General features: G+C 53.0%; 50 protein-coding genes and 1 pseudogene (2 of these 51 cut by a window edge). 28 read left to right on the forward strand and 23 right to left on the reverse strand.

The window, feature by feature from the left end; genetic code table 11:
- Together WKJ03_RS13370 and WKJ03_RS13375 are read left to right on the forward strand one after the other, a co-directional pair.
- Positions 1 to 1946, forward strand: the 3' portion of a protein-coding gene (locus tag WKJ03_RS13370) for a TonB-dependent receptor (RefSeq protein ID WP_337842720.1). Its footprint begins 757 nt before the window's first position; only the last 1946 of its 2703 coding nucleotides appear in the window; the start codon falls outside the window, past its left edge; its stop codon occupies positions 1944 to 1946.
- Between the two features lie 177 nt (positions 1947 to 2123).
- On the forward strand, positions 2124 to 3596 hold the full coding sequence (locus tag WKJ03_RS13375; RefSeq protein ID WP_337842811.1) for a phosphoesterase: 1473 nt from the start codon (positions 2124 to 2126) through the stop codon (positions 3594 to 3596).
- Between the two features lie 66 nt (positions 3597 to 3662).
- Here the strand turns inward: WKJ03_RS13375 and WKJ03_RS13380 are convergent, their stop codons facing one another.
- The gene (locus tag WKJ03_RS13380) at positions 3663 to 4019 is read right to left on the reverse strand and encodes a hypothetical protein (protein ID WP_337842721.1); all 357 of its coding nucleotides are present in this window, start codon (positions 4017 to 4019) and stop codon (positions 3663 to 3665) included.
- Between the two features lie 43 nt (positions 4020 to 4062).
- Positions 4063 to 4194: pseudogene (locus WKJ03_RS13385) on the reverse strand (DUF1328 family protein); the annotation flags it as partial.
- A 272-nt stretch (positions 4195 to 4466) separates the two neighbouring features.
- Here WKJ03_RS13385 and WKJ03_RS13390 point away from each other — a divergent pair.
- Positions 4467 to 4775 (forward strand): hypothetical protein, encoded by a 309-nt coding sequence (locus tag WKJ03_RS13390; RefSeq protein WP_337842722.1) that lies wholly within the window; start codon positions 4467 to 4469, stop codon positions 4773 to 4775.
- A gap of 40 nt (positions 4776 to 4815) precedes the next feature.
- Here WKJ03_RS13390 and WKJ03_RS13395 read toward each other — a convergent pair whose 3' ends face one another.
- On the reverse strand, positions 4816 to 6684 hold the full coding sequence (locus WKJ03_RS13395; protein ID WP_337842723.1) for a choice-of-anchor I family protein: 1869 nt from the start codon (positions 6682 to 6684) through the stop codon (positions 4816 to 4818).
- Positions 6685 to 6864: 180 nt separating this feature from the next.
- Between WKJ03_RS13395 and WKJ03_RS13400 the strand changes: the two genes are divergently transcribed.
- From WKJ03_RS13400 to WKJ03_RS13430, 7 genes are all read left to right on the forward strand, one after another.
- Positions 6865 to 10053, forward strand: coding sequence for a DEAD/DEAH box helicase (locus WKJ03_RS13400; RefSeq protein ID WP_337842724.1), 3189 nt, complete (start codon positions 6865 to 6867; stop codon positions 10051 to 10053).
- A 107-nt stretch (positions 10054 to 10160) separates the two neighbouring features.
- Positions 10161 to 10364 carry a hypothetical protein gene (locus WKJ03_RS13405; protein WP_337842725.1) on the forward strand — a complete coding sequence of 68 codons (204 nt, stop codon included), beginning with the start codon at positions 10161 to 10163 and terminating at the stop codon, positions 10362 to 10364.
- A 323-nt stretch (positions 10365 to 10687) separates the two neighbouring features.
- A complete protein-coding gene (locus tag WKJ03_RS13410; RefSeq protein ID WP_337842726.1) occupies positions 10688 to 12094 on the forward strand; it encodes a GGDEF domain-containing protein in 1407 nt (468 codons plus the stop codon).
- Positions 12084 to 12884 carry an SAM-dependent methyltransferase gene (locus tag WKJ03_RS13415; RefSeq protein ID WP_337842727.1) on the forward strand — a complete coding sequence of 267 codons (801 nt, stop codon included), beginning with the start codon at positions 12084 to 12086 and terminating at the stop codon, positions 12882 to 12884. The genes WKJ03_RS13410 and WKJ03_RS13415 overlap by 11 nt, the downstream gene beginning before the upstream one ends.
- A gap of 64 nt (positions 12885 to 12948) precedes the next feature.
- A complete protein-coding gene (locus WKJ03_RS13420; RefSeq protein ID WP_337842728.1) occupies positions 12949 to 14178 on the forward strand; it encodes a serine hydrolase domain-containing protein in 1230 nt (409 codons plus the stop codon).
- Between the two features lie 49 nt (positions 14179 to 14227).
- Entirely contained in the window at positions 14228 to 14626 is a 399-nt protein-coding gene (locus WKJ03_RS13425; RefSeq protein WP_337842729.1) for a rhodanese-like domain-containing protein, read from the forward strand.
- 255 nt (positions 14627 to 14881) lie between these two features.
- Positions 14882 to 16417 carry a methyl-accepting chemotaxis protein gene (locus WKJ03_RS13430; RefSeq protein WP_337842730.1) on the forward strand — a complete coding sequence of 512 codons (1536 nt, stop codon included), beginning with the start codon at positions 14882 to 14884 and terminating at the stop codon, positions 16415 to 16417.
- 11 nt (positions 16418 to 16428) lie between these two features.
- On the opposite strand, the gene WKJ03_RS13435 is transcribed toward WKJ03_RS13430, so the two are convergent.
- Entirely contained in the window at positions 16429 to 17397 is a 969-nt protein-coding gene (locus WKJ03_RS13435) for a porin (RefSeq protein ID WP_337842731.1), read from the reverse strand.
- Positions 17398 to 17709: 312 nt separating this feature from the next.
- Between WKJ03_RS13435 and WKJ03_RS13440 the strand changes: the two genes are divergently transcribed.
- The 3 genes from WKJ03_RS13440 to WKJ03_RS13450 all read left to right on the forward strand — a co-directional run bounded on the left by WKJ03_RS13440 (position 17710) and on the right by WKJ03_RS13450 (position 22883).
- Positions 17710 to 19221 carry an FAD-binding oxidoreductase gene (locus tag WKJ03_RS13440; RefSeq protein WP_337842732.1) on the forward strand — a complete coding sequence of 504 codons (1512 nt, stop codon included), beginning with the start codon at positions 17710 to 17712 and terminating at the stop codon, positions 19219 to 19221.
- On the forward strand, positions 19222 to 20079 hold the full coding sequence (locus WKJ03_RS13445; protein WP_337842733.1) for an SMP-30/gluconolactonase/LRE family protein: 858 nt from the start codon (positions 19222 to 19224) through the stop codon (positions 20077 to 20079).
- 104 nt (positions 20080 to 20183) lie between these two features.
- Entirely contained in the window at positions 20184 to 22883 is a 2700-nt protein-coding gene (locus WKJ03_RS13450; protein WP_337842734.1) for a DUF2339 domain-containing protein, read from the forward strand.
- Here the strand turns inward: WKJ03_RS13450 and WKJ03_RS13455 are convergent.
- On the reverse strand, positions 22858 to 23571 hold the full coding sequence (locus WKJ03_RS13455; protein ID WP_337842735.1) for an AraC family transcriptional regulator: 714 nt from the start codon (positions 23569 to 23571) through the stop codon (positions 22858 to 22860). The genes WKJ03_RS13450 and WKJ03_RS13455 overlap by 26 nt on opposite strands.
- Positions 23565 to 23990, reverse strand: a complete 426-nt coding sequence (locus WKJ03_RS13460) for a chlorhexidine efflux transporter (RefSeq protein ID WP_337842736.1) — start codon at positions 23988 to 23990, stop codon at positions 23565 to 23567. The genes WKJ03_RS13455 and WKJ03_RS13460 overlap by 7 nt, the downstream gene beginning before the upstream one ends.
- 161 nt (positions 23991 to 24151) lie before the next feature.
- On the opposite strand from WKJ03_RS13460, the gene WKJ03_RS13465 reads away from it, so the two are divergent.
- Both WKJ03_RS13465 and WKJ03_RS13470 read left to right on the forward strand, forming a co-directional pair.
- Positions 24152 to 24535, forward strand: coding sequence for a hypothetical protein (locus WKJ03_RS13465; RefSeq protein ID WP_337842737.1), 384 nt, complete (start codon positions 24152 to 24154; stop codon positions 24533 to 24535).
- A gap of 6 nt (positions 24536 to 24541) precedes the next feature.
- Positions 24542 to 25024 carry a family 16 glycoside hydrolase gene (locus WKJ03_RS13470; protein WP_337842738.1) on the forward strand — a complete coding sequence of 161 codons (483 nt, stop codon included), beginning with the start codon at positions 24542 to 24544 and terminating at the stop codon, positions 25022 to 25024.
- Positions 25025 to 25026: 2 nt separating this feature from the next.
- On the opposite strand, the gene WKJ03_RS13475 is transcribed toward WKJ03_RS13470, so the two are convergent.
- The 5 genes from WKJ03_RS13475 to WKJ03_RS13495 form a co-directional block, all read right to left on the reverse strand.
- Positions 25027 to 25299, reverse strand: coding sequence for a hypothetical protein (locus tag WKJ03_RS13475; protein ID WP_337842739.1), 273 nt, complete (start codon positions 25297 to 25299; stop codon positions 25027 to 25029).
- A 198-nt stretch (positions 25300 to 25497) separates the two neighbouring features.
- Positions 25498 to 26058, reverse strand: a complete 561-nt coding sequence (locus tag WKJ03_RS13480; RefSeq protein WP_337842740.1) for a histidine kinase — start codon at positions 26056 to 26058, stop codon at positions 25498 to 25500.
- 74 nt (positions 26059 to 26132) lie between these two features.
- Entirely contained in the window at positions 26133 to 26456 is a 324-nt protein-coding gene (locus WKJ03_RS13485) for a hypothetical protein (RefSeq protein WP_337842741.1), read from the reverse strand.
- Between the two features lie 306 nt (positions 26457 to 26762).
- A complete protein-coding gene (gene cydB / locus WKJ03_RS13490; protein WP_337842742.1) occupies positions 26763 to 27806 on the reverse strand; it encodes a cytochrome d ubiquinol oxidase subunit II in 1044 nt (347 codons plus the stop codon).
- Positions 27806 to 29215, reverse strand: a complete 1410-nt coding sequence (locus WKJ03_RS13495) for a cytochrome ubiquinol oxidase subunit I (protein WP_337842743.1) — start codon at positions 29213 to 29215, stop codon at positions 27806 to 27808. Before WKJ03_RS13495 ends, cydB begins: the two co-directional genes overlap by 1 nt.
- Positions 29216 to 29499: 284 nt before the next feature.
- On the opposite strand from WKJ03_RS13495, the gene WKJ03_RS13500 reads away from it, so the two are divergent.
- The 8 genes from WKJ03_RS13500 (at position 29500) to WKJ03_RS13535 (ending at position 39747) form a co-directional block, all read left to right on the forward strand.
- Positions 29500 to 31371: an ATP-binding protein gene (locus tag WKJ03_RS13500; RefSeq protein WP_337842744.1), complete on the forward strand. Its 1872-nt coding sequence runs from the start codon at positions 29500 to 29502 to the stop codon at positions 31369 to 31371.
- Positions 31361 to 32767: a sigma-54 dependent transcriptional regulator gene (locus WKJ03_RS13505; RefSeq protein WP_337842745.1), complete on the forward strand. Its 1407-nt coding sequence runs from the start codon at positions 31361 to 31363 to the stop codon at positions 32765 to 32767. Before WKJ03_RS13500 ends, WKJ03_RS13505 begins: the two co-directional genes overlap by 11 nt.
- Positions 32768 to 32792: 25 nt before the next feature.
- Positions 32793 to 33200 carry a hypothetical protein gene (locus WKJ03_RS13510; RefSeq protein ID WP_337842746.1) on the forward strand — a complete coding sequence of 136 codons (408 nt, stop codon included), beginning with the start codon at positions 32793 to 32795 and terminating at the stop codon, positions 33198 to 33200.
- Between the two features lie 342 nt (positions 33201 to 33542).
- The gene (locus WKJ03_RS13515; RefSeq protein ID WP_337842747.1) at positions 33543 to 34790 is read left to right on the forward strand and encodes an HlyD family efflux transporter periplasmic adaptor subunit; all 1248 of its coding nucleotides are present in this window, start codon (positions 33543 to 33545) and stop codon (positions 34788 to 34790) included.
- 249 nt (positions 34791 to 35039) lie between these two features.
- Positions 35040 to 35786, forward strand: coding sequence for a nucleotidyltransferase domain-containing protein (locus WKJ03_RS13520; RefSeq protein WP_337842748.1), 747 nt, complete (start codon positions 35040 to 35042; stop codon positions 35784 to 35786).
- A 65-nt stretch (positions 35787 to 35851) separates the two neighbouring features.
- On the forward strand, positions 35852 to 36169 hold the full coding sequence (locus WKJ03_RS13525; protein ID WP_337842749.1) for a hypothetical protein: 318 nt from the start codon (positions 35852 to 35854) through the stop codon (positions 36167 to 36169).
- A gap of 496 nt (positions 36170 to 36665) precedes the next feature.
- A complete protein-coding gene (locus WKJ03_RS13530) occupies positions 36666 to 38753 on the forward strand; it encodes a peptidase domain-containing ABC transporter (protein ID WP_337842750.1) in 2088 nt (695 codons plus the stop codon).
- A 184-nt stretch (positions 38754 to 38937) separates the two neighbouring features.
- On the forward strand, positions 38938 to 39747 hold the full coding sequence (locus tag WKJ03_RS13535; RefSeq protein ID WP_337842751.1) for a hypothetical protein: 810 nt from the start codon (positions 38938 to 38940) through the stop codon (positions 39745 to 39747).
- 26 nt (positions 39748 to 39773) lie between these two features.
- Here WKJ03_RS13535 and WKJ03_RS13540 read toward each other — a convergent pair whose 3' ends face one another.
- From WKJ03_RS13540 to WKJ03_RS13555, 4 genes are all read right to left on the reverse strand, one after another.
- Entirely contained in the window at positions 39774 to 40412 is a 639-nt protein-coding gene (locus WKJ03_RS13540) for a YkgJ family cysteine cluster protein (protein ID WP_337842752.1), read from the reverse strand.
- A 178-nt stretch (positions 40413 to 40590) separates the two neighbouring features.
- The gene (locus WKJ03_RS13545; protein WP_337842753.1) at positions 40591 to 43476 is read right to left on the reverse strand and encodes an EAL domain-containing protein; all 2886 of its coding nucleotides are present in this window, start codon (positions 43474 to 43476) and stop codon (positions 40591 to 40593) included.
- Positions 43477 to 43791: a DUF3630 family protein gene (locus WKJ03_RS13550; protein WP_337842754.1), complete on the reverse strand. Its 315-nt coding sequence runs from the start codon at positions 43789 to 43791 to the stop codon at positions 43477 to 43479.
- A gap of 4 nt (positions 43792 to 43795) precedes the next feature.
- Positions 43796 to 45244, reverse strand: a complete 1449-nt coding sequence (locus WKJ03_RS13555) for a YdiU family protein (RefSeq protein WP_337842755.1) — start codon at positions 45242 to 45244, stop codon at positions 43796 to 43798.
- 166 nt (positions 45245 to 45410) lie between these two features.
- Between WKJ03_RS13555 and WKJ03_RS13560 the strand changes: the two genes are divergently transcribed.
- On the forward strand, positions 45411 to 45734 hold the full coding sequence (locus WKJ03_RS13560) for a cytochrome c (protein ID WP_337842756.1): 324 nt from the start codon (positions 45411 to 45413) through the stop codon (positions 45732 to 45734).
- On the opposite strand, the gene recQ is transcribed toward WKJ03_RS13560, so the two are convergent.
- Positions 45716 to 47509: a DNA helicase RecQ gene (gene recQ, locus WKJ03_RS13565; protein ID WP_337842757.1), complete on the reverse strand. Its 1794-nt coding sequence runs from the start codon at positions 47507 to 47509 to the stop codon at positions 45716 to 45718. The genes WKJ03_RS13560 and recQ overlap by 19 nt on opposite strands.
- A gap of 131 nt (positions 47510 to 47640) precedes the next feature.
- On the opposite strand from recQ, the gene WKJ03_RS13570 reads away from it, so the two are divergent.
- From WKJ03_RS13570 to rarD, 4 genes are all read left to right on the forward strand, one after another.
- Complete coding sequence (locus WKJ03_RS13570) at positions 47641 to 48093, forward strand: thioesterase family protein (protein WP_337842758.1); 453 nt, start codon at positions 47641 to 47643, stop codon at positions 48091 to 48093.
- Between the two features lie 312 nt (positions 48094 to 48405).
- Entirely contained in the window at positions 48406 to 49065 is a 660-nt protein-coding gene (locus tag WKJ03_RS13575; protein ID WP_337842759.1) for a lysozyme inhibitor LprI family protein, read from the forward strand.
- A complete protein-coding gene (locus WKJ03_RS13580) occupies positions 49062 to 49562 on the forward strand; it encodes an arsinothricin resistance N-acetyltransferase ArsN1 family B (RefSeq protein WP_337842760.1) in 501 nt (166 codons plus the stop codon). Before WKJ03_RS13575 ends, WKJ03_RS13580 begins: the two co-directional genes overlap by 4 nt.
- Positions 49563 to 49686: 124 nt before the next feature.
- Positions 49687 to 50586, forward strand: coding sequence for an EamA family transporter RarD (gene rarD, locus WKJ03_RS13585; RefSeq protein ID WP_337842761.1), 900 nt, complete (start codon positions 49687 to 49689; stop codon positions 50584 to 50586).
- On the opposite strand, the gene WKJ03_RS13590 is transcribed toward rarD, so the two are convergent.
- The 7 genes from WKJ03_RS13590 to spoT form a co-directional block, all read right to left on the reverse strand.
- Positions 50583 to 50990: a VOC family protein gene (locus tag WKJ03_RS13590; RefSeq protein WP_337842762.1), complete on the reverse strand. Its 408-nt coding sequence runs from the start codon at positions 50988 to 50990 to the stop codon at positions 50583 to 50585. The genes rarD and WKJ03_RS13590 overlap by 4 nt on opposite strands.
- The gene (locus WKJ03_RS13595) at positions 50991 to 51680 is read right to left on the reverse strand and encodes a hypothetical protein (RefSeq protein ID WP_337842763.1); all 690 of its coding nucleotides are present in this window, start codon (positions 51678 to 51680) and stop codon (positions 50991 to 50993) included.
- A gap of 99 nt (positions 51681 to 51779) precedes the next feature.
- Positions 51780 to 53861, reverse strand: a complete 2082-nt coding sequence (gene recG / locus WKJ03_RS13600; protein ID WP_337842764.1) for an ATP-dependent DNA helicase RecG — start codon at positions 53859 to 53861, stop codon at positions 51780 to 51782.
- Positions 53862 to 53941: 80 nt separating this feature from the next.
- Positions 53942 to 54628 (reverse strand): transporter substrate-binding domain-containing protein, encoded by a 687-nt coding sequence (locus tag WKJ03_RS13605; protein ID WP_337842765.1) that lies wholly within the window; start codon positions 54626 to 54628, stop codon positions 53942 to 53944.
- Complete coding sequence (locus WKJ03_RS13610; protein ID WP_337842766.1) at positions 54628 to 55413, reverse strand: transporter substrate-binding domain-containing protein; 786 nt, start codon at positions 55411 to 55413, stop codon at positions 54628 to 54630. Before WKJ03_RS13610 ends, WKJ03_RS13605 begins: the two co-directional genes overlap by 1 nt.
- Positions 55414 to 55421: 8 nt before the next feature.
- A complete protein-coding gene (locus tag WKJ03_RS13615; protein WP_337842767.1) occupies positions 55422 to 55814 on the reverse strand; it encodes a RidA family protein in 393 nt (130 codons plus the stop codon).
- Between the two features lie 6 nt (positions 55815 to 55820).
- Positions 55821 to 57671, reverse strand: partial view of a bifunctional GTP diphosphokinase/guanosine-3',5'-bis pyrophosphate 3'-pyrophosphohydrolase gene (gene spoT / locus WKJ03_RS13620; RefSeq protein ID WP_337842768.1) — the 3' portion only. It continues 270 nt past the right edge of the window; the window shows 1851 of its 2121 coding nt (coding positions 271–2121); its start codon lies off the right edge, out of view — the gene reads right to left on this strand; its stop codon occupies positions 55821 to 55823.

Raw genomic sequence — 57671 nt, forward strand, 5'->3', positions numbered from 1 at the left:
CCAGCAATACTGAATTGCAGGCGCTGCTGAATTCGGGCGAGTTATGGTTTCCGCGTGGTCACCGTTATTCGGTGTGGGAAAATGAGCAAAACCGTTTAGGGGTGACGGCGGCGTTGCAGTACAAACCCAGCACAGACTTCAGCCTGGTGCTGGATTTGATGCACGGCAAACTGGAAAACCAGCTGTCTGAGCATCATATGGCAGTCAAAGATAACTCCACTGTGAACAGTCTGGTCTGGCGCGACAACAACGGCAGCAAAGAAGTGGTGTATGCCGACTATAAAAATGCCACCTGGCGCAATGAGCACCGGCAGGATTACAACGAGTCGGTGTTTAATCAAATCAGCTTAACGGCCGACTGGACCCTGAGCGACAATTTGAAAATGAGTGCTATGGTCGGTCACAGTTCCTCCGACTACGAGCAGCCGCGTGTGAATAAACTGAATATTGAAGCCAGTAAAAAAGTGAATATTATTACTGATTTCACCCAAGATTCGTTCTATGGTCACAGCTACTCGCCCAGTTTTGATGTGGCCGCTCTGGAGGGTTACACAGTCAAAGATTTGTACTTTCAGTCGAACTTTATTTACTCCGACTTTGACAACGCCAAACTGGATTTTGACTACGGTTTAACCGACAGCTCCAGCCTGAAATTTGGTGCCAACTATAAAAAGTTCACCAACTCAGGTTTTGAGCGGGTGGCGCAGGATTTCCCCACCAATAAAGCCACGCCACTCAATCAGGGTGTAAAAACCTTAACCGCAGAGCAGGTGCAGCTGTTTAACGGCCATCCTGATGTCAGCTGGCTGGAAGGTGATATGGCCGCCTTGCAGGCCTTTTATGGCCTGACCGATTTTGCCTTAACTGAGGCCTACACAGTGGAAAGTTCGGCTTATGATTTAGCCGAAGAAACTCAGGCGGCTTATCTGGTGTACGACACTGAATACGATGTGGCCGGTATGCCGCTGCGTGCCAATATAGGCGTGCGTTACTTCACCACAGAGTTAACGTCCAAGGGCTTGTCCAAAGGCATTCCAACCGAAATGGTGCGCGATTATTCAGACTATTTGCCAAGCCTGAATATTGCCTACGAATTCGCTGAAGATATGATTTGGCGTACTGGCCTGAGTAAAAACATGACCCGTCCTTCCTTAGGCGCTATGGCCTTTTCAGCCAATGTCAGCCAAACCTCCTTGGGTGAAAATGACATAGGCCAGATTTCTGTGGGGAACCCGCATCTGCAACCTTTTGAATCGGACAACCTGGATACAGCGCTGGAATGGTATTTTGAAGACGTAGGCCTGTTGTCGGCGGCCTTGTTTTACAAAGACATTGATAACTTTATCGTGACTGAAACCCAGCAGATTGTGTACAGCGAACTGGGCTTGCCAGCGCAGTTGTTGCCTGCAGGCAAAACAGTGGATGACATTTTTAATGTGTCCTCACCACAAAACTCCGATTCGTCCACTATCAAAGGCTTTGAACTGGCGATGCAGCGGGATCTGGATTTCCTGCCAGCGCCTTTTAACAACTTAGGGGTGATTGCCAACTACACCTGGGCAGACGGTAAGACTTTGTATCGGAACGTGGAAAACTCAGGCGAAGATCAAATCAAAGCTTTCCCTGGTTTATCCAAACAGAGCTACAACTTCACGCTGTATTACGAAACTGAACAATGGGGCGCCCGTGTGGCGGCAGCTTACCGCAGTGATTACATCACCGCAGTGGAAAGTGGCTCGATTGACGACGATGAGCGGGGTTACCATGCCAGTACAAACCTGGATTTCTCTGCCTTTTATCGCTTCAGCGACAACATCAAACTGAACCTGGAAGCGATAAACCTGACCAATGTGCGGGATGAGTTGTACAGTGACTCCAGCGACAGAGCCTATAACACCACTTTTAGTGGGAGGACGTATATGGCAGGTGTAACAGTGCAGTTCTAACGGTCGCCTTCGTACTTGAAGCTGCGGTTTTGGCTTACATTCGAGACGGGCGGGGCAAGCCCCGCCCCTACGGCTGGCCTTGCTGCACCATCAATGATTTTGGCTTCAATTTGAGACGGGTGGGGCGAGCCCTAACCCTAAGGTGTTTCTCTGAGAAAGGTGTCGTACGTGAGAGCTATGGTCGTGAACAAAAAGTCGTTAGGTGTGGCCGGTATCGCCATTTTTCTGCTGTCGTGCCAACAAGTTCAGTCTGAAAAGAAGGCCGAACAAGGCAAAAGCTGGCTGGCCGGTGATCACCATGTGCATACGCATTACAGTGTGACATGGGATAATTCAGTGTTTCCGCCAGCCCCTATTTTAGGTGGTGACGCCAAATATTCGATTCCGCTGAACGCGCAAATGGCTGCACATTACGGCTTAAGCTGGATGGTGATCACCGACCACGGTGGGCCCAATCGCGCTAAGCTGGCGCTGGAGCAGGCGTACCCTGAACTTGTCGCTTCCCGTAAAGCTTTACCGCAGATTTTGCAATTTTACGGTATGGAATTTGATGTGCCGGGCCATAGCCCAGGTGGTCGCCATGCCAGTTTGATTATGCCGCACAAACCCACCGAAGCAGAGCAGCTGTATCAAATCGAAAGCCGCTACAACGGCCGTCAGGGCGTGCCGCCCGGGCCGGAAAAAGCCGAAGATGCCTTTATGCTGCAGGCCTTAGCAGCCATGAATGCATTGCCGGATAAACCTTTGCTGCTGGTGAATCACCCGGCGCGTTTAGCCACGGGGTTTCGCCAGTACAATAAAGTCACACCAGCGCAATTACGCGACTGGCAGGACACAGCACCTGATGTGGTGATAGGTATGACAGGCGCCGAAGGCCATCAGGCGGCGACCTTAAATCCGGATGGCAGCCAGGACCCAACCGCCATTCGTGGTGAATACCCGGATTACCCGACTCTGGGTGGTTACGACCAGATGACGGCCCGTTTAGCTGGGGTTTGGGATAGTTTACTCAGCGAAGGCCGGAAGTGGTGGGTCACAGGCGTCTCCGACAGCCATGGCCATTACACTGACGGCTGGGCCGACTTCTGGCCTGGTCAATACGCCAAAACTTATGTCTGGGCCGATAAAAACTACGACAGTATTTTTGCAGCACTCAAAGCCGGTCAGGTGTTTGTTACCACAGGCGATTTAATAGATGCGCTTTTTGTTGACGTGCTTGTTAAAAACTCCACTAAAACTGCGACGGCAGGCCAGACGCTAACCGTAACACCACAAGATGAGCTGGTTTTGCGCGTGCGTTTTCGCGATCCCAACAGCAATAACGGTGGTGGTTTTAACCCACAAGTGCAGCGGGTGGACGTGATCCAGGGGGGGATCACAGGGCCGGTGAATAATCGTAACAGCGACGAAGCACCGGATACCAAAGTCGCCAAACGTTTTTACTCAGCCGACTGGAGCGGCAAAGACGGTTACAGCCAGTTTGAGCTACCGCTTGGCAAGGTCAGCAGCAGCCAGTATGTGCGTTTACGGGGTACCAACAATAAAAACGAGCTGGAACCAGAGCCAGATGCCAAAGGTGAAAACCCCTGGCTGGACTTATGGTTTTACAGCAACCCGGTGTTTATTCACGTGGAGGCTGGCAAAAATTAGCCGCAAGCCAGTGAATTGCAAACAAAAGGGCAGCCTGAGCTGCCCTTTGAAGTGACCAGCCACTTCTCAGCAATTTTTATCTTTGCTGTCGGCTTTCTCTTTCAGGTCTTCACAGGCTTCTTCCAGCTTCTGTGCTGCCGCTTCCACTGTTTCTTCCGCTTTGTCGCCAGCGTCTTCGGCTTTTTCCACCAGGTCATCTTTCAGCTCAGCGGCGGCATCACTGGCCTGTTCCGCTTTTTCTGTCAGGTCGGCTTTGAGCTCTGCGGCCTTGTCTTCAGCCTGCTCGGCTTTTTCTGCCAGTTGCGTTTTCAGTTCTTCTGCTTTTTCTTCGGCTTGTTTGGCACTGTCATCACTGCAGGCGGCAGTCAGGGTGGCCAATGCAGCGGCTAACAACAAGGGCAAGTGCTTCTTTGCTTTCATCATCTTCTGGTCCTCTTCGTTTTGGCCCGGGCCTCTGCGCCCGGTGTTAAAGTTTTGGTGTTTTTCCCCGCAGTGCACCGCTGAGCAATGAAATCAGCAGCAACACCACAACTATGACAAAGATCAGCTTGGCTATCCAGGCGGCTGTACCCGCGATGCCGCCTTGCCCCAACATGCTCTCACAGACAGGTTCCTTAGTGCCCCGGCACAATGAACTGGACCTTTGTCCTGAAGCGAAACTTATGCCAGGCTAAAAAACAAGCATTTAACATGCTGATCTATAGGAGATTATGTCAGTTCTGGCTGAATACTCACTGAAGCGGAGTGGGACTGAAGCAGTAAAATTTACCTGAACAATGTAAGACTTGCACCGCTTGGGGCAAACCGGGGTTAACCCAAAGCGCTGCTCTGGGGTACACTGGCCGCTTCTGATCGTTGCTCTGAATACTTATGAAAAAACTCTCTGTGGTGCAGCAAAAACAACAAGCGGCCGTGATGGCGGCGGTGACCAGTCTGGAGCAACAGGCGTTGGCGGAATTAGCCGGCCTGGTGCAATGCTGGTTCAGTCTGGAATATGAAGCTTTCCCCGGCTCTTTATTGGTTCGTTTACAGTTCAGTGATGATGCGGCTTTGGAACAGGCGCAACCAGAGTTATTGGCATGGCAGAAAAAATTCAGTGGCCTGATGCTGAAAAAAGGCGTAGTACTGAAAGAGATGCGTAAGCATCTGGTGATGACCACGCTGGGACCGGACGATTAAAGTGTTGGGGTCAGAGTCATACTCTGACCCCAACAGGAAATTACAGCTCAGTCACCTGATACACAGTGACAGAACCGGACACTTCGTTGCCAATAATCAGCAGCGGGTTGCCATTCGGGCTGTTGCTGGCCGAGACAAACTTGACACTTTCCGGGCCTAAATCGCCGGTTTGTGGCACTTCTGTACAATCCATGCCTTCGGCCGTATCGCACGGGTTGGCCAGTTCATCGTCCATTTCAAACTCAGTGTCAAAGTCACGGTTCACATAATGAGTGACAAAGCTGGTTTTGAAGGGGTTGGTCACGTCGTACACAAAGAGATCGCTGGTGCGCTCCTGCGCCACAAAGGCGTAAGTACGGCCATTGATGGTGCCTACATCCACAGCTTCCGGCTCACCGCCTTTGTCGTCAGAGCGGTTGTCGCCACTGTTTTCGGTGTGCGCATTGTTAAAGTCATTGCCCAGTACCGCAGCGCCAATACGTTCAAAGTCAGAGCCTGAATCAAACACCAGGTTGCCTTTCTGATCCCAAATAGAGAAAGAGCGGGCACCGTAGGCATAGAGTTTGTCCACCACACCGTCATTGTCCGGGTCGACCAGGGCTGCTGTTACTTTCAGGCGGCCTAAACCGTTTTTGCCGCCGGTTTCGTCGTACAACGCCTGCAACGCCGGGGTGAAGCTTTTGTTCAGTTTGCTGGTGCTGATCACATCAGCCACACGGATATCTTCTGAATAGGCTTCCCAATCCCTTGAATCGCCTTCGTTGGCAGACACGACAAAAGTAGCGCCTTGCCACTGGTAAGACGCCAGCGTATCCGGCTGGTACATACCATACAGGCCTGGCAGAGTCCGCATGGCCGGTTGTTTGTCTTCGTTGGTGTAGTCGATTGGCGTAGTACCCCAGTCTTTAAAGCCCAGCGCTTTGACTTCAATAGTGCCTTTTTCCAGGTCAATCAGGCCTATGGCGTTGGCTTCCTGTATGGAGACCCAGGCGGTTTTGCCGTCGGCAGACACTGTGATGTACTCAGGTTCTAAATCCTGCGCCACAGTGGTGCCGGCAGGGCCAGCAAATTTCACCCCGGCTTTGCTCAGCAGTGCACGGCGCTCGGCGTCAGTGTCGTAGTCAGCTGCTTTGAGCAGGCCAGAGCTGAACACCATATTGCTGGTCAGATTGATGCTGCTGGCGCGATCAGCCGGTACCCCATTGGTGAGGGCAATCACCGAAATACTGCCTTCCGGGTCCACCAGATAATCGGTATCGGGTTCACCTTCATTGGCGACCACTACTTTGCTGCCATCCGGCGTAAAGGTCAGCATATCTGGCAGCGCACCTGCTTCCACCGCTTTGACAAAAGTACCGGCACCTGTGGCACTTAAGCTGTAAAACAACACAGCGCCGTTGTCGGTTTTATTTGGAGCCTGCACCGCTATGGCCAATAAGTCGTTATGAATAGCAATGGAGTTGGCGCCGCCTAAGGCCAGGGTCTTATCATTGCCCAGGCTGTCTTTTACTGTGACAGAGGTTGGAAAGGTAAAAGGCACAGAGGTTAAGCTGTTGTCGGTAATACCATTGCCTACACCAGCAGTCGGCAGATTGGTCAGCTGAATGACTTCAATTTTATTTTCCGCCGCGTTAACGGCAAACACAGAAGCGGAGCTTTTATGGAACTGCACAATTTCTGCGGCCGCGCGGCCATAAATCCCAGTGTTAAAACGGCCAACCACTTCCAGGCTTAAATCCCGTGGCGAATCTTTGCCATCCTGACCATTGGAACCGTCGGCGCCATCCGCTCCGTCCTGGCCATTGCTGCCTGCAGGGCCTGTAGCGCCTGTGGCACCATCGTCACCGTCCAGCGCACAGCCGCTTAATGCCGCCAGCAGGGAAATTGTCATCAAGGTACGTTTTAACATCGCGAGTAAGCTCCTGAAGTAATTGAAATTCATTATAAAACTTCAGGGTATGGCGTATTTATGGCGAAAAAATGGCAACTTGATGACAACTTGGTGACCCGTTGTCCTTTGCGCAGTGCTATGGCGGCGTATGGATTTGAGGTAGCATAACGCCCATTTTGTGTCAGAAAATTCGCCCTTATGTCGCTTGAGTTTGAGTTTCCACTGTCGCAGGAACAACTGCAGTTATGGTTTCACCCAGCCACTTTTCATAAGGCCCGCGCCTATTTCCTGGCGGGTAAAGTGGTGCAGCTGGACTATGAACCGGACTTTTCGCAAATCCGCGCTCAGGTCTGGGGGGACGGCTTCAGCCCCTTTAAGCAACTGCTGGTACTGAGCCAGGACGACGCCGGCCAGTGGCAACTGACCGATTCCTGCACCTGCGCTGAAGGGCCCCGTTGCAAACATGCGCTGGCAGCCTTACTGAAACTGCGCCATCAACTGGAGCAACAGGCCCAAAAAAGTCAGCAGCAACCGCTGAAGCTGCTGAACCAGTGGTTTAACGACGCCCGGCAACAACAGCAAGCCGAAGAGCACAGCGACGATCTGGTGCTGTACGAATTACGCCCGGCTCCTGTTGGCCTGCAACTGGCACCGAAACGGGTGAAGCAGGCCGCCAACGGCAATTACAGCAAAGGCAAAATTATCAGCCCGGGCGAATTGTTAGGCCAGGCGCGGCCAGCCTGGATGCCGGAAGCCGATTATAGGTTACTGCAGCAGTTTTTCGCCTTTGACGCCAAACGCCATTCGGTGCTGGAAGACGAATGGGGTTATCAGGTGCTGCAGCAGGTGCTGGCGACCGGCCGTGCTGTGCTGGATGAAGAGCGGCGTGAGCTGCAGTGGCGCGAGCCGAAAGAGCTGCAGCTGCGCTGGCTGAAAACCAAAGTGGGCTGGCAGTTGCTGCAACAGCCACAGCCAGACGGTGAACTGGAACTGGTGTTTACCGAACCACCCTGTTACCTCGATGCGCTCAATAATCAGCTGGGGCATTTGCAGTCGCCTTTGTCCGGCCGTGAACTCAAGCTGCTGATGCGTTTACCCCCTGTGCCAGCTGCCGTGCTGGAAGACAGCCTGAAACAACTGCAGCAGCTGTTTCCGGCCATGCCGTTACCGGTACCGGATGCCAGTGCTATTCAGAAACTGGAGCTGAAAGCTCAGCCTGTGCTGCAGTTACAACTGCAGAGCCAACGACAAAAGCAGCCGCAAGCTGTGGCAAAACTGCTGATGCAATACGGCGATTACCGGCTGCCGCTGGCATTGCAGCAGGCACAAACCCAGTTGCAGCAAGGCGACAAAACCCTGTTTATCCGCCGCGACCGCACCCTGGAAACCGCCGTGCTGAACCAGCTCACTCAGTACGGGCTGCGCGCCGTGGCGGACAAAGACCAGCCCTTTGCCTGGTTTGATTGTGGTGACGGGCCGGATAACCCGCTGCTATGGCAGCCCTTGCTGAATGCGTTGCCAGAACTGCAACTACAAGGCTGGCAGGTAGAGCAGGACCCGGCCTTTAACCAGGCGGTGCTGGACGCTAAGCCCTATATTGAGCTGAACGACAAAGCCAATGGTGGTTTTGGCCTGGCCATTCAGGTGGATGTGGACGGTCAGCAAGTCCCATTGTTGCCGCTGATCAGCCAGTGGCTGCGCAGTTATGGCTTGCCCAATGCGCAGGACACCCTGTGGCTTAGCCTGCCACAAGGCAAAGTGGCCTTGCCGTTCAGCCTGATCCAGCCGGTGATCGACACCATAGTGGAACTGTTGAACCTGAAAAAACCGCCGCTGGAACTGGAGCTTCCGGCCTATAAAGCAGCCTTGTTGCCAGAGCCCGGTGCTGAATTCATCAATTACCTGAACGCTGGCCGCTTGCAGACCCTGGTCAGTCAGTTGCAGCATTTTCAGGGTATTGAAGAGGTGGTGGTGCCCGCAGGCCTGCTGGCAACACTGCGGCCTTATCAGCAGCAAGGCCTGAACTGGCTGGTGTTTTTACAACGTTTTGGCCTGGCTGGTGTGCTGGCCGACGATATGGGCCTGGGTAAAACCCTGCAGACCCTGGCGTTTTTACTGCATCAGAAAGCAGAAGGCAAGTTGCAGCAGCCAGCCCTGATTGTTTGCCCCACCAGTTTATTGGGCAACTGGCATAACGAAGCCCGCCGCTTTGCGCCTGAGTTAAAGGTACTGACCCTCTATGGCCCCAAGCGGCAGCAGTATTTTGAACAACTGGCCTATTACGATTTAATTGTCACCAGCTACCCCTTGCTGGTGCGCGACGCGGCTTTGTATCTGCATCAGCAGTTCAGTGCAGTAGTGCTGGATGAAGCCCAGCATATTAAAAACTCGGCCAGTCAGGCTTCGCAGCTGGTGCGTCAGCTCAAAGCCGGCTTCCGGTTGGCGCTGACCGGCACACCGCTGGAAAATCATCTGGGTGAACTGAAAGCCTTGTTTGATTTTGTGCTGCCGGGGTTGCTCGGCACCGAAGCGCATTTTCAGCAGGTGTACCGCAAGCCGATTGAAAAATCGGCCGACGCGGAACGGGCCGCTACGCTGCGTGCCCGCATTGCGCCTTTTATTTTGCGCCGCAGCAAAAAGCAGGTGGCGACTGAGCTGCCAGACAAAATTGAAATTCTGCAGCTACTGGAGCTGGAAAGCGACCAGCGCAATTTGTACGAAAGCATCCGGCTGGTGATGGAAACCAAAGTGCGGGAGCTGTTTGCCCGCAAAGGGGTCGCCGCCAGTCAGATGGAGTACCTGGACGCTCTGCTGAAACTGCGCCAGGCTTGCTGCGATGCGCGACTGGTGCCTATTGAGCAGGCGCAGTCGGTGCAGCACAACGCCAAACTGGAATGGTTGCGCGACACTTTGCCGGAAATGGTCGACGAAGGCCGCAAAATTCTGATCTTCAGCCAGTTCTCCTCCATGCTTGGCCTGATCGAGCAGGAACTGGTGTACCTGGGCATCAGTTACAGCAAACTGACAGGCCAGACCAAAAAGCGCCAGGAACAGATAGACGCCTTCCAGCTTGGTGATAATTCGGTGTTTTTAATCAGCTTAAAAGCCGGTGGCACTGGGTTAAACCTGACAGCGGCGGACACAGTGATCCATTATGACCCCTGGTGGAACCCGGCGGCGGAGCAGCAGGCGACAGACCGGGCCTACCGTATTGGTCAGGACAAACAGGTGTTTGTCTACAAGCTGATCACCGCCAATACGGTGGAAGAAAAAGTGCAGCAGTTACAAAGCTATAAGCAAGGACTTGCCGATCAGCTGTTTGCCTTGGGCCAGCAACAGGCCTGGCAGGGCGAAGCGAAAGACTTACTGGAACTCTTTAACAGCTAAATTCATCGGATGATCATTAATTGCATATTGTCACCGTTACAGGTTCGGCAGTATGCTGGGCAAAGCGGCGTTTTTTGCCGCGATTTGCTGTCAACATGGAGTAAAAGATGTCAAAGCTCGCGCAATTTATTGAAGAACTGGCTACCAATACTGACCTTCAGCAACAGTATATTGCAGATGCTGCTGGCACTATGCAAAGTTACGGCTTAGCGCAAAATGAAATAGACGCTGTGCTGTCAGGGGATAAAGCTCAGGTGGAGAAGCTGACTGGTCAGTCCGTCAAAGCTGTTATGTTTTACCACATTCCTTAATGTTGTGTGTATTCGCCCGTCCCCTCTTATTCACTGGCCTGTTGATACTCTGCGGGCCAGTTTTTGCTGAAAAATATGATTCACCCGCACAACAACTTCAGGCTGCTCAACGAGTAAGAACATCGAATCCTGTATTGGCTGAGCAACTGGTCAGGGATTTAGACACGAAGCAGGCCTCGCTGTCAGCGCAGCAGCAACATCACTTACTTTATTTGAAGGCTTACTTAAAGGCGATTAAAGGTCAGTTGAACGAGGCTGTAGGCTTAATGCTTCCTTTGACATCCAGCCCATTTCCGACTGAACGAATTCGTGCAAACCTATTATTGGCCAACATTCAGGAAACGCTGAAAGATTACGAAGCTGCTTATAGCTACTTGTTTAACAGCTTACAGTTAGTCAATCGGATCACAGATAAAGAGCTACTGACCAATATCTACACTGTTGCTGTGCAGTTGCATGTCAGTGCAGGCGCTTACCAGAGAGCAACTCAGTTTGTGGACAATTTGCAGCGCTATGCTGTGGATGACAGGCAAAAATGTATTGCCCAAGTACTGAATATTCATGTTCAGCTAAAGCTTGGAAACTACAAGGATCAAGTGTTGGCAGAACAAGCCAGAGCTGTGTGCCAAAAAGCAAACGAACGCTTGATGACTGCGAGCTTGGCACTTTACCTTGCGGAGTATCGACTACTGATAGGGGAGTCTTTGTTGCTTGTTGAGATGACTGCTTTGTTGAGCGAGCTAGAACAAATCGGGTTTCCTCCGGCAATTCTGCAGGCACGATTTTTGTTGGCTCAAGTTCATATCCAACAACACCGACCTCTGGACGCTGAGCATTTATTGCTTTTGGTTCAACAACAGGCGCATCAGTTGAAAGATTTGGATGTGGGTAACAAGTCATTATTATTACTGGCTAAGTTTTATCAAGCTGAAGGTAGGACGGCCGAGTCACTCACTGCATATCAACAATACAGCCAACTGCAGCAGGCATATTTTGATGACTATAAAGCCAGAAATATTGCTTATCACCAGGCACAAACCAATCTGCTGGAAAGTGAGAATACGCTGGCACTGCTGAAAAATCAGAACGAACTGCTTCGGCTGGAGCGGGAAGTGCAAACCAATGAAAAATTGGTGGCCATTTTTGCTGGTATGGCGTTGGTCGCGTTGCTGTTACTGGCGCTTTATGTAGTCAATGGCAAACGTCGGGCATTGCACCGCCTGGCCACCACAGATTATCTGACCCATTTATTAAACCGGCGGCATTTCACTGAACAAGTATCTTCGCAACTGCAAAACCGGCGTCAGGCCGAGCAACAGAGCCTGATTATGCTGGATATCGACCATTTCAAACAGTTGAATGACCAGTATGGCCATGCCAGTGGTGATTATGTGTTAAGGCAGGTCGCCAAACTCTGCCAGTCGGCGCTACGTAAGCAGGATGTAATAGCCCGGATGGGTGGTGAAGAGTTCGCAATTTTTTTGCCGGGCTGTGACCTTGAACATGCATTCACATTGGCCGAAGTCTGCCGGTGCCGTATTGCTGAACGCAAATTCAGCCTGAAAGGCGACACAGTGCAGGTAACCGCCAGTTTTGGTGTGGCTGCCGCATTACCGGGCCAGAGCTTTGAGCAGTTGCTGCAGCAGGCCGATGACGCTTTATATATGGCTAAAGCTGCAGGCCGTAACAGCTGCCAGACGTTTGCGATGGAACCCGGCTATGAAATCTGAAGGCCAGCTATTTTGCATTGGCCTGGGTATTATGCTTGGCAGCCAGCTTACTGAGCTGGCCCGGGCCCGACTGGCAGCAGCCGATCTGGTGTTTTTCCATAGCAACAGCCATTACCTGGCTGGTTTTTTGCACAAAATTAATCCTAATCTGGTGGACTTACAGCCCTTTTACCAGCCAGGTCAATCCAGGCTCGACAGCTATGAGGCCATGATGGCGGCAGTGATGGTGGCTGTGCAACAAGGCAAACACGTGGTCTGGGCCTGTTACGGTCATCCCGGCGTGGCCAGCTGGCCGCCCCATGAAGTGATCCGACGCTTAACCGCCCTGGGCTACCGGGCGATAATGGAAGCGGGTATTTCGGCGGATGCCTGTCTCTATGCCGATTTGGGTATAGACCCCATGGCGCAGGGCTGTGCGCAGTTTGAAGCCAGCCAGTTTTTGTTTTACCGCCGTACTGTGGACACCTCGGCCTATCTTATTTTGTGGCAGGTGGCTATAGCGGGGGATTTCAGCTTAAAGCGGCTGGAGCAAAACCAGACGGGCACACAGGCATTGCAACAACGCTTACTGCAACTTTACCCGGCCGATCATCAGGTGCTGTTGTACGAGGCGGCTGATCTGCCTATCTGGCAACCCCGTATCGAGCCAATTCTGCTGCAGGATTTAGCCAAAGCCCAACTTAATCAAATTACCACTCTGGTGGTACCGCCTGCCCGGGCCAAAACCCCGGATTGGCAAATGCTGGATTTACTGGAAGTGCCTGCTGATCATCCGCTGCGCCAGCTGTGACTCAGCTGGCCCAAAAGCGCAGTTTCCCTTAAAGTGGAGTGATCTGCTGTTGCCGGGGCTCACCATGCGTTACCTCTTTCTGCTGTTGTTAAGTTTGCCGCTATGGGCGCAACCCGGCCTGGATCCTGGGCGTTTAACCCCACTGGATAACCTGATGCAACAGGCTGTTGCCGCCGGTCAGACGCCTGGCGCCGTATTGCTGGTAGGGCAAGGCGATCTGGTGCTGTATCACAAAGCTTTTGGCCGTTTCAGTACCACAGCAAGTGCAGAAGTGCAGCCAGACACCTTGTATGACTGGGCCTCTTTAACCAAGCCTTTTACCGCCACCCTTATTCTGCGGCTGCAGGAGCTTGGCAAGCTGAGCCTGAGTGACGCCATAGGTCAGTATCTGCCAGAACTGACGGACTCCGCAGTGCAAGCCATCACTATCCGCGATTTGTTAACCCATAGCTCAGGTTTGCCAGCAAGCTTTGATCTGCAGACCAACTGGACAGGCTCACAAGGGCTGGCCACACAGCTGGCAGTTTTGCGGTTAACTCAGACGCCGGGCCAGTTTGTCTATTCCGATACGGGTTTTGTGCTTTTGGGGCTGATTGCCGAACGGGCCGGTGCAGCCCCTCTGGCCGAACTGATGCAGCTTTGGGTGTTGCAGCCTTTAGGTATGAAGGATACGGCCTACCAGCAGCTGTGTCAGCCCTGGTGCCCAGCTGCTGAAAAACGGCTGCAGCGTACCGCACCTGCGGCGCTGCGCAGCAGTCATGCTGCTTATCAGTGGTTACCTGCCCAAATACAACAACTGCAGGGCATAGTGCATGACCCCACAGCACAGCGGTTGGCTGGGGTGGCCGGGCATGCCGGCTTATTTGGCACAGCGGCGGATTTGGCGCTGTGGCTGCAGATGCTGCACCAGGGGCTGCAAGGCAAGATGACTCCGGTGTTGTCGCCCGCCAGCGCCCAGTTAATGGTCAGCCCTTATTGGGCACAGAGCAAAAACGGCGCCGTGGCCCGTGGCCTGGGGCTGGATATCAGCTCTGCTTTTTCGTCAGTGCGGGGCGAGTTGTTTCCAACAGGTTCAGTAGGCCATAGCGGCTACACAGGCACCAGTTTCTGGCTGGACCCGCAGAGCGGTACTTATCTGGTAGTGCTGACCAACAGAACTTACCCGGATGACACCGCCAGTATCCGCCAGTTAAGGGCGCAGCTGGCGACAGTGGTGGCTGCGGCTGTAACCGGAGTCAGTCTGCGGCAGCGCCAACAGTTTGAAGCCGCTTACCAGCAGAACAGACTTGAGTGAATACGATCAACGGCTATAGTAAGCTCAGTGAAAACAAGGGGATAGACTTATGAAAACCGGATCACAGCTGGCTGCTGAAGCCAAAGCAAAAATTCAGGAACTGTCGGTCGAACAACTGGCCGCTTTGGTAAAAACCACAGAACCCAGAGTAATTGATGTTCGTGAACCTGCTGAGTTTGCAGCGGGCCATATTCCCAATGCGGTCAGCATGCCCCGTGGTGTGCTGGAAATGCAGCTGCACAGCCACCCGGCTGTGGCCACAGAAAAAGATGCGTTGCTGGCTCTGACTGAACTGGCGAAGCAGCCGCTTTACCTGATTTGTCGCTCTGGGGCTCGTTCAGCCCTGGCGGCTGAGTCATTGCACCGTATGGGGTTTCATGAAGTCTATTCCATTGCCGGTGGCATGTCAGCCTGGCAAGACGCTGGTCTGCCGGTGCGACAGTCGTAGCCAACAAAGCTGCAGCCTCAAGGGCGATGGGTATGTACCCAAGTCACTTGATGTTGCGGCGAGGCGGCAAGGCAGTGAGACCCCAGGAGCATAGTAACTATGTGACTGGGGCGAGATGATGCAGCCAACAAAGCTGCAGCCTCAAGGGCGATGGGTATAGACTTTAGTCTTGGTATCGGAGCCAATGTTTGACACCCGCTGTAGAAAAGTAAAACACTGGTTTTTTTATAATTAGAAAAAGAGTGCGGGGTAGACATGAACGCAAAGTCAGTGCTGGTGTTAGTGGCTTTTTTAGCCGGGCAACTGCTCTGGTGGTGGTTGCACTGGCCAGTCTGGTTGCTGGCAGTACTGACCACTGCTGTTCTGGCCTCTCTGTGGTGGCACCGCCTGACACCTGACTCCGGAGCGCCGGTTCTGGCCTCTCCGTCTTTTAGCGACAAAGCCGATGCCATTACCGCCGCCACCTCCAAAATGGCCATAGGTTCGGCTGAAGTGTCGTTTTATATTGATGGTCTGATCAAAGATATTCAGGGCAGCAATGACGATACCAGCCGGATCAGCGAAGCCACGGCCCAGCTGGCTGACAGCAGTGCCCGCCTGACCGACAACCTGCAACAGATCAGCCGCAGCCTGAGCCATACGGCTGACGCCTGTGAACAGGCGGATGTCAGTTTGCAGCAAGGGGTGTCCACCATCAGTGAACTGACGCAGGCAGTGGGCCATGCTGCCACTGAGCTGGAGCGGCTGAAAAGCAGTGCCGACAGCATTCAGCGTATTACTGAAGTGATTACCGGTGTGGCCAACCAGACCAACTTACTGGCGCTGAATGCCGCTATTGAGGCGGCAAGGGCTGGGGAGCAGGGCAGAGGCTTTGCCGTGGTGGCCGATGAAGTGCGGGCTCTGGCGGGCAAAACCTCCGAAGCGACCGCTGATATTGCTGCCATGCTGGCCGATATCCGCCAGCAGACAGAGCAGAATGCGTTGCTGATGCAGAAACTGGTCAGCTTAAGCGGCGCAGTGCAGCAGCAACTGGGGTCTGTTGCTGCTGGCTTCAGCGGCATTAATGATGAAGTCAGCCAGGTGTCTGCATCCTTGCAGCAGATAGAACAGGTCAGCACCGGCCTGGAACAAAACAGCACGCAGATTGATCAGGCCATGCAGGCAATCCATCAGTCTTTGTCGGCCGTTGAACAAAAAGGCAAAACAGTCGCTGCGCAAGCCATAGATTTATCGGTGGAAACCGAATCGATTTACCGCGAACTCAGCACCGTCTCCAGCCAGAGTTTTTATGCGCCTATTTTGCAGGAGGCCGAACAGGCAGCCGCCCGTATTGCGGCCGTGTTTGAGCAGGCGCTTCAGAGCGGTCAGTTGACGGAAAACCAGCTGTTCAGTGAGCACTATACCGAAATTGCCAATACCAATCCGCCGAAATACCACACGCCTTATGACAGCTTTACCGATCAGCAGTTTCCCGCTATTCAGGAGCCGATTTTAACGCGCCATGCGTCTGTGCTGTATGCCGGGGCTGTGGATAAAAAAGGTTATTTTCCGACTCACAATAAAAAATACAGCCAGCCGTTAACCGGTGATTATCAGAAAGACTTACTGCAAAACCGCACCAAACGTATTTTCAGCGACAGAACTGGCAGCCGGTGTGGCAGCAATACCGAATCGATGTTGTTGCAGACTTATAAAAGGGATACAGGGGAGATTCTGCACGATCTGTCAGTCCCTATCCGGGTGCGGGGCCGCCACTGGGGCGGCTTCCGTATTGGTTTTAAACGGCCCTGAGCGGGGCTGCGTTAAAAGGTGTAACGCACCCCCAAAGCGGCTGAATTATCGTCCTGGCTTTGTAAATCCAGCATCGAGAACATGGTGTAAACCGCCAGCTCTTTGCTGTAGCCATATTCCAGCCCGGCGGACCAGAGCCGGCCTTCTTCGGGATGACGGGTTTTACTGTCGTCTTTTTGCCATTGCAGCTTGTAGGTAAACTGCTCCCGGTCAAACGCCAGTTCTGCCAGTAATGCATCGCCTTTTAATGGCCGGGTCTGGTGTTCACTGTGCTGGAACATCAGACCGCCGGACAACAGGCCGCCTGCCACCTCCGCCAGCCTGGCATGCACCAGCACCCGCTGAGCATCCAGGTTATTCAGATCATGGGCCTGACTGTAAGCCACATAGTAGCTGTAGCTTTTAAAGCCTGAGTCGCCATAACTTAAGGTCCAGTCATAACCTCCGGATTCTTCGTCACTGACACCGGTTTGATAGGTGGCGGAAAACTGCAGGCCGGACAGCACAGGGCTGGTGTAAACCACGACATTTTCCAGCCGGTCCTGGCCTGGCGTCAGCTGCGCCATATCGTTCAGGGTTTCGTTAAACAGGTCAATTTTGCCCTCAGACTTTTTAAAGCGGGTGTCGTTTTTACCAAACACCAGTTCGCCCCAGCTTTTGCCGGCAAAGCCGATATAGGCGTTTCGCAGACCAAATTTGTCATCCCGGTTCGCCTGATCCAGACCATTAACCTGGTACTCAAATACGGCCACAAGGTTGAATTCGTCATTAAACGCCTGTTTGGCTTTGGCACCAATGCGGCTTAACGGGGCTTCAATTTGCCAGCCTTCATCGGCGTAACGGTACAAGTCGTTTTCGGTGTACAGCCCTTGCAGATCAATTTTTCCATAGATATCCCAGTCGAAAGCGGCGACCTGTCCACTGGCAGTCAAAGCAAAACCAACAGCAGTTAACTTCATGCGGAATAAGGTTGATTTCATAACTGTGCTCTGTAAGAAATGGTGGCTAAACCCTTCTATTGTGGCAGTATTTTTTCAGAACGCCAAAAAACATCCTTCCATATTTATCAGAATTATCATATTGCCGCGATGCACTGCCAGTGACCTGTCTGGTTCCTTGCTGAGAGTGATCACTGTATTCAACCAGGCGCCAGTCCAGGCTGTGCAGTTGATTGAGTTCAGTTCCTTAATGGACTGCTGCACCTGGTGTTGCAAAGCTCTGCTGGCCGAATCAGATCAAGAAAGTTTTTTGTGATAAGGTGCGCGGCATTACAAAAATAACGGGCGCGGACAGTGCACAGACGGGAATTTTTCAGCCAAGGCGCGGCCTGGCTAACTGCAACAGCAGGGTTGCAACTGGCAGGTTGTCAGCTCAAACCGGCCTTACCTGAAGCGGCGGACTGGCAAGCCTTACAGCGAAGTTTTCAGGGGCAATTGTTGTTCCCGGCCAATGCTTTATTCAGCCGCTTTGCCAAAGCGGCCAACTCGCGGTTTGACGCCATACAACCAGCCCTGATCGCCAGGCCAAAGCTGGCTGCGGATGTACAGCTGGTGCTGGCTTTTGCCCGGCAATTCCAGCTGCCCTTGGTTGGCCGTTGCGGTGGCCATAACTACGCAGGTTATTCCTGCACCCCAGGCATTTTGCTCGACTTTGCACTGATGGATCAGATTGAACTGCAAGGCGAAACGGCATGGGTTGGGGCGGGAGCCAAACTGGGCGACTTGTATTTTCAGCTCAGCCAGCAAGGCCGCTCTATTCCTGCGGGCAGTTGTGTTGGCGTTGGCATCAGTGGCCTGACGCTGGGCGGCGGTATGGGCATGGCAGACCGCAAATACGGCCTGACCTGCGACGCCTTGCTGGAAGCTGAACTGGTCACTGTGGACGGCGCGGTCTTGCGCTGCTCAGAGCAACAAAACCCCGAGTTATTCTGGGGCCTGCGCGGCGGTGGCGGAGGCCAGTTTGGCTTGGTCACCCGGCTTCAGTTCCGTACTTTTCCGACGGCGGAAGTGCTGAGCTGCCATGCCTATTTTCAGTTTGAGCAGGCCTTGCCTGTACTGAATCTGTGGCAGCACTGGAGCCGGCAACTGCCACGGGAACTCTGGTCGCAAGCCGCCTTTTGGTGGACAGAAGATCAACGCAAAGCCCCTGTGCTGCAAATCCGGGTCAGCAGTCTGGGAGCGACCAAAGAATTGCAGCAGCAATGGGCGACCTGGCTGCGGCGCTTGCCTGCACAGCCTTTCGAACAGGACGTGGTATTGCATGATTACGCCGAATATATGCTCAGTGACTGCGCAGGCCTTGAAATGGCGCAGTGCAAATTGCCACATCAGTCGGAGCAGGCGAGGTTGCGCCGGGTGGCGATGGCTGGCAGTTCCGACTTTTTTCGTGGCGCTATGCCAAAAGCCGGGCTGGATGCGCTGCTGGATGCGGTGCGGCAACGGCAGCAACAGGGCCACAGTGGTGGCATTCTGCTGACGTTGATGGGGGGCGCTATTCGGGACCTGGCGCATGATGACACCGCCTTTGCCCACAGAGCCGCCGATTTTTGCGCCCAGTATCTGGTCAGCCGGCCGGTTGGCACTGCAGAAAAAGAACTGCAACAGGCTGATTTATGGATGGGCCAGATGCGCCGCACCATGGCCCCCTGGAGCACAGGTGGCGCTTATCTGAACTACACGGACCCGCTCTTGTCGAACTGGCCACAGGCTTATTATGCGGACCACTACCCCAGGCTGCAGCGCCTGAAACGGCAGTATGACCCAGGCTCAGTGCTGCAATTTTCCCAGAGTATCAAGGAGGACTGAATGACGTTATGGCTGAATACGGTGCTGGCGACTGTGGTGGTTTCATCGGCACCGGTGGAACGCGACAGTACGGATTTTGTTGGCGACGGGGTATTTTACGCCACCATTGAAGGCCCGGCGATGGACCCGGCAGGCAACCTCTATGCGGTGAATCTGGGCTCGGAAGGCACTGTAGGTAAAGTCAGCCGGGATGGCAAAGCCCAGCTGTACCTGTCGCTGCCTCAAGGCAGCATTGGTAATGGCATACGTTTTGATGCCAAAGGCCAGATGTTTATTGCCGACTACACAGGCCATAACATCTGGCGTTACGACGGCAAACAGCTGAAGTTGTACAGCCACGACCCCCGGATGTTTCAGCCCAATGACCTGACCATTGCCGACAACGGCGTTATTTTCGCGTCGGACCCCGACTGGGTTAACCGCCAGGGCCAGTTCTGGCGCATAGGTCTGAATGGTCAGGCCCAGCTGATGGAAACCGGCATGGGCACCACCAATGGCATTGAAATCAGCCCGGATCAGACCCGGCTTTATATCAACGAAAGCGCGCAGCGCCGGGTCTGGGTTTATGACCTGGATAAGGAACTTAACCCAGGCAATAAACGCCTGTTGATTGAATTTGCCGACTTTGGTCTGGATGGCATGCGCTGCGACCAAGAGGGGAACCTGCTGATCGCCCGCTATGGCAAAGGAACAGTCGCCAAAGTCAGCCCACAAGGCGAGCTGCTGCGCGAATACCAGCTTAAAGGCGAGTTTCCTACCAACGTCACCTTTGACAGCCAGAACCCGGATCTACTTTATGTCACCCTGCAAAAACGTGGGGCTGTGGAGTTGCTAAAACTAACGCCTGATAACCGCTGATTTGCTTGCGCACCACTGCTGCATGTAACGGTTTTGTTGCAAGTGATGATTCGTGTTATGGTGCTTTCATCACCAAACAACCACCAGAGCAAGGAGCTTAGGGCATGTGGATATGGATAGGCCTGCTGTTTGGGGCCGTGTTGGGGGCGCTTGCTGAGCAGTGGCTGACTGGCGCAGGCCTGGGTCTGGCGCTGGGGATGGCGGTGGAGTTATGGCAGCGTCTGGCCACAGTGCAAACTCAGGTTCAGCTGCTGCGCACACAAATTTCCGCATTACAACGCGAGTTGCACAGTGCGGATGGGGCCTCTGCTGCAGCCGCGCCTCCCGCTTCGGAGGTTTCACCACAAAACCAGAGCCTTGACCCTGCTTATCCCGCTGAACCTCAAACTGAACTCCTTCCTGTGGTGACGCTGATGTCGGCAGAACTTGGGGTGATTCAGCCTGTCCCTGTGACTTCCCTGTCAACCAAAGCGGTATCAGAGTCACAGCCTGCGACGGCTTTTATGCAGGCTGCGTTCCGGAAATTGTGGGCTGTACTGGCAGAAGTCAATCCGCTGGTGTTGGCCGGGCTCGCCGTGTTGTTTTTGGGTCTGAGTTTTCTCGCCACTTATTTTGCCCATCAGGGCCTATTGTCGATGCAGGTCCGGTTGGGCTTTATTGGTCTGACAGGCGTTGGACTGATAGGGCTTGGCTGGTGGAAAAGGCAGCGACTTGGCAGTAATGCAGTGCTGTTGCAAGGGGCCGGTTTTGCTGTGGTCTATCTCTGTTTATTCGCAGCCTGCAAGTATTACCCGATGATAAGCTCCGGTACTGCTTTTGTGCTGATGCTGCTGACAGTGCTGGCCGGTTCTGGTGTTGCCCTGCTGCAACACTCGCAGCGACTTGCCATTCTGGCGACAGCGGGCGGCTTTCTGGTGCCTTTACTGACGTCCGACGGCTCCAACCGCTTTGTTGCGCTGTTCAGCTATTATTTGCTGCTCAATGCCGGAGTCTTGCTGCTGGCCTGGGTCCGGCAATGGCGCTGGCTGAACTGGACGGGTTTTATCGCCACCTTTGCAATTTCACTGAGCTGGCAATTGCTGCAGTACCGCAGTGTGGATTACCTGCTGGTTCAGCCATTTTTTGCCGTATTTTTTCTGTTGTACCTGCTGATTGGTTACCGTTTTACCCTGCGTCAGGGCCACCAGAACCGTGGTTTTATTGATGGCAGCCTGGTGTTTGGGTTGCCGCTGCTGTCCTTCAGCCAGCAATTGTTGCTGACGGAGCATTTCAGCCAGGGCGACGGCATCAGTGCTGCTGTGTATGCGTTCGTCTATGCCGGGCTCTATGGCCTGGTTCGCCGGCAGCAGCGCGAAGACTTAACGCGTTTTGCGCAGATCCAGCTGGGGTTGGCGCTGATGTTTGCGTCGTTGATCCTGCCGTTTTCCTTTGGCGCCAGTTGGACTACAGTCGGCTGGGCACTGGAAGCTGCTGGTTTATGCTGGTTAGGTTACCAGCAGCAGAGTAGAGTCAGCCGGGCCGGCGCTTACCTGCTGATGCTGGGCGCTTTCGTGGCATTTGCCAGCCAATGGCCCAGCCAGACCGGTGATTTATGGTTTGTGCAAGGTGACTTTATGAACTGGCTGGTGCTGGGGCTGTCGTTAGTGTTGCTTGCGATCAGTGCTGACCTGCGCCCGGCCACTGCCCCTTTGTTGCCAGCAGAAAGAACCATCAGCCTGGGCTGTTTTGCGCTGGGCTGGTATTGCTGGCACCACGCCTTTTTTGCCGAGTTTGCAGCTCATCTCAGCACGCCTTTGCCCTGGCAAATCCTGACAGCGGCGGTTTCCCTGTTGCTGATAACTGAGCTGGCAAGACGCTGGCCTTTGCTCAGCTTGCGCCGTTTTGGCTGGTTGCTGTTGCCATTGGCAGGGTGGCTTTATGCCAATGAACTGGCGCTGCTGTGGTACCAGACCGTCTGGGGGCCGGTGTTGAACTGGTCAGGAGGAGCGGCCGTGTTACTTTTGCTACTGGCGCACTATCGCTGGCTCAAAACCCTGGCTCAGCCCCATCCGCTGTATTTATTGGGCATGCCCTGGCTGGTTTCAGGCTTGTTGCTGTGGCAGGCCTGTTATCTGGCCCAGCTCTGGTCGCTGAGTGACAGCTGGACCTTGTGGCTGATTTTTGTCACTGTGGCTTTGCCTTTGTTGTCCGGGTTGTGGCTGACGTTGCACCAGCGCTGGCCGCATCCTGCACCGCTGCCACTGTTCCTGCGTGTATTACCGTTGCCTTGGTTTGCCCTGTTGCTGTGGCTCTGGTGGACCGCACTGCAGTGGCCAGCCGCAGGGTGGCCCGTGCTGAACCTGAATGACGTGTTACTGGTGTTCTGCGTTGGGCTTGGCGCCCTGCAACTGCTGATACTGCGCCGTTTTCTGCAGGCTGAACCTTATGCAGAATTGTTGCTGAAGGGGCTGGGGTTTGTCACAGCCACAGTGCTTTTGGTGCGGGCTATTCAACTAAGCCTGGGGTTAGCCTGGCAACTGCCTGCACTCTGGCACAGCAGCGCGGTGCAGCTGGGTCTCTCCATTGGCTGGACAGTGCTCGCGCTGGTGCTCATGCTGCTTGGGCACAGTGCCCAACACAGAGTGCGCTGGCAGGTTGGGGCCAGTCTGCTGGCTCTGGTGCTGTTGAAGTTATTTATGGTTGACCTGGCCGACGCCGGCTCACTGAGCCGTATAGTGTCTTTTATCACTGTGGGTGGTCTGACAGTGCTGATCGGCATTAAAGCCCCACTGCCTAAAGCTAAAGTGCCGGCGGCTGCTCCCTGAACTGCTGCGGGTTTTGCTGAAACTGCTGGCGAAAGCGGGCACTGAACGCGGAAGCAGAATTGTAACCACAGAGCCTGGCAATGCGCTGTACCGGCAGGTCGGAAAATTGCAGCAGTTGCCGGGCCTGCTGCATCCGAAGCTTGGTCAGATAGTCCCCAGGGGTTTGCTGCAGTTGTTGGCGGAACAGCTGCTTAAACTGGCTCAGGCTCAGGTGGGCTTGATCAGCCAACAGGGCTAAATCGAGCGGTGCACCCAGGTGTTGCTGCATATAAAGCATGGCGCGTTGCAGCCGTTGGTCCAGCCTGGGCTGCAAGGGGTACTGGCACAGCATATCCAAGAGCAACTGACCGGCCTGGGGCAACAAGGCGGAGGGTTCCAGCAGCAGTTGTTCCAACGTGGTCAGGTAACTGGTGATTGGTGCGGGCAGCATCATGGTCTGGCCAAAATAGGCGCGAAACTGTGGTGGCGCTTCGGCTAAATCCAGCACCAGAAAGCGGCTTAAATTCTGGGCGGCAAAACCATGTTCAGTGCCTGGTGCAATAAACACCACTTCACCTGGGTGCAGCAGCACCATAGCTGTGGGCATGGCCAGTTTCAGCACCCCGGTCAGCGGCAGGACCAATTGGGTAAACTCATGCTGATGGCTTTGCAGCTGCGGGCTGTACTGGCGGATGGATAAACTCAGCATTGGCTGGCTTCTGCCGTTGGAAACACTTTGTCATACCCCAGATTAAACAGGTAGGTATAGAACGTAAAGGCAACAAACATCAACAGCTCACGCAGCAGTGCCTGCTGCCAGCTGAAATTCAGCAGCCATAAGGTCAGCGGAATACTGATCAGCACTCCAGCCAGCTCGTAACTCAGGCAATGCCAAATGCGGGCACGGCGGCTTTTATGCAGGCTGCCGGTCAGGCGCAGCAGGCAATAGTCGAAAACACGGGTGTGGCTCAGGGTCAGCAAAAATACAGTGGCTGTACTTAGCAACGAAAAACCTGTGGCGACCCCCAAGCCTATCTGAGCCACGGCCAGAGTGCAGAGCGTACGCAGCCCTGCGGCACCCAGTTCATAACAGATGGCATGACGAAACCAGTCCAGATGAGAACGCATAAAACCTCACAACGAAAGGCATTCAGGCTACCACAGAAGGCTGTCGTCACAAGCTGTTGTTTTAGCTCCAAAAGCTGATTCTGAGTTCCACTGGTTTGGCTTGTTGTGTTGGTGATTTTCTGTACAATGAAAGCACTTTCATTATAAGCAGGAAGCAGAATATGCGTTGGATCTCCCTGTGGATGCTGGCGGTGGCCCCGCACTTAGCGGCGTCGGACTGGCAACAATTATTGGACCCGCAGCTGAGTCAGTGGGATACCTACCTGAGTTATCGCCATCAGCCTGGTTACCAGGGCGACATCCCAAAAGATGCGCAAGGCCGGCCTGTTGCCCCTATTGGGCTCAATACCGGCAATGACAGGTTCAAGGTATTTACCGTACAACAGGAGCAGGGCGAACCCGTGCTGCGGGTCAGTGGTGAAATTTATGGTGCGCTGACCAGCAAACAGCAGTACCGCAATTACCATCTGAGCCTGCAGTTTCGGTGGGGCGAACTGAAATGGCCGCCGCGCCTGCAGTTATTAAAAGACAGTGGCATTCTGTAACATGCGGTGGGTGAGCACGGTAAAGAGTACTGGCGTTCCTGGATGCTGTCGCAGGAGTTCCAGATTATGCAGGGCCACACGGGTGATTACTGGAGCCAGGCCAGTTCAGCAATAGATATCCGGGCCTTTTTACCAGAGTCGATCATGAACGCAGTGGCCGATGAGCGGCAGCCCTTTCTGGCTGTAGGCGCTGGTGAAAAAAACCAGGGCTTTGTGCTGCGCAAAGACAACCACGAGTTACCGGATGGGCAGTGGAATACGCTGGAACTGATTTGTTTTGAAGGCCAGAGCCTGCACATTGTCAATGGTCAGGTGGTAATGGTGCTGCGTAACTCCAGGTATCGCGACGAGCAAGGTCAGGTACAGCCTTTGGTGCAGGGGAAGCTTCAGTTGCAAAGTGAAGCGGCCGAAGTATTTTACCGACGCATTCAACTGAAGTCTTTGAGCCGTTTACCTGCCCGGTATCAGGCGCTGTTTTCAGAGGGGTAAACTCAGTGCACCTGATACTGGCGGCAGAAATAGTCAATGATTTTGTCCGGGTCTGGCCGCAAAGGTAAATCGTACTTTTGTGCCAGACCTGAGGCCAGCTTTTGCAAGGTGACTTCCAGAGGTACACCGCTTGGGCGCTCCAACTGATGTTCACGAAACAGGAAATTCAGCGCTGCTGCGGCGTAGGACTGTTGAGCAGAGGTTGAGACCAGTCTGAGTTCGTGCAGTCGTACTCCAAGGTCACGCATTCGTTGTAAGCGGCGATTTTCTGTCATGTTCAGGCTCTCCGTGCGGGAATATGACTTTATATCTGCTGTCTGGAGGAAAACTTGAGAGGCCGAAAAGGCCGCCATAAACTGCAAGGCAGCAGAGGGGAGGTCTTGGAGTCACCTATGCTCTGTGGCGGCTTTCAAAAACCCCGTCCGCTGGGAATGACTGCAGACGGGGGCAGGAAGAAAAACGTTACACTTCAATCAGGCATAAACCCTGTCGAAAATATTCAAAAAGGTCGGCGTCTTTTCAATATGCACCGGCACATGCAGACGGCTGGCAATATCGGCCGCCGACATCAAACCCCGGATATGGTGGGAGTCGGTGTCAATCACCAGACAGTATTGCTCACCGTGGCTTTGTAAGGTGTGCAGTACATCACCAATACTGCAGTGTTGCAGTTGTTGGTAAGCCAGTGCCTTGACCTCAGTGCGTGGCAACATTAAGTCTGCAACCGTCAGGTCTTTGCGGTTAATGCCTTTGCCCATGCGCTGCAGCACATTCTGAATAGACAACTGCTCGAAGCTGATTAACCCGATCATTTCCTGATTGGCGTCGATCACCAGTTTCAGCTTGCTGTGTTCATGCTTCATCATGTCTTCTGCTTCCACCGCACAGGTTTCGGCGTCGATCATCATCGGGCTGTTGTGTTTGAAGTCGGTGACAAATTCCAGCGCCGCAGTGTCCAGGCTGGTGTCGGCGAATTCGGCAGGCTGCACTAAATGATCGGCAGTTTCTACGGCAAATAAATTTAACTTTCTCATGCTAACCTCGATAGGCTTTGTGCAGAGGCCACAAAACCTTAAAATTTAATTTAACAAATTCAAAACGTTGCTAATTAAACGAGGCGTGCAGGTGGCGCGCGGCTGGCGTACGGCCGGATCCGCTCGCTAAAAACAGGGATTTCGGTTGACTGAGAGCGGGCAGCTGAGCCAGACGGAAATTCAAAACTACGCCACAAGGCTAAGGTTTTGTCCGGATCAGAAGAATTCTCTGTGCTGTCAGTGGCCTGATGAGAGGAGGAGGCGGGAGCGATCAGGGCATGCAGGCTGATTTTGTTGCTTTCGCGCACGTCCACCCAACTGCTTGATGCAGAATAGCCTGCTGAAGGGCTCAGCAAGCTCAGGTAAAACAATGCAGCGATAAAACTCAGCAATCTCATTTTTCGCACCCGGAATTGACCAAAACTGCTTGGTCCTGACCTGACTATAGCAGCAGTGATTTTTTAAAAGCAACCGGAAAAATGAAAAAAATGAAAAAATATCCGGCTGCTGATCGGCCAATTTATTGTGGCAGATCAAAGATAGCGGCCGGATTTCACCGAAAAAAGGTTGATTTTTAAACGCTTAGAGGAAACTTACTCCCCATTTCAGCAAAAAAGCCAGCGCTGAGAGGCATGAGACACCCAGCAGATAAAACGCGACAAACCACAGCCATTGCTGGCGGGATTTCCGGATGGAGTCTGGCATCAGTAGCCCTCCTGAAAATCTTCCACTTTACCGGCGAAAATACGGTAGCCCCAGAAGGTGTAAGCGCAGATCAGCGGCACGAAGATAAAAATCCCCGGCAGCATAAACTGCAGGCTGGAGTCTGGCGCAGCGGCCTGCAGGTAATCGAGCTGCCGGGGCAACAGGTAAGGGAATATGCTGACCACCAGGCCAGCAAAGGCGAACAGAAACAGACTGGCTGCCAGCCAGAAGGGCCGGTCTTCATGGCGGCTTTGCACCACTTGCGCTGCCACCAATTGCCGTTGCACCCGGCCCAGATCACGAAACAATAAACGGGCGGCCAGCACGGACAACAAAGGGAGAGGCACAAACCACAACCCATGCCAGCCGCCAAACCAGCGTTGCCGGATCTCTGCTTCAATCAGCACAGTCCAGAGACTGACCAGCAGCATCGACAACATCACAGCCAGCAACAGGCGCTGGCCATAACGGGCCGCTTTTTGCTGCAGCTCACCACGGCTTTTCATCACCAGGTAGCAGCAGGCGAGCAAGGCGTAACCCGCCATCACGGCAAAACCACAAAACAGACTAAATGGACTCAGCCAGTTCAGGCTGGACTGGTTGAACAGGCTGTCTGCCGAGCCTTGCACCAGAGTGCCCAGCATCAGGCCCTGGCAAAATGCGGCCAGGCTGGAGCCAGCGGCAAAAGCTGTATTCCACCAGCGTCTGGAGCTGTCGGATTTAAAGCGGTATTCAAAGGCGACGCCGCGGAAAATCAGGCCCAGCAGCATCAGCACTATGGGCAGGTAAAACTGGGAGGCGATAGCGGCATAAGCCGCCGGAAAGGCTCCAAATAGAATGACCCCACCAAACACCAGCCAGGTTTCATTGCCGTCCCAGACGTGTGACACCGAACGCATCAGATGGTCATGTTCGGCATCTGTATTAAACCAGGGGTACAAAATGCCGATGCCTAAATCAAAACCGTCCAGCAGCACGTACATCAGCACCGCAAAGCCCAGCAGCAGGAAATAAAACAAAGGTAAGCTCAGTGACAGTTCCATTAGCGCGCTCCTTCGGATTCATCAGCCAGTTGTTTGGTAAAAGACAGGGCATAACCAGAGGCTTTTACCCCGATGCGCTGTTGTTGCAACTGCTCCAGCGGCGCCGGGCCCTTTTTGATCAGCTTGCGCATAAAATACAGGTAGACGCCAAACAGCAGGCTGTAAGCCAGCACAAAGAGTGTCAGTGAAAACAGCACCCGTTCAGCCGGTAAGGGGCTGACCACGTCGCTGGTGCGGATCAGGCCGTAGACCAGCCAGGGTTGCCGGCCTATTTCCACCACATACCAGCCGGCCAGCACGGCAATCACCCCAGTGGGAGCCAACCAACTGACAGGTGTTAAAAACCAGTTGGCCTGATACAGGGTGCCACGGTAACGCAGGTAAGTACCCACTAAGGCTACGCCTATCATCAGCAACCCAATACCGACCATGATGCGGAACGAAAAAAACACCAGTGGCACATTGGGCCTGTCGGCGGCGGGCACCGACTTCAGCCCCTGCAGTTCGCCATGCCAGCTGTGGGTCAGGATCAGGCTGGCCACCCCAGGCAGGGCAATTTCAGCGTGATTGGTTTCGTTTTTCATATCGGGCAGCGCAAACAGCAGCAGTGGCACATTGGTCTCTGTTTCCGGCCAAATCCCTTCCATGGCCGCCAGTTTGACGGGCTGATGCTCTTTCACATTCAGGCCATGCAAGTCGCCGACCCAGGCTTGCAGCGGGGTGAGTACCAAGGCAAACCACAGCATCATCGACAAGCCCTTACGGCCAAAGGCCTGATGTTCGCCACGTTTTAAATACCAGGCATGGGTGGCCATCACGACAAAGGTGGCGGTGATCAGCGCCGCCAGTAACATATGGGTTAAGCGGTAAGGCATGGACGGGTTAAAAATAACCTCCAGCCAGCTGGCAACTTCCAGTCTGCCGTCGACCCATTGGTGGCCCTGCGGGGTTTGCATCCAGGAGTTGGCGGCAATAATCCAGAAGGCTGAAATCCAGGTGCCGATGGCGACTGTGACAGTGGCGAAAAAGTGCATCTTGGCACTGACGCGTTGCCAGCCAAACAGCATCACGCCAAGGAAACCGGCTTCAAGGAAAAAGGCGGTCAGCACTTCATAGGCCATCAAGGGGCCCAACACTGCGCCGGCCAGTTCGGAGAACTTGCTGAAATTGGTGCCAAATTCGTAGGACAAAACGATACCGGACACCACCCCCATACCAAAAGTGATAGCAAAAGGTTTAATCCAGAATTTGGCCAGTTGCAGATACTGCGGATTACCGGTTTTCAGCCACAAAGCTTCCCAAATCGCAATCAGGGTGGCCAGGCCAATGGTGATAGACGGGAAAATAATATGAAAACTGACGGTAAAAGCGAATTGCAGCCTGGACAGCAGCGCAACATCCAGTTCCATCTTAACTGTCCTTCTGTAAGTAGCTGGCAAGCAGCCCAGGGGCTAAACAACACAGCAGCAGACTGCCAAGCACTACAAATTCGGCCATAAGTAACGACAGGTCGGGCATTTATCTTCTCCGTTGACAGCTGTAGCAAATCACTCCTGGGGATTGCGAAAATCAGGCCAAAACTTTTCTAAATTTAATTTATTGTTTTTATTTGGTTTTTTAAGTTGTTTGAAATGAGTGTAAACATGATTTACGATTTAAAGGGAGCGGAATGTCAATAAGGTTGACGATTTAGATGGGGCTGGTACTGGTTTTTGAATTGATAATGCTGCTGACGGCCGCCTGTGCTGCACTGATGGCTGGCTGGTTATGGTGGCATTCGCGCTACCAGCGGTTATTGGCTGGGCTGGCCGGTTTTGGCGCCATGATGGCATTCTGGTGTCTGGGGCATATTTTTGTGTTGCATCAGCAACCTGTGCTTGGCAGCAGCCTGCTGCTGGCCAACCCCTTGATGCCGACCTTCTTCCTGCATTTTGCCATTCAGTTTGTGCGGCAGGGGTCGCCGGACAGTCCCTGGCTGGAACGACTGTCGGCGGCGATCGGCTGGTTGTATTTTACCTCTGTGCTGGTGATCCTGCTCAGCCTGAGTCTTGGGGCCAGTGAACTGGTACCCGGTGCTGTGTTGCCTGTGGTCTTTGTGTTCAGCGGCTACGGCTGGCTGAACCTGCTGTACACAGTGCTGCTTGGCGTTGCCGCTCATGCGGTGCTTTGGTACGGCTGGCGTCATCACAGTGGCAATAAAAAACGCTCTATTGGTGCCATGTTTCTGGCGGGTGGCTGGGGTTTACTGCTGGCCACCAGTTTCGTGTTCCCGTCTTTTGGTCTGGACTGGTTTCCGTACCCTATGCTGCTGTTGCCCACGTACCCGGTACTGCTGGTGTATGGGGTGGTGCGTTATCAGATGCTGGCGGCCAATGCGATAGCCAACCGGGCTTTGCTCTGGCTGGTGATGAGCCTGCTGTTGCTGCTGGTCATAGCACTGATCAGTACGGTGTTTGGTCAGCTGGGGATGCAGACGCTGGCGACAGTGCCCGTCTGGCAACTCTGGTTGTATTCCAGCCTGGTGTTGCTGTTGACCGCCGCTTGTTACCGGCCTGTGGCCCGGCTGGCGGAGCGGCTGATTTACCCGGGGGCCCGGCTGGACCAACAGATCTTGCAGCGCTGGCAGTTGCAGCTGGCCAGCGCGGCTGACTGGCAAGAGCTGGCTGCTACGGCGCAGCAGCTGCTGACCAGCCAACTGGGAAAAGCCGTGCTGGTGCAACTGGACAGGGTGCAGGCCGGTGACGGCGATTTGCGACTGACGGCGACGCAGCAGCAGGGGCACTGGCAGAGTCTGGTTAGGGGCGATGAGGAGCTGACACCAGGGCTGCGGCTGGTGGTGCAGGTGTTTGCGTCCCTGCTGCAAAGCCGCTGTGCCACTCTGCAGCAAAGCCTGCAGCTGGCCGACACGGAAAAGCAGCGTTTATCGTCGCAACATCTGGTGGAAATGGGCGCGCTGGCGGCTTCAATGGCGCATGAACTGCGCAACCCGCTGAATATTATTTCGATGGCGTCGGCCGGTGTTGACTCTGAATTACGTGGCCATATTCAACAGCAGTTGAAGCGGGCAGACCGGCTGATTTCCGACATGCTGGTGTACTCAGGCCGGCTGGAGCTGAATTATAGCCAGGTGCCGCTGCGGCCTCTGATCGAAAGCCTGCTGCAGCAACTGGACTGGCAGCAGGTGCAGCTGAGTTTACAGGTTCCGGCTGAACTCTGGCTTTGGGCCGACCCGCACCGCTTGCAGCAGGTGTTGCTGAACCTGCTGGACAATGCTCATGCCTTTTTACGCAACCAGCCGGATGCCAGGCTCTGCATCGAAGCACTTGAACTGCCGGGGCAGGTCAGGCTGCGGCTGCATAACAACGGGCCAGCGCTGGACCCGGCCGTGTCGGCCCAGCTGTTCCGGCCTTTTATCAGCAAAAGGGCCGGCGGCAGTGGCCTGGGCCTGGCCATTATTAAACGTATTATTGACGCCCATCAGGGCCAGATTTGCCACAGGGCTGATTTGGGCTGGGCTGTGACATTTGAATTCAGTTTACCTAAGGAGCCTGCCGATGTTGGCTAAAGGCAAAGATGCAGCCGCCAAAGTGCTGATCGTGGACGATGAACCGGCGTTCCGGCTGCTGGCCGAGCGGTTTTTACAGCAACAGGGGTATCAGGTGGTCAGCACCGCCAGTGTGGATGAGGCTATGGTTCAGCTGGGGCTGTTTGACGCCGATTTAATTTTGCTGGATTTAGCGCTGCCACCGCATTTTGACCCGCAGCAGACGCTGAACCTGGTGCCACAGCTGGCCAGTCGGCCTGTGATTATTCTGACCGGCCATGCCGAGCGGGATTTAGCCTTAAAAGCCATCAGTCAGGGGGCTTGGGACTTTATCGCCAAGCCCATAGATCCGGATTTACTGGCGGTGGTGGTGAAACGAGCTGTCACCAAACATCAGCTGGAAAAAGAGCTGCAGCAATTGCGTCAGGCCGCGCCGGTCAGTAGCCCATTACCCAGCCTGGCCGGGCATTCCGCTCATATGGAAAGTATCCGCACCCTGGTGCAGCGTATTGCGCCCACTGAGGTGCGGGTGCTGGTGACCGGGCCGTCCGGTACCGGCAAAGAGGTGATTTCCAAAGCGCTGCATCAACTGAGTAACAGAGCAGACAAAGCTTTTGTGTCGGTGCACTGCGGTGCTATTCCGGCGGAATTGCTGGAAAGTGAGCTGTTTGGTTATGTCAAAGGGGCTTTTACCGGGGCAGATAAAGACCGCCAGGGCCTGCTGAAGCTGGCGGACTGTGGCACCCTGTTTCTCGATGAAATAGGTGAAATGCCGCTGCCGATGCAAGTGAAACTGCTGCGGGTGTTGCAGGAAGGCAGCTATTACCCTGTGGGTGGCCGCGAGATGCAACATATTGATATCCGGCTGATTTCTGCCACCAACGCCAACCTGCCCGATTTGGTCCGGCAGGGCAAATTCCGCGAAGATCTGTACTACCGGATTAAAGGCGTCACCATGGAAACTGTAGCCTTGGACCAACGGCGGGAAGATATTCCGCTGCTCATTCGCTTTTTCCTGGAACAGCTGAAAGAGCAGCAAGGGCAGGCTTTTGCGCTGGAAACCGGAGCTATGCAGTGGTTTTTGCAAAAACACTGGCCCGGCAATGTGCGGGAGCTGAAAAATACACTGGAAAGTGTGGCGGCTATTGCCCAGCAGGGCGTGATCCGGCTGTCGGATATTCAGTTGCTGCATCTGGACAGTCAGGGCGGTGGCGCCGACACTGAAGTGGTGGACAGCGCCTTATTGGGTGGGTTGGATGAACAGGTCAAAGCGCTGGAAATTCGTTTAATCCAGCAGGCCTTGCAGCAGCATTCCGGCAATAAAAGCCAGGCGGCCCGTACTTTGGGCATTTCCCGTCAGGGTTTATTAAAAAAACTGGAACGTTATGGTTTAAGCCATACAGGTGTGGACGATTAACTTTCACCAGCCGAAGGGGGAGCCTATGACAGACAAAGAATTATCAGAGGCGCTGCAACTGAAATGGCAGCAACAGGTACTGATTTGCCGGATCCAGGGTGCCTGGACCCAGGCCGTAACCACAGAGCTGATCCGGCAGGTACAGCAACAGGTGCAGGGCTTTGGCGACAAAGCCTGGGTGCGGGTGATGGATATGCAGCACTGGACGCTGGCTACCCCGGATGCACTGGCGCAAATGCAGCAGTTTATCGCCTGGGAAGACCAGCATGGTTGTGTGCTGCGCTGTTTTGTTGGCTTAAACGACGTGCAGCAACAACTGCTGGATTTTAAATACGACAACAGCCATAAGCCCTTGTATTTTGGTCATATCGACACCGCCACCAGCTATGCGCGGCAACTGCTGCAGCAGCGTCAGGGGCTGCCTCGAAGCTAACTAGCCTTTGGTCGGTTTTTAGTTTTTAAGCAGCCTGCCTGAGCCATTCTCAGTGGTCGTTCCCGCTTCTATGATTTTTATAAATCAATGTCTTAGTCTTTTTTTTCGTTGAGTGTCGATTAATTTATGTTCTGTAATAAAAATGCAATTTATATCAATAAGTTGGTGCTGGTTAAAATTAAGTCAACGCGAAAAATAATCCCAATATAATCACTGTTTTATGTAATTTATTGCTGTAAAAGGTAAAAAAGTTCTTGAAGTGTTTTTTTTTGTTAGTGATATTTTGTTTTTGGCAACTTATTTACCTGTTTTGGTTTGTCTTTTTGTTGCATTGGAGTGGTTGTGTCACAAGGATTGTTTCGTCAGTCAGCTATTAAGCATCAGTCTGCCCGCCTCGATGGTGAGGTGGTGATTGCCCAACCAGTCTCGTCCAGTTTGTTGACCGCTGCTTTGCTCGCTGTTGTGACTGTCCTGGTACTGTTTCTGTTCTGTGCCTCGTTTGACCGCAAAGAAACAGTCTCAGGTTATTTGAAACCCAGCACAGGTTTGGCCAAAGTCACTGCGCCCCGCACTGGGGTGGTCAGTGCTGTGTATATTGAAGACGGGCAACAGGTAGACGCCGGGCAGAAATTGTTAAAAATTTCTGTGCAGGACCAACTGGCTGAAGGCCAAAGCCTGACAGCACGCCTGCTTGAATCTTTAGTTCAGCAAGAGCTGTTACTACAGCAACGCCAGCAGCAAAGTGAGCGGCAATACCAACAGCAACAGGCCGAGCTGCACTCCCGTTTTGCATCCAGCGAGCAATTGATCCGCGAAATTAACAAACAACAGCAAATGCTGCAGCAGCGGTTGCAGCTAAACCAAAAACGTTATGCCGACTACCGGGCCATCAGTGAACAGGGGGCTTTGACTCAAGGGGAACTGGACAACCAAAAAGAGCTATTGCTGAACCTGCAACAACTGCTGGCAGAACAAAATGCCAGTGAGCAGGCTCAGCTGAACCTGGTGCAACAAATTCAGGGGCAACTGGCACGTTTACCGCTGGAACAGCAGCAACAGCAGGCCGTGCTGGCCGCAGAGTTATCAAAATTACAGCAGCAAAAAACTGAATTGCAGGCTCGTGGCGAGTTAGTGCTAACAGCTCCGGTGGCAGGGCGTGTGACCAATTTAGTGGCGGAACTGGGCAATAGCATTAGCGCAGCAGTACCGTTACTGACAATTTTGCCGGAGCAGGCGGAATTATTAGCGGTGTTATTGGTGCCAACCAGAGCTTATGGTTTTGTTCAACCTGGGCAACAGGCACGGTTACGTTTTGATGCCTTTCCGTACCAACGTTTTGGCAGTTATCAGGGGCAAGTGATAAAAACGGCGCAGGCTATCGTGCTTCCAAATGAAGTGGATATGCCTGTCGCCGTGCAAGAACCAGTGTACCGCGTTGAGGTGCAACTGGAGTCACAACAAATCCGCGCCTTTAACCACAATGTTCCGCTGCAATCGGGCATGTTGTTAAGCGCAGATATAGTGCTGGAACAACGCAGCCTGATGGCCTGGTTGTTTGAGCCTATCTTCAGCCTGAAAGGGCGACTGTGAGAATCACCTAATACTGGTTGTATATGTCGAGCACAAATATTGATTTGCAAGCTAAAGTTAGCTTTCGAGAGACGCAGGTCCTTTTTATGATTTTAGATGGCTTCTCGAATAAAGAGATCGCGAAGAAAATGTATTTGACCGAAAGAACTATAAAGTTTCACTGCACCAATTTGTATAAAAAACATGGAGTAGAAAATAGAATTCAGCTCATATCTCTACTTTTTAATGAATTAAAAAAGGAGTCTCTTAGTGGTGATTGATAGAAATGAAGCTGTGCGTGATGCAATTAAAGTTTTTTGTTCATTATATGGCGTGTCTATTAACAGCATTATATTGTATGGATCGTATGCGACAGGAACTGCTACGGAACGTTCGGATGTTGATGTTATATTGTTAGATGATGGATATGAACGTGGTATAAGGGTTCAAAAAATAATTAATGGTTTCCACATGCAAGTCGCCATAATGCCTTCAATACAGGCCATTAATTTTTTATCCGACTCTCAACTCGCAGGGCATCCATATTTTCCTATTAGCTTTGATATGTCGGTAGTGCTTTTTGATAAATTTGGGCTTGGTAACTATCTAAAAGAGAAAGCCGGTTATTTTATTGCTAAGGGCCCGAGGGGATATAGCGATAGCAGGATAGAGATGGTTAGGGTTGGGCTCGTTAACTATCTTAATGATGGTAGTTTATCTAAATATGTTGGTGAAACCAAAGTGGAGAAAATATTGTGGTCTTCAAAGGTTGTAAGATCTTGTGAGGATTTGATTCTATATAAGCATAATGATTGGGTTAACTATAATGAACGTTTGAAATCGAAAGTTATGAATGAAAAATACGCTAAATTTAGGCTGGGTTTACATTCTTCTCTTGATGAGTTTTTGAATGATTTTGACTGTGTTAGATTTTGCGAACGAATTAAGGTTGTTATGAGTGGTCTTGTATCTTTTGATTGGGAAACTAATGAAAGATATCATTCTGATATTGTATAACTGTACCTTGGTACAGGTTCTATTTTGTTCTAATAATGATACTTTTTTCTTGCGCATTAATGGTGATGCGTCCATCTAATAAGGTGTTATTATTTATGAATTGCAGAATTAAAGAACTGACAGTGGATGAAATTAGTAATGTTTCTGGAGCAGGAAATACAGGTGCTGTTATTGGTGGCACAGTTGGCGTTGTCGCTGGCACTGTGGGGGGCGTTGCTGCAGGGCAGTTCATTGGTGGGGCTATAGGTTCTGTATTCGGTCCGGTAGGCACTATCGCTGGAGTAGCTATTGGTGGCGCTATTGGCAGAAGTTACGGTCAAGGACTTGGTGGTGTATTTGGCGGCGGCATTGGTAGTGCAATTGGTGACTACTTTTTCAGCTAGAGCTGAACTTAAATAACAACTTTGTGGCATATCAAATGATATGCCATAAATGGTGGTGATCTTGAATATATATAAAAACTATTACCTGATATCTATATTTTTGTTTTTTTCTCAGATTTTATTTTGCATTTTGTATGTTTATGATAATGGGTTTGATGACGCATTACTTCATTCTGTCGTGGGAGGAGGGGTTGTCTTTTCTTGTTCATTTCTGCTTCAGATTAGAACTGAGCTTGAGTCAGGTCGTTCATTTAAACATGATTCATCTTTTCTATCCCTTCTGCTCGGTAAGGTATTTTTCTATGTAATAGTAAGCTTAGTTTTCTATTTGTATTTCTCTTATATTTTTCTACAGCATTTTGCTTCTTGGGTCTATATATCCTTTTTTGCAATAATTGCTCAAGGGCTTGTAATTTGTTTTAAAAAGTAGATAAAAATGGTTTTACTTTGAATTGCCTCTTACAAGGTTGCTGTCTTTTTAAGCAAGTGAATTAACATGATTTACCAATCCGAAGCCGCTGAATGTGGTTTAGCCTGTATGGCTATGGTGGCCAATGATTATGGTCATCAACTTGATCTGACCACCTTACGTAACCGCTATAGCGTATCGCTAAAAGGCGCTAACTTGCAGCAGTTAATGCAACTTGCTGGTCAGTTGGGGTTGGCGCCCCGTGCCTTAAAACTGGATTTGGCCGATTTAAAAAACCTGCGCCTGCCCTGCATTTTGCATTGGGATATGAACCATTTTGTCGTACTGAAAAAAGTTAGTAACACAGGCATTACCATTCTTGACCCTGCGATGGGGGAGCGTGTTGTTGCCTTGGCTGATGTGGACAAATCCTTTACCGGCGTGGCATTGGAGCTTAGCCCCACTACTGAATTTCAAAAAATTGATGAACGGGTTAAGTTGGGCCTTACGGCTTTTTGGAGCAAGGTGCAGGGCCTGCTGCCGTCCCTTGTTAAGCTGTTTATTTTGTCTTTGTTGTTACAGCTTTTCGTATTGGCTGCACCTTATTACACTCAGCTGGTGGTGGATGAAGTTTTAGTCAGCCACGATACGCCGCTGTTGGTGGTGCTGGCTTTAGGTTTTGGTTTATTGATGCTGGTACAAACCCTGACCCAAACCTTAAGAGGTTGGGTTGTGTTGCATTTAGGTTCTGTAATGAGCCTGCAAATGGCTACCAATTTATTCCGGCATTTATTGCATTTACCGCTGAGCTTTTTTGAAAAACGCCATATGGGCGATATTGTCTCGCGTTTTGGTTCACTCAATTCAGTGCGAGAGCTATTAACCACCAGCCTGGTGGAAGGTGTGATCGATGGCGTCATGGCTATTACTGTATTAGTGATGATGTATTTATACAGCCCACAACTGAGCATGGTGGTGCTGACCGCCGTGGTAATTTACGCCCTTATTCGCGCCATTTTGTACCGTCCTTTGCAGCAGCGTACTGAAGCCAGCATAGTGGCCAGCGCCAAAGAGCAAAGCAACTTTATGGAAACAGTGCGTGGCATGCAAAGCATTAAGTTGTTTGGCCAGCAAAGCCAGCGCTTAAATATCTGGCAAAACCGTTATGCCGATGCAGTCAACCAAAACTACCGGCTGGGTAAATGGCAAATCTCTTACAGCACTATTAACCAGCTACTGTTTGGTGTTGAAAACACGCTGGTGGTGTATCTGGCTGCCTGGGCTGTATTGGACGGCAGCATCAGTGTGGGTATGTTGTTTGCGTTTATGGCTTACAAAAACCAGTTCACCAGCCGTATGGCAGCACTTATTGATAAAGTGATTGCCATTAAAATGACCCGGTTGCACTTAGATCGTTTGGCTGATATAGCGCTGACAGAAAAAGAGCAGGAAGGCGAAACCGCGCAGCAACGGGATATCAGCGGTGCTTTTAGTTTAAAAGACGTGGCCTTTCGTTATGCCAGTAACGACCCTTTGTTATTTAGCGGCTTAAATCTTGAAGTTAAAGCGGGCGAAACTGTGGCTATTATTGGCCCTTCAGGCACCGGCAAAACCACTTTGTTAAAACTGATGTTGGGCTTATTGCCATTAGAAGCAGGCAAAGTAGAAGCCGATGGGGTGGATATTCGGCATTTGGGCTTACGGCATTACCGCCAGCAAATAGCAGCTGTGATGCAGGAAGATGCCTTGATGTCGGGCACGCTGGCAGAAAATATTAGCTTTTTTGACAGCCAAATGGATATGCAAAAAGTGATGGCCTGTGCTCAGTTGTCTGGTATTCATCAGGATATCACCGCTATGCAAATGGGCTACAACGCGTTAATTGGCGATATGGGCAGCAGTTTATCTGGCGGTCAGAAACAACGGGTGTTATTAGCCCGCGCTTTATACCGCCAGCCAAAAATTCTGTTTATGGACGAAGCTACCAGCCATTTGGATATTCAGCTGGAGCATTATGTGAATGAAGCCATCAGTAAGTTGCCGATGACACGCATAATTATTGCCCATAGGCCTCAAACCATTTTAAATGCCGACCGTATTATTCAGTTGCAGCAGGGCCAGCTCACCGATGTGACTTTGGCGTATAAGCAGCAGATGATGGCAAAAACGGCTTAAGCGGGTGCGACAGCGCACTGCATTGTTGGCTTCAACTAGGTGCAGCGGCAACTGCTGCAGCAGCGTGGGCGAAGCGGACTCATCAGTGGTGACAAAGAAAATCAGGCTGAAAGTTAAAAATTTGTCACTTAAGCAGCCAATCCATTAAAGTACAGTTCACAGTGAACAAGGATTGGAAACTCAGGTGTCAGAAGTTCAATTAGCCGAAAACTCAGCGGTGGCATCTGCTGAAAACCTGCCGGATGAGCAGCCACTTTACCCGCATTCAGTTCGGGCTGAACAAAGTCTGAAAAATATGCTCGGTTTTAGCCGGCACCTGTTGCTGAAGCATCCCAGCCTGGCGCTCACCTTATTCTATTTATTGGCAAGTTCATTGGGGTTGTTTTTAACCGTTGAGCTGCTCAGCCGTTTTGATTTCAGTATTTTGCCTTACCTGGAACTGACGGATTTTTTACTTGCCGCCATCGTGAATCCCCGTTCTCTGGTGATATCAGCGTTATTTTTCCTGCTGTATTTCTCGCTGATTGTGCTGGATAAAAAATGCCGCCAGTGGTGGGCCTGCTATGCCTGGGCCATGGAATGGAACCAACGCATGACCAGGTGGATACCCATGTGGCTGTCAGCTGTCTTCGGTGGTATGGCTTATCTTTACTTTTCAGGTTTGGTTGCAGCTCAGCAGATTTATCAGGATATCCAGGACAAAGTCAGCCCTGAATTCAGCCTGAGCCTGATTTACCCTATGAACCCAGGTGGCAAGGAAACCCGGATGCTACAGCCGGTACAGCTGATTAGCCGCACCAGTGGCTATTTGGTGTTGTATCACGAAAAGCAGGTGATGTTGATCCCTCATGCCAATGTGGCCGCTTTTGTGCCACTAAAAAAGGCGGTGCCAGTACCTGCCGCGAAGCTTGCTGCAAGCGCGCCTGAGTCGGGCAAAGCTGCTGATACAGCAACAGCTGTTGCACCGGAAAAGGAACCAAAAAAAGCAGCCTGAAGGCTGCTTTTTTATGACGAAATCAATCAGGCCGGCCTGGCGTAATCCAGCGGGTCGTCCAAAGGGATCACAGGTTCAGGTTCGGCCATACTGGCGTAATAGCCTTCAAACAGCACTTTTTCCAGCGCCTGCACCATGGCTTCGTTGATAGGCAGGTTGCGGCCACCCAGCTCGTAATCGATTTGCCGCACCTGCTCTTTGCCGTTGCGGATCATAGGCGGAGGGTCGGACTCCAGCGCAATCAGGCTGTCTTTTAAGGCCTGTGGGTGGTCAGCTTTAATCACTTTGCAAACCGACAGCTCCACCTGGCCTTCACGGCCTGTATAACCGGCAGCGCCAAATAATCGGCAAATAGCCGGACGCTGCTGGTACACACCACACTGGCCTTGTTTACCGTCTTCGGAAAAGCGCTGATAAAAAAAACAACCTGGTTTTTCATGTTGTTGTAAGGCTTCCAGCGTTTGTTCTGCTGTGCCTTCGTCATACAACCTGATTGCCAGCGGCAGCATTTCCAGCACCGAGGCTTCAATACCGGGGTGCAGACAACATTCACCACAACCACTACGACAAAACAACTCGCGCTGACGCTGATAAGTGCTGTAGGTGTCACTGATCTGCTGGTACACAACGCCGAGCTGCTCCGCTAAACCACGCAGCCGCTGCATAAATTCTCCGAAGAAAGGACCCCGGAACTGGGGTGGGCGCTATTGTAATGAGGGCGAATTCTAGGCCGCAAGAGGGCATTGAAAATATACTTCCCCCGTCGTTCCTGGCGCTGCAGCTTTATTGACAACTCCAGCTCGCCCCAGTCACATAGGCTTGTCGCCACGCTGCAACGCCAATCTACCCTGAGGGGGCCTTGTCGTTTGTGTACAAAGGCTGGGGTTTGGCGATGCCATAGCCCTGACCGAAGTTAATTCCCATATCGGTCAGATGTTTAGCTATTTCCTGGCTTTCCACAAACTCAGCCACTGTCTGAATATCCATGACTGTGGCTATGTCATGAATGGATTGCACTATGGCACGATCAAAGGGATCTTGCAGCAGGTCACGCACAAAGTTGCCGTCAATTTTGATGAAATCGACCGGCAGGTTTTTCAGGTAGGAGTAAGAAGAAAAACCTGAGCCAAAGTCGTCCAGGGCAAAACGGCAGCCGCAGGCGCGCAGGCTGGCCATAAAATCCAGCGTATGCTGCAGGTTCAGGATGGCCATGCTTTCGGTAACTTCAAAGCAAATTTTATGGTACGGAATGCGGTAACTCTGAAAGAGTTCCAGCACATAGGCTTTAAACAAAGGGTCGGTTAAGGAAGCGCCGGACAGGTTGATATTGCAGAGCCACAACTGCTCCAGATGTGCCGGCTGGCTGCACAACCAGCGGAAATACTGTTTCAGCACCCAACGGTCAATTTGTGGCATCAGGCCGTAGCGTTCGGCCGAAGTTAAAAAACTGCCGGGTGGGATCAGGCTGCCATCCTCCAGTTGCATGCGCAGCAGCAATTCATAATGCAGGCCTTTGTCCTGATGTTGCAGCGCCTGCACCTGCTGGCTATACAAGACAAACTGATCCTGTGCCAGCGCCTGGCGCAGCTGTTTCAGCCATAACACCTCTTTTTGGTGCTTTTTCAGCTCATCATCGTCCGGATTAAATAAATGAATACGGTTACGGCCTTTTTCTTTGGCAACAAAGCTGGCGGCGTCCGCGCGTTTCAGCCAATGTTCCACATTGGCTTCATCCGGCAGTTTTTCCGCCATGCCAATACTCAGGCTGACGTTAAAGACGCTGTCCTGCCAGATAAAACGGTATTCTTTGGCGCTATCCAGCAACTGATAAGCCACTGCAAAGGCCTGTTGGCTGTTTTGGCCTGGCAACAATACCGCAAATTCGTCGCTCTCCAGCCGGGCCAGCACGCCACGCCCGGCCAATACCCGCAGCAGTTGGTTACTGAGCTGACAAAGCAGGGCATCACCTGCGGTATGGTCACAGGTGGTGTTGACCAGCTTAAACTGGTCAATGTCCAGATAGAGCAGCACTGCACTGGAGGGTTGCCCCAGCTGCAGCTGCAGTTGCCCCATCAGGTAGTGCCTGTTGTATTGCGAGGTGAGGCTGTCATGGTTGGCCAGATAATCCAGCTGCTCTGTATTCCGTTTCTGTTCGGTGATATCAATGATGGAGCCATGCACGTAAGGCGTCTGGTCTTGGTCGTGCACAGACAAACGTGCAGACATCAGTGCCCAAAAAGGGGTGCCATCAGCCCGCAAACCTTTAATTTCAAAGTTCTTATTACCGTCATGCTGCAGTTGTTGCAGCATACGTTGCCGGTCGGCCGGGTTGGCATAATAGCGGCTCATACTGCTGCGGCTGACATCGGCTTTCATCTGCGCCAATGAGTCGTACCCCAGGATTCTCAGCAAGGCACTGTTGGCATTGATCAATTGACCATCGGTGGTGGAGGTGAACATTCCCTCCACGGCGTTGTGGAAAATATCATGGTATTGCTGCAGTTGTCTGAGTTGCGGGTTGAGCACAGGGGCAACTTGCAGATCCCGTTGCTGCTTCAGCAGGTTATAACTCATCAGCGCCATACTGCCGGTGACGGCCATCAGTAACAGAGCCTGCCAGGATTGTTTGGCCGGCAGGTAACCGGTTTGCGACAGCGCCAGCAATAAAATACAGCCAAAAAATAAAAACCAGCCAAGTGCAAAGGCCTGAGCGGCACGGCCTCCACGCAGTGCATACCAGCAGGCAAAACACAGATTCACCAGCACAGAAAAACCAACGCTGGCCAGCAGTAGCCAGTACCTGTCGGTATTCGATAAATACAGCGGGCTGAACAGCAACAACATAGCGCTGCACAGGCATAAAGCGAAACTGAAACGGCCCAGCAAAAACTGCGGTTTCTGGATGACCGCCCAGCTGAACAGGCTTAAACAGGCCAGTGTGCCACCTGTGGCGACGTACAATATGGCCTGGTTAATTTCCGGATAACCAGGCCATAACAGCGCAAAAGCCAGACCATTCAGAATGGCCAGTACCAAAGCACTGCCAAAAAAGAAACCGGAAAAATACAGATAAATGGCTTCGCGGCTGGCGGCAAACAGAAACAATTTATAAAAGGCCATCAGCAGCAATACACCACACAACAAGCCGTCCAGAATGTTTTTGTACAGCTGATCCAGCACAAAATCCTGTTGTTGCCAAAGCACCAGTTGCAGCGGCACTATGCCTGCGTCCAGCACGCGGATAAACACATCCACTTCCTGGCCGGGTTCAAAATGAAAAGCAAAAGCAAAACTACGGTAAGGCAGCCCCCGCTCCAGAAAGGGCACTTGTGAGCCGGTGCGGTGCAACAACTGAATTTCATTGCGGCTGCGGTCATAACTGTAGACTTCGACCTGATCGGCCAGCGGAAAGTCGTAGTGCAGAATGGTGTCAGCCGGGCTTTGGCCCTGATAGGCCAGCCGGGCAAATAACCAGACCGCCTGTTGGGTGTTGATTTGGCTCAGGCCGGTTTCACTCAATAGCCGAAAACCGTGGTGCCGCTCCGGATCCGACACCAGCTCTTCCAGCCGGGTTTCCGTGTCGGTTTGTTGCATGTAGAGGCTAGGGCTCAGGTCCAGCTGGGGCTGCTGTTTGTCAAACCTGGTCAGCTCGGCAAAAAAAGCCTGACAGGGTGATACCAGCGCTAGCCCTGCTAACAGGCTGAAAAATACGACCCAGCTTTTGTTCAATTAAAACCCCGTCAGTTCCAACTGTCTGAATAGATTGGCTAATTCAGACAATAGCATGGCTGCTGCCGCACTGTCAGCGCTGACCCAACAGCTTTCGCTGTTATCTTCGTAATGCAGGGTAAAAGCTTCACCTGCATAACGCAGTTGCAGTTCGATCAAATCAGCACCGTACTGCAGCTCAAGAGGGCTGATGGCAGTGCCAGCGAACCAGGCTTTGCACTGCAGCCAGTGTTCGAACCGCAGTGGCTGTAAAGGTGTCAGGTAAATCTGTGCATTTAACTGCGGGTATTGCACAATAAAACTGTTTTTTCTCATGGGGTTAACTACTGCAAGAAATTTCCATCGACTTGCCCCAGTCGGGGGGCGGGGCGGCGAAAGCCGCTTTGCCCGGTTGTTCGGTGTAGGGCTGTTTCAGCACAGTAAAAAGCTCAGCCAGCGGCTGACTGTTGCCTTGTTCAGCCGCGCTGATGGCCTGTTGAGCCAGGTAGTTGCGCAGCACATAAAGCGGATTGTGTTGTTCAATTTGCTGCACTCTGGCCGCCTCCGCCAGGGCATTGTCCGTCAGCCGCGCCCTGTAGTCATTGGCCCATTGATCAAAAGCAGCGGTATCCAGCATATGGTCACGCAGCACTGTGGCCTGGCTGTCGGCACTAAACTGAGCCAAGCGGCGCATCGACAGGCTGTAGTCCTGCTGTTGGCTTTGCAGCAATGCCAGCCAGCGGCCTATCAGGGCCCGGTCTGTTTCACGGTAACTGTCCAATCCGAGTTTCTTCGCCATCAGTTGCATATAACAGCTGACCAGTTCAGCTTCGTAAAGGCTTAAGGTCTGGCGCAGCGCATCCGCCGGCACCAAAGGCGAAAAGGCATGGGCCAGCGCGTTCAGGTTCCACAGCGCCACACCGGGTTGTTCGTCAAAGGCATAACGGCCGCTGTGATCCGAGTGGTTGCAGATATAACCAGGTTGATAGTCGTCTAAAAAGGCGTAAGGACCATAGTCGAAGGTGATGCCGAGAATTGACATATTGTCGGTATTCATCACGCCATGGTTAAACCCTACCGCCTGCCACTGCGCTATTAAACGGGCAGTGCGCAACACAATCTGCTGCAGCAGTGCCTGGGCCGGGTTACTGGCCTCTGCGCAGGCCGGAAAATACTGGTGGATGCAAAAATCGACCAGCCGCTGCAGCGCCTGTTCGCCGCCCTGGTAAAAGCAGTACTCAAAATGGCCAAAGCGGATATGGCTGGGGCAAACCCGAATCATCATGGCGCCTTGTTCTGTGGTTTCGCGTTGCACAGCTTCAGTGCTGCCGACCAGGCTTAGAGCCCTGCTGGTTGGAATACCCAGGTGGTGCATCGCTTCGGACGCTAAAAACTCTCGGATACTGGAACGCAACACGGCCCGGCCATCACCAAAACGCGAATAAGGCGTGCGGCCTGCGCCTTTTAAATGCAGCTCATAACGCTGGCCGTCCGAGCCTTGCACATCACCCAATAATAAACCCCGGCCATCGCCCAAATCCGGGTTGTACTGGCCGAATTGGTGGCCTGTGTATTTCTGCGCAAAAGGCTGACTGCCGGGCAGCAGCTTCTTTCCTGACAGATAATCGGCGGCGTCTGGCTGTAAAAAGAAATCGGCGGAAAAACCTAACAAGCTGGCGGTTTCAGGGCTGTGTAACAGCAACCTGGGGTCGGCAAAAGGCGTCACTGCCACAGGGCTGCCTAAATCGCCCAGCTGTTCGGTAAAGGTATTTTGTAACTGCACAGGCATTGGTTTCTCCCGCTCAAGGCTTTGTATTGTCTCGCTGCTGTGCTGCCGGCTCAAGGTTTTTGTCGGCAAAAACGGCTTTTCTGCGGTAACTCACTTGTATAAACAAGCACTTGCCACTTTAATGGTGGAAAAGCAAACAACAACAAAGAACCCGAGGAGGGTAAGTATGCAAAAAAATGCAGTCATGCTTTTGGCGTTGGTACTGTGGCTGGCTCCTTTTACCGCTTTGGCGCAGGATAAAGCCGCAGGTCAGGCCAAGGCCGCGGTCTGTGCCGCCTGCCATGGCGCGGACGGCGTGTCGATGATGCCGGATTACCCGAACCTGGCTGGCCAAAAAGAAAAGTACCTGCAGCTGGCTATTACTGCTTACCGGGACGGTGGCCGGAAGCATGCGGTGATGTCCCCTATGGCCAATGGCTTAACGGATGCAGATATTGCCAATCTGGCGGCTTATTTTGCCAGTCTGCCGGCTCAGTCTCCTGCCAAATAATCAGCAATACAGTCGAGAAACTCAGTGCCGTACCGGGCCAGCTTGGTCTGGCCGACCCCACTGATCGCCAAAAACTCCGGCGCTGTAGTGGGGCACTGCTGAGCCATTTCCATCAGGCTGGCGTCGGAAAACACCACAAAAGGTGGGACATCGGCTTTTTCTGCCAGTTGTTTGCGCAGCGCTTTAAGGCGGGCAAACAAGGCTTTGTCGTACAGCAGGTTCGGGCTGGTTTTGCTTTGGCTTTTGCCTGGCACCAGCCGGGGCACCGCCAGCTGCAATGGCTGTTCGCTGCGCAGCACAGGCCGGGCCGCTGGCAATAATTTCAGCACCGAATGCTGGCTGATGTCCTGCTGCAGCAAACCACAATGCACCAGCTGGCGCAGAATACTGAGCCAGTAGTCATGCGACTGCTCTTTGCCCAGGCCATAAGTGGATAACTGATCGTGACCCAGCTCGCTGATACGTTGGTTATGGCTGCCGCGTAGTACATCGATCACATGGTTCATGCCAAAACTCTGACCGACCCGGTACACACAGGACAGGGCTTTTTGCGCCAATTCGGTGCCGTCAAAGCGTTGTGGCGGGTCGAGGCAGATATCGCAGTTGCCGCAGGGCTGATGGCTGGCTTCGCCAAAATAATTCAGCAGCACCAGGCGGCGACAGGTCTGGGCTTCGGCAAAAGCGGCCATTTGGTTAAAACGTTGCAGCACCACTTCGGTCTGGCTGCTTTGATCCTGGGCTATCCAGTTGCGCATCCGGCCTATGTCGGCTGGGTCGACCAGCATCAGCGCTTCCGCGGCGACGCCGTCGCGGCCAGCGCGGCCGGTTTCCTGATAATAAGCTTCAATGCTGCGGGGCAGTTCATAATGCACTACATAACGGATATTGGATTTATTCACACCCATGCCAAAAGCCACAGTGGCGACAATCAGCTGCAGCTCATCGCGCTTGAAGGCGTCCTGGATCTGCATGCGTTCTTCATGGCTCAGTCCGGCGTGATAAGCACCGGCCGCAAAACCTTTGTCTTTCAGCTGCTGCGCCAGATCATCGACTTTTTTCCGTGAGTTGCAATAGACAATACCGCTGTGCTGTTCCTGAGTTTTCAGGTAACTGACCAACTGGTTTAGCGCGCTGAACTTTTCCTGCACTGTGTAGCGGATATTGGGTCTGTCAAAGCTGCCCACTGAAATAAAAGGCATCTGCAGCTGCAACTGCTGGCGGATGTCTTTTTGGGTGGCCGGATCGGCGGTGGCGGTCAGCGCCATCACAGGCACCTGCGGAAACTGCTGTTTCAGCTGTGCCAGGGCCGTGTAATGCGGCCGAAAATCGTGGCCCCACTGCGAAATACAATGCGCTTCGTCGATGGCAAATAAACTGACGCCAACCTCCTGCAGGCGCTGCATAAAGTCCTGCTGCAACAAACGCTCTGGCGCCAGATACAGCAGCTTTAACTCGCCGTAACGCAGCCGGTTTAACACGTCCAGCATCTGTTCGCGGCTGATGCTGCTGTTGAGAAACTCCGCCGCAATGCCGTTGGCTTTCAGCGCATCCACCTGATCTTTCATCAGCGACATCAACGGAGACACCACCACAGTCACTTGCGGCAACAGTAAAGCAGGTAACTGATAACACAGCGATTTGCCGCCACCTGTTGGCATCAGCACAAAACAATCCTGCCCACTCAGACAGGCCTGAATGACCTCAAGCTGGCCATGACGAAACTGGCTGTAGCCAAAAGCTTGTTTGAGCAGATTGTATAAATCGGTGTCGGACATGCTGCAGTGCTGTGGTTGAAAGGCGGGCATTGTACTGAAATTCTGCCGCGCTGTCTTAGTTGGTATAGCGCCTTGTTTCATCGGGCTGTATTGGCTATTGTGAAACTCCTCTTACCAGTTGGAGTTGAAGGATGCAGCCAGAACAGTTATTGCCTTATATAGCCCAGGTGTTTGACCAGATGCCGTTTAATCAATTATTGGGGCTGAAAGTCACCGGCTTTGATGAAGCGAGGGCTGAAGTGCGTTTTGCCTTTAAACCTGAACTGGTCGGTAATCCGGTGCAACAAATTCTGCATGGCGGCGTTATTGCTTCAGTGTTGGATGTGGTTGGAGGCCTGATGGCGGTGTCCAGCGCCTTAAGCCGGTTGGGCGACGTGCCTGCTGCAGAGCTGCAGGAAAAACTTGGCAAAATGAGCACCATCGACATTCGCACCGACTACCTGCGCCCTGGCCGCGGTACCGAATTTATTGCCAGCGCCATAGTGATCCGCTCCGGCAATAAAGTCTGCGTCTGCCGAATGGAACTACACAACGAAACCGGCCACCACCTGGCCCTGGGCACAGGTACATACATGGTGGGGTGAATCTGGTATTTCGGAACGCAACCAATGTTGCGTTCCGCCAGATTCACGCCTTTTGCTCTGCAAAAGGCCGGGCAGGAGGCTGCTTCGAACTAGCGGGCTTGCTGCCGGGCGAACGCCTTTTGCTCTGCAAAAGGCCGGGCAGGAGGCTGCTTCGAACTAGCGGGCTTGCTGCCGGGCGGATGCTGCAACTAAGTTCAGGCCCCGAGCTCTGCAACAATCATCCGGCTGCCAGACTCCTCTTGGCGTCGTCCGCGGATCAGGCTATAAAATTGCAGTAATGATGCAGACCGCTCGCATTCAGGAGATTGACAGATGACCGCACTTCGCTCAATTGGATTATGGCTTCTGCCATGGCTGGCTTTTGGCTGCCACGCTGCTGAACCTGCAGCAGTGAGCTGCGCCGAGCCCAAAGGTCAGGTGGCGCAACTGCTTTGCACTGATGCGGAATTGCAGGCGCTGGACCTGAGGCTGAACCAGGTGTATCAGGCAGCGCAGGCCAAGGCGAAAGATGGTCTGGTGACAAGGCTGAGGTCAGAGCAGCGTGGCTGGCTAAAAGGCCGCGCCGAATGTTGGAAAGCCGTTGGCCAGCCGGTTTGGCTGACTGCAAGCTGGACTGTCAGTACAGTTCGGGATTGTTCCCTAGCCATCACCCAGCAGCGGATTGCTGAGTTACAGGCAGTATGGGCCTTACTGGACGCAGTCACCGAGTTTTATCAATGTCAGAATAACCCTGCCAATGAAGTGGTGTTGCAACTGTTCAGTAGCGAGCCTGCGACAATCCGGCTGGAGCGGGGCGACAGTACCCGCACTTTATGGCGGGTGACGGGGGTTGCAGAGCCAATGTATGAAGGGCAGAACGTCAGTCTGCAGTGGCAAGGCGACCAGTTGCAGCTCAATTGGTTTAATATCCACACAGGACAGAACGAACTACTTCAGTGTCAGAAACAACCGTCAGGAAACCATAGTCCATGAATCCAAGCACTGAGCTGCGAGAGGCCAACGCAGCAGACGCCGCGGCGATAGCAGCTATTTATAACCACTATGTACTCAATACCTGTGTCACTTTTGAAGAAGAGGCCGTTACAGCGGCGCAAATGGCGCAGCGACTGGCCGATGTTCGGCAGGCAGGTTTACCCTGGCTGGTGTTGCTGGAACAGGGTGAGCTGTTGGGTTATGCCTATGCCAGCCTGTGGCGGGTGCGCAGTGCGTATCGTTTTTCAGTTGAAAGCACCGTCTACTTAAAGCAAGACCTGTCTGGCCGGGGCTACGGCAGCCAGCTCTATATGGCGTTGCTTGCGCAGTTAAAAGAGCAGGGCTTTCACACCGTGATAGGCGGCATTACCTTACCCAACCGGCAAAGTGTGCAGCTGCATGAAAAATGCGGTTTTGCCAAAGTTGCGCACTTCAGTCAGGTCGGTTACAAGTTCGGGCAATGGCTGGATGTGGGCTACTGGCAAAAGCTGCTGTAGCGGGAAAGGCGGCTTTTCAGGCAAAAACACAGTGTTTCCGGCCAGAACCGGTTTTTTCTGCTGTGGTGTGACGCTGTGCTTCAGTACAATACGGACCTTTCAGTCGCTCTGTTGAGTAAAGTTCATGTCTTTTAGTCCGGCGCAGAAAATTGGCGGCACTTTTGCCGCCACTGCCTACACCTTATGGGGCCTGGCGCCTCTGTACTTCAAACAAATTGATTTTGTGCCTGCCGAAGAAATTCTGGTGCACCGTATAGTCTGGTCCTTATTGCTGCTGGTATTGATTGTCTGGGCCATGCGTCAGAGCGACAAAGTGCTGGCGGTGCTGAAACAACCTAAGCTGGTTTTGGCGCTGCTTGGCACAGCCCTGATCCTCGGTGCCAACTGGGGATTGTTTATCTGGGCGGTCAATAACCACCATATGCTGGATGCCAGTCTGGGCTATTACATTAACCCGCTGCTCAATGTGTTGCTGGGCATGGTGTTTCTTGGGGAGCGGCTGCGCCGTTTTCAGTGGCTGGCGTTGTCGCTGGCCGTCACGGGGGTGTTGATCCAGCTGCTTACCTTTGGTTCTGTGCCCTGGATTGCGCTGGTGCTGGCCGGTACCTTTGCCCTCTATGGCTTGTTTCGCAAAAAACTGGCGGTGGATGCCATTACCGGTTTGTTTGTGGAATCGCTGTTGCTGGCGCCGTTAGCGCTTTGGTACTGGTGGCAGTTTGCCAACAGCAGTGCGGCTGATTTCAGCCAAAACAGCTGGACCCTGAATCTGGTCCTGATGGCGGCCGGCCTGGTCACCACTGTGCCACTGCTGTGTTTTATCGCTGCCGCCAAACGGCTGCAGCTGTCCACTATGGGCTTTTTCCAGTACATAGGCCCAAGTTTTATGTTTGTGTTTGGTGTTTGGCTGTATAACGAGCCGCTGACCGACAGCAAGCTGGTGACTTTTGGTTTTATCTGGGCTGCTTTGCTGTTGTACAGTGCAGATGCCGTGCTGCAGCTGAAGAAGAAAAAGCCGTTGGCTTAGCCACCGGCTTTTAATTCAATGCTATTGCCTTCCGGGTCCTGAATGTACAGCGAGGGGCCGAAACCTAGGCTGCCATAGCGTTCGGCCACTGGGGAACAGGGGATTTGCTGTGCCTGGCACCAGGCTTGAATAGCTGCAGGATCAAAGGGCTGAATTTGCAGGCAAAAGTGCTCCAGATTACGGCCTGTAACACCGGGAGCTGCGCCGCCTGCAGCCCCCAACGGCTGGTCAACCGGTACCAGGTCAATCAGCTGGGCGCCGGCGCGCAGCTGATACAGGCCCTGCTCAGCTTCCACCCGTTCCAGACTGCAGCCCAGCTGCTGGTAAAACGCCAGCATGGGCTGCAAGTGCCGCACTCGTAATACCAAATGATCCAGCCCTTTGATCTGAAACAGTTCAGTCATCTACTCCAGGTCCTGTTCAATCTGCTCAGGTTTAAACAATAGCAGGGCGGCCGCTAAGGCGGCTACCTCAGTCTGTACCACAGCAGGTAAACCGGGTCTGAACCAGACCCGGCCAGCATTGATGGTTTCCAGCTGAGCTAGTGGCCCTTCTGAGTCAGACAGCACATAGCCACTGGGGTCCATCAGGGGCCAGTGGCTGCCGGCCATTTTGTGCACCGAATTGATTTTCACCAGCCGGTTCGACAGCAGGCTTTCGCCTTTGTAGCTATTGTCCCATTGACTGTACAGCACCAGGCTGCGACTGCTGTCCCCCTGAATACCACAGGCAAATACCGGGCTTTTACCCAGGCTGGTATCCAGCTGCCAGCCGTCGTAGCCCAACTGATTGCTTTGCGCCAGGCACTCCAGATGTTGCCAGTGTTCACCATTTGTCAGTGACAACTGCTGAGCCTGACGCTGATGCTGTAACGAAACACCAAGAATTTTCAGGCCAAAACCAAAAGCCGGTGCCTGTTTGGCTTTGGCACTGTAAAAAGGCCCGAAACTCAGTGGCTGATCAAAACGGCGGGGATTGCTGCCTTGCACTGACCAGGGCTGCATCTGCTCAAAGGCCGGAGCGGACTGCATCTGAGCCGCCTGCAGTGGCAGGCACAGGCTGCCCAGCAGCAGACAAAGGGGGCGGCGATTCATTGGACTTTCCTTGCATAGGGACGGGTCCAGCTAGTGTTTGCCTTGTGTTGGTGGTGAAACGTAATTCTTTGTTGCTGGCCCAGGATGATTTGTAACCAGTCAGGCCTGAGCGTAAATTTCTTTGTAACCCAGCCAGCGCCGCACCAAAGGGGCTATATGCTGTGGGTACTGCTGCTGCAACTGCACCGCAGCCTGCTGGGCGGCAGGGATCAGGTCGGCATCCCGGCTGAGATCCGCGATGCGGTAGTTCACCTGGCCGGTCTGACGGGTACCCAGCAATTCACCGGGGCCACGGATCTCCAGATCTTTTTGCGCTATCACAAAACCATCATTGCTCTCCCGCAACACCGCCAGCCGGGCCTGAGCCGTAGCGGACAGCGGTGCGTGGTACAGCAGTACACAATGCGATACCGCATTGCCACGGCCCACCCGGCCACGCAACTGATGCAGCTGGGCCAGACCCAACCGCTCCGGGTTTTCAATAATCATCAGGCTGGCGTTGGGGACATCCACCCCGACTTCAATCACAGTGGTGGCCACCAGCAGGTCCAGTCCGCCTTGTTTAAAGGCATCCATCACCTGCTGTTTCTCCGCCGGTTTTAAGCGGCCATGCACCAGACCCACGTTCAGTTCTGGCAGGGCTTCGGCCAGCTCCACTGCGGTAATTTCGGCGGCCTGGCACTGCAGCTGCTCTGATTCGTCAATCAGGGTACAGACCCAATAGGCTTGCCGGCCTTCCTGCTGCACGGCCTGACGTACCCGCTCTGTCACTTCAGCACGCCTGCTGTCCGGAATGGCCACAGTGGTCACTGGCGTCCGACCCGGAGGCAGTTCGTCAATCACGGAGGTGTCGAGGTCTGCATAAGCTGTCATTGCCAGGGTGCGGGGTATAGGGGTGGCGGTCATCACCAGCTGGTGTGGGGAAAAGCCGGTCGTGGTGCCTTTTTCGCGCAGCTCCAGCCGTTGATGCACACCAAAACGGTGCTGTTCATCAATAATCACCAGTGCCAGGGCATGAAATTCAACCTGTTGCTGAAACAAAGCATGGGTGCCTATGACCATGTTGGCTTCGCCGCTGGCCACCCTGTCCTGCTGCAGTTTCTTTTGTTTGGCCGTGCTTTTGCCGGACAACCAGGCCACCTGAAACCCCAGGGGCTCCAACCAGCGCCTGAAGGTGCTGGCATGCTGCTCCGCCAGGAGTTCAGTTGGCGCCATCAGAGCCACCTGCGCGCCCTGACCCAACACCGTCAGCGCCGACAAGGCGGCCACCAGGGTTTTGCCTGAGCCAACGTCGCCCTGCACCAGCCGCAGCATAGGGGCTTGCTGGGCTAAATCGGCACGAATTTCCTGCACCACGCGTTGCTGCGCTTTGGTTGGCGCAAAGGGTAGTTGTGCCAGCAGCTGTTGTTCCAGACTGGTCTTGATCTGAAAGGAGCGGGCTGGTTGCTGACGGCTTTGCTTACGAATTTGCAGCATCGACAACTGCTGTGCCACCAGTTCTTCAAAAATCAGCCGTTGCTGGGCCGGATGCTGGCCTTGCTCCAGCAGGGTTAGGGACGCATCAGGTGGCGGCCTGTGCAGATAGCGTAAAGCGTCTGCCAGTGACCAGGCCTGGGAGCTCAGCACAGGGGCCAGATATTCGACTGGGCTGCTGCGTTGCAGGTACTGCAGCGCCTGTTCGGTCAGGGCGCGCCAACTGGCTTGTTTTAAGCCTTCGGTGGTGGGGTAAACCGGTGTGAGGCTTTCTGCCATATCGGGCTCTGTGCTGTCTTTCTGCACCTTGTACTCCGGGTGCATCATTTCCACACCGCGGTTGCCGCGTTTGACTTCCCCATAACAGCGCAGCAGCACACCTGGGCTGACCGCATTTTTCTGCGCTGCACTGAAATGGAAAAAGCGTAAGGTCAGAATACCGCTGCCATCACGGATGCTGACCAGCCAGCTGCGTCTTTTGCCAAAGATCACATCACTGGATACCACTTCGCCCAGCACAGTGGCCTGCATACCTGGCACCAGATGGGCGATGGGATAAATCCGGGTGCGGTCTTCGTAACGCAACGGCAGGTGAAATAACAAATCCTGCACGCTCTGGATACCCAGCTTGTGCAGCAGTCCGGCATTTTTCGCACCTACGCCTTTGAGTTGATGGATAGCGACAGCATCCAAAGCGGTAACCGTCAAAATAAAGCCTGATAACTCACTGAATGGCTTCAGTTTACCTGTTCAGGCTTGGCTTGGACAATCAGCGCTGTGAAATTGACTTATGGGCTGAGGCCCGCACGCTGGATAGCGGCACGTTCTTCTTCGGTCAGACGCTGACGGGACAGGCCGAGATAGATGGCGCCATGCACCTGCGTGGCCAGTTGCAATGGCGCGGCTTTCACCTGCAACGCCAGGTCTGGTCTGGCCGCCAGTAAATCTCTGGCTTGGGCTTTGGTCGCCACCATCGCATCCAGCCTGCCTGCAGCCAGCATGGCAAACCCTTGCTCCAGCGAACTCACTTCCGTGGTTTTCAGCGAGGGCAAGTCCTGCAGTAAAGGGGCACTGTACACCGCGCCACGCACTGCACCAAGTCTGTAGTGGAGTAACTCCTGACGCGACTGAATGGCTTTAGCCTGCTTAGGTTGGTACAACCATTCTGGTTGGGCCTGGCCATAAGGAAGCAGGTGCATCATACGGGCCCGTTCATCCGAATAATTTAAGCGGGCTATTAAATCGACCTGGCCTTGTTGCATCAGTCGCAGACAACGGGATAACGGAGTTGGGGGAGTAAAGCTCACACCAAAACCGGCCGCCGCAACGAACTTCCGTACCTGATCAACGACGGGCCCTTTGGGTTCAACGCCATCAAACTGATGCCGGCCCGGTGCATTATCCAGACACCAGAGCAGATCCCTGGCTGGCAGCGGGCCGCTGACGAGCAACAGAAGCAACCAAAGATGACGCATCAGGGTTCGACCAGGTAGGTCGGGCCTTGGGTCAGCGGATCAAAGGCGTATAGTCGTTTGACAGTGCCGTCTGCCACCATAGCAGCGATAGCAGCTTCGATTTGTGGTTTGAGCTGTAAATGAGGGCTCTTTCTGGACAGGCCAATATTAATGTAACGTTTTTCGACTACCGAAAAATCGACAGGGGCGCGGCGAAATTTAAAATGCAGCTCCTGCTTCTGGGCAATCACGTCCAATGAGCTTTGGGTTGGAACCACCAGGCCATCGACGCGGCCCCGCAACAGCATTTCAAAGCCGGTGGCGATGCTGTCAATTTCAACATGGCGGGACGATTCGCTCATCATTTTCATCAGGCTGGGGTGGTAAGTGTAATTGCGCACAGTGGCAATACGCAAAGTGACCAGCTGGTTCAGCGCCTGGATGGCTCTGCTGTCAGACCCGAGCAAATAAAGGGATTCAGCGATACGTTCATTGTAAGGAAACAGCCACATTGTATTGGCGCGTTCGTCGGTGTAGTTCAGGTTGCTCATCAGATCGACTTCGCCGGTTTCCATCTGACGAAAACAGCGGGCAGACGGGGTTCTGGCGGTAAATTTCAGGGTAAAACCGGCACGTTTAGCCAGTTCCTGCATCAAATCGACCGAAGGGCCATAAGGGGCCTTACCATCTTCATAGGCATGAAAACGCGGAAAGTGGTCCAGACACCAGGTCAGTGTGGGGTGCACCTGTTCTGCCCACACAGAGTGGCTGAGCAATAACAGTGATGCGAGCAGCCTGGACCACATAGACACACCTAATTGGTTGAAGGAACTTCCATCACGCCGTCAATTTCGATCTGGGCGCCCCGGGGCAGGGCGCTGACTTGCACAGCAGCGCGGGCCGGGTAGGGCGCACTGAAATGCTGACTCATAATTTCATTGACGGTGGCGAACTTGCTTAAATCAGTCAGGAAGATAGTCACTTTGACCATATCATTCAGGCTGCCGCCTGCCGCCTGACAGACGGCGGCCAGGTTCTGGAACACTTGCTGGGCCTGAGCGGCAAAATCGTCAGATACCATCTGCATAGTTTCCGGTACCAGCGGGATTTGACCGGACAGATACACTGTGGTGCCAATTTTGACTGCCTGGCTGTAGGTACCAATAGCGGCAGGAGCTTTGTCTGTACTGATGATGACTTTAGACATCTGTGGTTACTTCCTTCTGTATACTTTAATCACATCCGGCAATACCCGAATTTTACGCATCACATTGGCCAGATGAATGCGGTCGCGGACGGACAGGGTTATTTTGATCACATACTCGCCGGTGTCTCTGTCGTCTGTGGCTAAGTCCTGAATATTGGAATCCTGTGACGCAATCACAGTGGTGAGTTTGGCCAGCATGCCTTGCTTGTTGACGATAAAGACGCGGATATCCGCCAGAAATTGTTTATCACCGGTTTTGTCCCAGCGCACCGGGAAGTATTTACCCGGCTCTTTTTCCCAGCCACGAATATTGCGGCATTCCACGCGGTGTACGTTCAGGCCTTTGCCTGGCGTGGCGTTGGCGGCGACGTCATCCCCCGGGATAGGGCGGCAGCATTTGGCAAAGGTCACTAACATGCCTTCAGAGCCAATGATCAGTGCTTTCGGTTTGTCGGTTGGGGCCAGTGGCAGTGCCTGTTCATCACCGGATTCAAAGCCCCCCAACAAGCGCCGGGCTATGGCGATAGGCAGCTGGTTGCCCAGACCAATCTCCACCAACAGCTCGTCCAGCGATTTTTGTGTGGTGCTCTGCAGCACCTGTTCAATACGCTCCATGGGAATGGATTCGAGTTTAGTGTCACCCAAAGCGGACGTCAGCAAGCGGCGACCTAAGGTAATGGCTTCGCTGATTTGTTGTTTTTTCAGGTAGTTACGTATGCCTAAAATGGCGCGGCTGGTCACCACATGATTCAGCCAGTTGGCATTGGGTTTACCACCCGGACTGGTAATAATTTCGACCGTCTGGCCGGTTTCCAGTGGTTTGTTCAACGGGTAAGGCTTGCGGTCAACCCTGGCTCCGACACAACGGTTGCCAATGTCGGTATGCACTGTGTAGGCAAAATCCACTGCATTGGCCCCAATAGGGAGCTCCACAATTTTGCCTTTGGGCGTAAACACATAGAGCTCGTCCGGGTAGAGTTCGGATTTGACGTTTTCGACAAACTCGTAGGTGTTGCCTGAGCTTTGTTGCAGTTCGAGCAGGCTTTGCATCCAGCGCTGAGCCCGAATTTGTGCTGTGGTGTTTTGTGTTTCTCCGGCGCCTTTGTAGGACCAGTGCGCAGCTACCCCTTTGTCCGCCATTTCATCCATTTCGCGGGTGCGCATCTGAATTTCCACCGGAATACCGTGTGGGCCGATCAAAGAGGTATGTAACGACTGATAACCGTTTTGTTTGGGGATAGCTATATAGTCTTTGAAGCGGCTTTCAATGGGTTTGAACAGATTGTGCACCACACCCAGCACCCGGTAGCAATTGTCTATGCTGTTGATCAGCACGCGAAAGCCATAAATGTCCATCACGTCGTTAAACATCAGCTCTTTGCTTTTCATTTTGCGGTAGATGCTGTACAGGTGTTTCTCCCGGCCTGCCACTTCAGCTTCAATGCCTGCGTCACGAATACGCTGTTCAATTTCGTTCTGGATTTTCTCGATAATTTCTTTGCGGTTGCCGCGCGCCTGTTTGACCGCGGTTTCCAGCGCCCGGTAACGCATAGGGTATAAAGCTTTAAAGCCCCAGTTTTCCAGCTCATTTTTAATATGGTGAATACCCAGGCGGTTGGCGATAGGGGCGTACAGCTCCAGGGTTTCGCGGGCAATGCGACGGCGTTTCTCCGGCTTCAGGGCACCTATGGTACGCATATTGTGGGTGCGGTCGGCAAGTTTAATCAGGATCACCCGGATATCCTGGGTCATCGCCATAAACATTTTCTGCAGGTTGGTCACTTCAAATTCTTTTAAGTCCTTGAATTTGACCTTATCAAGCTTACTGACCCCCTGCACCAGCTCAGCCACAGTGGC

Origin of the sequence: Rheinheimera sp., assembly GCF_037442525.1 — a bacterium.
Lineage (GTDB): Bacteria > Pseudomonadota > Gammaproteobacteria > Enterobacterales > Alteromonadaceae > Pararheinheimera.

What these genes read in the sequence shown, in the direction of transcription:
- WKJ03_RS13430 (WP_337842730.1), top strand. Translation starts at nt 14,882, where the DNA reads ATGAACGCAAAGTCAGTGCTGGTGTTAGTGGCTTTTTTAGCCGGGCAA.
- WKJ03_RS13510 (WP_337842746.1), top strand. Translation starts at nt 32,793, where the DNA reads ATGACAGACAAAGAATTATCAGAGGCGCTGCAACTGAAATGGCAGCAA.
- WKJ03_RS13595 (WP_337842763.1), bottom strand. Translation starts at nt 51,680, where the DNA reads ATGAATCGCCGCCCCCTTTGTCTGCTGCTGGGCAGCCTGTGCCTGCCA.
- WKJ03_RS13420 (WP_337842728.1), top strand. Translation starts at nt 12,949, where the DNA reads ATGCGTTACCTCTTTCTGCTGTTGTTAAGTTTGCCGCTATGGGCGCAA.
- WKJ03_RS13590 (WP_337842762.1), bottom strand. Translation starts at nt 50,990, where the DNA reads ATGACTGAACTGTTTCAGATCAAAGGGCTGGATCATTTGGTATTACGA.
- WKJ03_RS13605 (WP_337842765.1), bottom strand. Translation starts at nt 54,628, where the DNA reads ATGCGTCATCTTTGGTTGCTTCTGTTGCTCGTCAGCGGCCCGCTGCCA.
- WKJ03_RS13570 (WP_337842758.1), top strand. Translation starts at nt 47,641, where the DNA reads ATGCAGCCAGAACAGTTATTGCCTTATATAGCCCAGGTGTTTGACCAG.
- WKJ03_RS13455 (WP_337842735.1), bottom strand. Translation starts at nt 23,571, where the DNA reads ATGCTGAGTTTATCCATCCGCCAGTACAGCCCGCAGCTGCAAAGCCAT.
- WKJ03_RS13495 (WP_337842743.1), bottom strand. Translation starts at nt 29,215, where the DNA reads ATGGAACTGGATGTTGCGCTGCTGTCCAGGCTGCAATTCGCTTTTACC.
- WKJ03_RS13400 (WP_337842724.1), top strand. Translation starts at nt 6,865, where the DNA reads ATGTCGCTTGAGTTTGAGTTTCCACTGTCGCAGGAACAACTGCAGTTA.
- WKJ03_RS13460 (WP_337842736.1), bottom strand. Translation starts at nt 23,990, where the DNA reads ATGCGTTCTCATCTGGACTGGTTTCGTCATGCCATCTGTTATGAACTG.
- WKJ03_RS13475 (WP_337842739.1), bottom strand. Translation starts at nt 25,299, where the DNA reads ATGACAGAAAATCGCCGCTTACAACGAATGCGTGACCTTGGAGTACGA.
- rarD (WP_337842761.1), top strand. Translation starts at nt 49,687, where the DNA reads ATGTCTTTTAGTCCGGCGCAGAAAATTGGCGGCACTTTTGCCGCCACT.
- WKJ03_RS13425 (WP_337842729.1), top strand. Translation starts at nt 14,228, where the DNA reads ATGAAAACCGGATCACAGCTGGCTGCTGAAGCCAAAGCAAAAATTCAG.
- WKJ03_RS13550 (WP_337842754.1), bottom strand. Translation starts at nt 43,791, where the DNA reads ATGAGAAAAAACAGTTTTATTGTGCAATACCCGCAGTTAAATGCACAG.
- WKJ03_RS13480 (WP_337842740.1), bottom strand. Translation starts at nt 26,058, where the DNA reads ATGAGAAAGTTAAATTTATTTGCCGTAGAAACTGCCGATCATTTAGTG.
- WKJ03_RS13395 (WP_337842723.1), bottom strand. Translation starts at nt 6,684, where the DNA reads ATGTTAAAACGTACCTTGATGACAATTTCCCTGCTGGCGGCATTAAGC.
- WKJ03_RS13445 (WP_337842733.1), top strand. Translation starts at nt 19,222, where the DNA reads ATGACGTTATGGCTGAATACGGTGCTGGCGACTGTGGTGGTTTCATCG.
- WKJ03_RS13380 (WP_337842721.1), bottom strand. Translation starts at nt 4,019, where the DNA reads ATGATGAAAGCAAAGAAGCACTTGCCCTTGTTGTTAGCCGCTGCATTG.
- WKJ03_RS13375 (WP_337842811.1), top strand. Translation starts at nt 2,124, where the DNA reads ATGGTCGTGAACAAAAAGTCGTTAGGTGTGGCCGGTATCGCCATTTTT.
- WKJ03_RS13555 (WP_337842755.1), bottom strand. Translation starts at nt 45,244, where the DNA reads ATGCCTGTGCAGTTACAAAATACCTTTACCGAACAGCTGGGCGATTTA.
- WKJ03_RS13390 (WP_337842722.1), top strand. Translation starts at nt 4,467, where the DNA reads ATGAAAAAACTCTCTGTGGTGCAGCAAAAACAACAAGCGGCCGTGATG.
- WKJ03_RS13615 (WP_337842767.1), bottom strand. Translation starts at nt 55,814, where the DNA reads ATGTCTAAAGTCATCATCAGTACAGACAAAGCTCCTGCCGCTATTGGT.
- WKJ03_RS13405 (WP_337842725.1), top strand. Translation starts at nt 10,161, where the DNA reads ATGTCAAAGCTCGCGCAATTTATTGAAGAACTGGCTACCAATACTGAC.
- WKJ03_RS13610 (WP_337842766.1), bottom strand. Translation starts at nt 55,413, where the DNA reads ATGTGGTCCAGGCTGCTCGCATCACTGTTATTGCTCAGCCACTCTGTG.
- WKJ03_RS13465 (WP_337842737.1), top strand. Translation starts at nt 24,152, where the DNA reads ATGCGTTGGATCTCCCTGTGGATGCTGGCGGTGGCCCCGCACTTAGCG.
- WKJ03_RS13530 (WP_337842750.1), top strand. Translation starts at nt 36,666, where the DNA reads ATGATTTACCAATCCGAAGCCGCTGAATGTGGTTTAGCCTGTATGGCT.
- WKJ03_RS13415 (WP_337842727.1), top strand. Translation starts at nt 12,084, where the DNA reads ATGAAATCTGAAGGCCAGCTATTTTGCATTGGCCTGGGTATTATGCTT.
- WKJ03_RS13485 (WP_337842741.1), bottom strand. Translation starts at nt 26,456, where the DNA reads ATGAGATTGCTGAGTTTTATCGCTGCATTGTTTTACCTGAGCTTGCTG.
- WKJ03_RS13580 (WP_337842760.1), top strand. Translation starts at nt 49,062, where the DNA reads ATGAATCCAAGCACTGAGCTGCGAGAGGCCAACGCAGCAGACGCCGCG.
- WKJ03_RS13435 (WP_337842731.1), bottom strand. Translation starts at nt 17,397, where the DNA reads ATGAAATCAACCTTATTCCGCATGAAGTTAACTGCTGTTGGTTTTGCT.
- WKJ03_RS13500 (WP_337842744.1), top strand. Translation starts at nt 29,500, where the DNA reads ATGGGGCTGGTACTGGTTTTTGAATTGATAATGCTGCTGACGGCCGCC.
- recQ (WP_337842757.1), bottom strand. Translation starts at nt 47,509, where the DNA reads ATGTCCGACACCGATTTATACAATCTGCTCAAACAAGCTTTTGGCTAC.
- WKJ03_RS13450 (WP_337842734.1), top strand. Translation starts at nt 20,184, where the DNA reads ATGTGGATATGGATAGGCCTGCTGTTTGGGGCCGTGTTGGGGGCGCTT.
- WKJ03_RS13525 (WP_337842749.1), top strand. Translation starts at nt 35,852, where the DNA reads ATGCGTCCATCTAATAAGGTGTTATTATTTATGAATTGCAGAATTAAA.
- WKJ03_RS13575 (WP_337842759.1), top strand. Translation starts at nt 48,406, where the DNA reads ATGACCGCACTTCGCTCAATTGGATTATGGCTTCTGCCATGGCTGGCT.
- WKJ03_RS13540 (WP_337842752.1), bottom strand. Translation starts at nt 40,412, where the DNA reads ATGCAGCGGCTGCGTGGTTTAGCGGAGCAGCTCGGCGTTGTGTACCAG.
- cydB (WP_337842742.1), bottom strand. Translation starts at nt 27,806, where the DNA reads ATGGAACTGTCACTGAGCTTACCTTTGTTTTATTTCCTGCTGCTGGGC.
- WKJ03_RS13560 (WP_337842756.1), top strand. Translation starts at nt 45,411, where the DNA reads ATGCAAAAAAATGCAGTCATGCTTTTGGCGTTGGTACTGTGGCTGGCT.
- WKJ03_RS13505 (WP_337842745.1), top strand. Translation starts at nt 31,361, where the DNA reads ATGTTGGCTAAAGGCAAAGATGCAGCCGCCAAAGTGCTGATCGTGGAC.